The sequence below is a fragment of the Sphingobacterium multivorum genome (assembly GCF_900457465.1).
GTDB lineage: Bacteria > Bacteroidota > Bacteroidia > Sphingobacteriales > Sphingobacteriaceae > Sphingobacterium > Sphingobacterium multivorum.
Map to the genome: position 1 here is coordinate 173,015 of NZ_UAUU01000005.1, position 57,671 is coordinate 230,685.

Below are 57,671 nucleotides of genomic sequence, written 5' to 3' on the forward strand. Positions count from 1 at the left end.
TCTCATTATTTACCTGCAATGTTTCCATCATTGCTTCCATGTCCGCAGTCTTCGCCGAACGCAAGAAATCACCTGTCTCCACTGTTGGCGCATTTTGTGACCCTCCAGAAATCACTACGATCTTGTTACCAATCAAACCGTCCGAGCCCAATTTTGTTACAGCATCTTTACGAATATATTCAGCAGATTTCTCCTCGATTGTCAATACCACCTCAACATCCTGCACGCTTTTAAAATGTATATTCTTAATGATCCCTACCTTAACCCCAGAAAACCACACATTACTCCCCACTTTCAATCCAGCGACATCGGGAAATGAAGTCGTAATTTCGATATTTCTAGTAAATTTCTTTTGCTGGCTACCCAAAATAAAAATACCAGCTAAAAGAATCAATACGCCTAAAAAAACAAAAATACCGACAATGATTGCTCTTTTATTTTCTGCCTTACTCATGTATATTATAGAATAAAATTATAATTATAAAACGCTCTTACACGTGCGTCATCTGTATCAAAAATCTCTTCAAAAGACCCCTGTCTTTCAAACTTGCCATCCAACAACATTACAATACGGTCTCCCACCTCTTTCGCACAAGCTAAATCATGCGTAATAATAATTGATGCTGTTTTATACCTCTCCTGAACCTCATTAATCAATCCATTAATCTCCAAACAAGTGATCGGATCTAGTCCTGCTGTTGGTTCATCGTACATCATGATTTCAGGTCTAAGAATCAGTGTGCGCGCAATACCAATTCGTTTACGTTGTCCACCCGACAACTCCGATGGCATCTGATTGATAGCTTGCGAAAGCCCTACTCCATCCAAAACCTCTTCTACAGCGTAGTTGATCTCCGAACGTGTTAAGTTCCGTTTATTTCGAACCAATGGAAATTCCAAATTTTCGCGCACAGTCATACTATCATAAAGCGCACTATTCTGAAAAGAAAACCCTATTTTTAAGCGTAATTCACGCAGTTCGCGATCATTTAATTCAAGAACTGACTCTCCCAAAACATTGATCGTCCCCTCATCCGGTCTTAATAAACCAGAAATCAATTTGATCAACACTGATTTCCCCGTTCCAGAACGTCCAAGCACAACGAGATTTTCTTCTTTATATAAATCCAGGTTGACACCACGTAGGACGTGATTATCACCGAAAGACTTGCTAACATCCCTAATTTCAATGACCGGCTTCGAATGGTCGATGGTTGATTTAATCTTTTCCATAGCTCGCTATCCAAAGAACGATAAAACTTGAACAATAATTATTTCCTCAATAAATACAAGGAACATCGAAGCTACAACGGCAGCATTGGCTGCCTTACCCACACCTTCAGTCCCCTTTGAAGAAAAATAACCGCAATAACAACTTACAGCTCCAATAGTAAAACCAAATATAACCGCACGCAAAACCATAGCACCTAAATCCTTAAATGCTATCGTCTCAAATACTTGCGTAAAAAAACTCAAAAAGCTTAAGTCGTCTTTACTCATCATACTTAGGTAACCGCCTAAAAGACCTATACCCGCTACATAAAAACATAGTACAGGAATCCCAATAGTTGTAGCTAATATTCTACTTACAATAAGATACTTATATGGATTAGTTCCCGAAACTTCCATGGCATCGATTTGCTCCGTGACATTCATCGAACTTAGTTCCGCACCGATTTGCGAGCCCACTTTACCCGAAGCTATTAAAGCTGTCACCAGCGGTGCAAGAGCACGAACAATAGCAATCGAAATAAGCGAAGGCAACATCGAAGTCGCCCCGAATTCTTCCAAAGAAGGACGCGATTGTTTTGTAAAGACAAATCCAACAATAAACCCCGTTAAACTGATCAAAGGCAAAGATTTGTAGCCTATTTCATAGCACTGGCGGACAATTTCTTTAAATTCATATGGTGGAGTTACCAATTCGCGCCAAAACCGTAGCAAAAAACGGTGAATGTTTGCGAATTCTAGAAAAAAAGTCTGAAGTTTTTTAGCCATTTAAATGATGTCTATTTCAAATTAATGTGTCATAAAACACGTCTTATGCTGAACAAACACGTAGCAATTCGAGCGGTAAAGGTAAATAAAAAATATGTATCTAAAATTGTCGTTTATGTAAAAAGATCATCAATTTGACTTTTATATAAAAAAAATCAGATTTCCAGTGTACCGATTAAACCATTTTAAGACCGTTGCAAAAGTGTTTGGTTTTTATTTTATTGATATTCAGGTTTTTAATTTGTTTCTTGTTGATTTTCGTTATATTTAAGGTATGGAAAAGACAGAAAAAGTTAGCTTTGTTGATTACATGGTTCAAAGACGGAAAATCAAGCAGGAATTCTTCGATCAGATCAATACATTGGTAAATTGGCGTCCGATTTCAAATATTATCAACAAGCATTACCACAAAGGGGAAAGCAAAATGGGACGCCCTAGTTATTCTGGTCTTGTCCTCTTCAAAATGACACTTCTACAGACCTGGTATGGTCTGAGTGACTACGAAGTAGAAGACCGTATAAACGACAGTATCTCCTTTAGTCGCTTTGTTGGCATCAGTTTGGACGATTCGGTTCCCGATCACAGTGTTATTAGCCGTTTTCGCAGCTCGCTGACAGAAAAGGGTGTTTATGAGAATCTATTCAAGGAGCTGAACAAGCAGTTGAATAAACATAAAATATTGGTAAAACGTGGAGCTATCGTTGATGCCAGTATTGTTGATTCTCCGCTAAAACCAAAAGGCAAAGTTATTTACGAGATCGAAAGTGACCGTAGTGAACATCCTCGCGAAGATTCTGAGCTGGATAAAGAGAATAGTGAACAGTTATTGATCCAACAAGAGAGCCCGGGTGTTGACCATGAAGCTCGTTGGATAAAGAAGGCTGGGAAAACACGTTATGGCTATAAAAAGCATTATGTCACCGATACAGAAGGCCTGGTTCTGGGCGTGGTAACCACTCCAGCAAATGTAAATGAAATTGCCAATCTTCAACAGGTAATATCTTCGGCTGACCTTCCAAAGGGCATCCATATCTATGCTGACAAGGGATATCGTTCCTCTAAAAATGAGGAATTGATCAAATCAGGAAAGCTAAAAAGCAGGATCTTGCATAAGGCAAAGAAAGGAACAGCGTTAACCGAAAGAGAGAAGTTAAGAAACAAACTGATCGGCAAGATCAGGTTCAAAGTTGAACGGACCTTCGGGAGTATCCGGCGATGGTTCAACTCAAGCTGTGCAAGGTATAAGGGGATCGCCAAAATGCATACACAAAATCTAATGGAAGCCATGGCGTACAATCTTTACAGATCACCTGGGATACTTGTATCCAATGCAATAAAAAACACAAATTAAGCAGTTGAAAAGGCCTCAAAAAGAGGATTTTTCAAGAAAACGCAACTAGATTTCCGAATCCAAATCGGAAAAAACTGCAAAAAAAAGCAAAAATAACCGATCAGAAAATATCAACATTATTTTGCAACGGTCTTATTTTATACGTTATGCTGTCATAATAACAAAGACAATACAATAGAGTTTTGTCACACTTTTAAATATTACAGTCATGAAAAATTTAGGCAACATAAAATATTGGGTACTTGGTTTTATAGGTATCGCTTCTTTTTCAAGTTGCGCGACTTCGATGGCCCAACGGGGTGGATATAATGGTTATAACAATTATAACAATGCTGGAGTTTCGTTCCAGATGTTCTATGATCAACTCTCCCCTTACGGACAATGGGTTAATGATCCCAATTATGGTTATGTCTGGATTCCGGACGTTGGCCCGAACTTCCAGCCTTATGCAACCAATGGTTATTGGACAATGACCGACTATGGTAATACCTGGGTATCCAACTATGACTGGGGTTGGGCTCCATTTCACTATGGTCGCTGGAACTACAATGACCGTTATGGATGGGGATGGGTTCCTGACTATGAATGGGGGCCAGCATGGGTAAATTGGCGTCAAAGTAACGACTACTACGGTTGGGCACCAATGGGCCCGGGCATGAGTATAAATGTATCTGTTAATATTCCAATGAACTTTTGGACATTTGTGGGAGTCAATCACTTTATGAATAGGGATATGGATAGATATTATGTTAATCGAAGAAATTACAATAATATCTATAACAGAACCACCATTATCAACAATACAACGATAATTAACAACAACTATTATGTTGGTGGCCCTCGAAGATCTGACATCGAACGTTCGACAGGAAGAAGCGTAACAGTTAATAGAATCGCAAATGCCGATCGACCTGGATCTGCCCGCAGTAGCAGCAATCGTAGTAATGAAATCAGTATGTACCGTCCAAATGTAGACCGTAATACAAGATCTTCTGCACGTCCTACAAATGTCGTGGATGCATCTACCCGAACACGAAATAACAATAGTGAGATTTCAGATCGAACCAATCGTGTCATAACCAACAGAGATAACATCGACTCGAGATCAGGAAATCGTGAGTTATATATTGACAACAGTGGAAATGCTTCTGTAAGGTCTCGTAATGATGCCAACAGCGGTGGTTCAAGCCGTAGTTCAATTAATAATACTCGAACCGGAGACAATGGTACTATAAATAGAAATACGAATGGTACACAACCTAATTCGAATAACTATGATTTTAGAACGCGATCAAGTCGCCAGTCGGATGCTTCAAACAATAACAACCCTACATCTACCACTAGGGACAGGCAAAATCGCTCCGTTGACAATAATGGTGTAACCAACGGCAGAAGTACAGACTACAATAGAAACACAGATTATAATTCACGCTCGCGGTCTAGTGCGAACGGTTCCGATCAGGCTGTGCCGCCAAGAGTTGCGCAACCTACGACAACGCCGCAACGAAATGGAAATTATGATGGCAGCAGAACACGTTCGAGCCAACCTGTGTCGCAACCTGTAGCACAACCAACTCAAAATCGGAGCTACGAAAACACAAGAAGTAGATCAAATACAGACAATTCATCCTCAGTATCTCGATCAAGGTCTTCAGAAAGCTCAGGCGAACGTAACTCTGGACGTTCTTCGCAAGGATCAGAAAGATCTAGAACAAGATAATGACAGCCGAATAAAATAATAATTCACATTTGGCGGGTAAAATGAAAAATTTTACCCGCCTTTTATATGCATGTCTTTTTATATTTATCATGAACAATCCATACATTTTCACGTTAATTAGTAAATTTACCGCTTCAAACAAAAAACAGATCGATAAAGATGGCTTCATTTACCTCTATATTAGATAATGACTTTTACAAATTCACCATGCAGCATGCCGTGGTCAAGTTGTTTCCAAAGGCCAAGGCACGTTATCATTTTATTAATCGGGGACATCATAAATTTCCCGATGGTTTTGATGTACTCCTGAGGGAGGCCGTCCATGAGATGGCTAATTTGAAGTTAACAAAAGCAGAAAAGGCTTTCTTTGCCAAGACATGTCCTTATATAGACCCAACCTATTTCGATTTTCTTCAAGGTTATCGCTACGATCCCGAGGAAATCAAAATATTTCAGGATGGCCCCGACCTTGAAGTCATTATCGAAGGGTATTGGTACCGTACTATTCTTTGGGAAGTCCCATTAATGTCGCTTATCTGTGAACTTTTTTATGAATCCCAAGGTCTACAACGTGCCTCGGATGCAGCTGTGATCGCCACCGCCAAAGATAAAATCGAAAAATATAAAAAACTCAATATCACAATTGCTGATTTTGGCACGCGCAGACGTCATTCTTATGAAGTCCACGATTTGGTCGTTCGCACACTGAAGCAATACGGCGAAAAAACATTTATAGGCACCAGCAATGTACATTTAGCAATGAAATATGAGACGAAACCAATCGGCACACATGCCCATGAATGGTTTATGTTCCACGCTGCCAAATACGGATATAAAATGGCGAATCTCCTTGGCCTTGAACATTGGTCTGATGTCTACCGGGGTGACCTCGGAATAGCACTATCGGACACCTATACGACGGAAGTCTTCTTTCAGCAGTTTGACAAAAAATTAACCAAATTATTTGATGGAGTCCGACACGACAGTGGAGATCCACTTGAATTTACAGATAAGGTCATCGCACATTATAAGAAGAATGGAATCGATCCCCTCTCCAAAACAATTATATTCTCGGATGGCCTAGACTATGAGAAAGTCGAAAGAATCGCGAGCTACTGTGAGGGAAAAATCTTGCATTCCTTTGGCGTTGGCACCAATTTCACCAATGATGTCGGTCTTAAACCCATGAATATCGTCATTAAGATGACCGACGCTTTGCCAGAAGATGATCAATGGACCCCGGTCATCAAACTATCTGACGAACCCATGAAACATACGGGAGATGAAGACTCCATATATATAGCAAAAAAAGTACTAATGATTGATGATGACAATGCATAGAGACGTATACGGTGAAGCTTTAGATGATTATTTCGTACATCAAGAAGAAAAATTTCCTTTAGTACTCCACACGAGTTATGGCGACCGAGACGAAATGCCGGTCGAGATTTTCTTTCGTGAACCTGATGATTTCCCTGAACTGGAATTTATTGGTCTATCCTTATGTGATGGACGTGTACTGGATGTTGGAGCTGGAGTTGGCAGCCATAGCCTTTATCTACAAGAAAAAGGTTTTGAAGTAGATGCACTGGAACTCTCGCAGACCGCCTGCCATATTATGCAACAACGCGGGGTACAACATATTATCTGCGAAGATTTCTATAAATTCGAAGGCCAAAAATACGATACACTTTTGCTTTTGATGAACGGAATAGGCCTTGCTGGCGACGTAGATGGCTTTCGAAAACTATTACAGCATAGCAAAGAATTATTGACTGAAAATGGCCAACTGATTTTTGACTCTTCAGATATCAGTTATCTGTACAAAGATTATAACATCAAAAAACCAGCGCATTATTTTGGGGAAATTCAATATCAATACGAATACAAAGGCAAAAAAGGAAACCTGTTCAAATGGCTCTACTTAGATCAGGATTTGTTGATTAAAATTTCGCACGAAATGGGCTGGGTTGTCCAAATTTTGTATGAAGATGAGAATGATCAATACCTCGTCCGCATGGAACTAAAAAAATAGCCTGTTATTCTAACAGGCTATTTTTTTTATTTCTGTGTTCTTATGTAAATATCTCCCATGGATGTTTTTAAGATAACATCCTGTCCACCACCATTCATTTTGCCTTTCACCGCATTTCCCATTGGCGTTGACTTCGGCTCTTCAGACTGTTTCTCAAACTGAAACTCGTCTGCTGCATAGATGTTCCCCATGGCTGATTTCACATCCACATTAGCACCAAAATTCTTTGGAAAGGCCACATCTACGGCCCCCATTGCTGCGACCAAAGAAATCGGTCCTTTAACAGGTTGAACAAATTTGGCCGTTACATCTCCCTGTGCAACCTTGACATTGATCGGCCCCGTCACGTTCAATAAATTCACATTCCCCATTGTACTAGCAACTTCGACCTCAGCCCGGATATCTTTTAATTCGATTACGCCAGCATTAAACATAGCCCCACGCCCTCCTTTGATCGTCACAGGTAAATCCATTGGTATCTTGATACGAATAGAATCTTCTAAGGGCATCCCAACCATACTTATTTCAGTCACTCCACCTTCTGTTTTGATGTTCATTCCAAGTCCTGAATTATCCGATAATCCCGAGCCATTGATCACACGTAGGCCTTTTGCACGGTCATTTTCTTCACTTTCCTCTACCTTAGCTGTAATCAGCACATCGTTTCCCTTATAACCTTCAATATAAACATTATCCAATTTTAGTAAAAGTTTATTCCCCAAGTTGGGCACTTTAATTTCTTTCCAGTTTTTCGGTCCCTTTTTACGGCCGAATCCAGCAGAACTGTAGGTAAAATTATGATTATTACTGACAACAACTCCTGACACCGCTCTAGCCTTTTTAGGAGGATTAGGAGGTTTTGGCGCAGCAACTCCTTCAACATTTTCATTTACCTGGGCCTGCAATGCGCTTGCAAAGATCAGTGCGACCCCAATCATCATTATCCTTATCTTTTTCATTTCGTTTTAGTTTTACTTTATTATGTGTCAAATAATGCATTTTAAGCTTTTTCATTGATTAACATACACAATCCGACTTCCAACTTAATATATTCCGTTATTGATTTAATAATACTGCATAGGCCTGCTCCTTCACAAATTTCAGGGTAAAGGGATCTTCGACAATTTCATTTAACTTTTCCTTTGTCGTCGCCTTCATCGTCGGATCCGCCTGTTGGGCCATCATTTGCATCAGTTCCATTTGTAAAGTGGGATCATTTTGCTCCACAAAAAAGTCCTGAACCTTTTGTTGACGTTCTTCCGGACTAAGTCCATTTAATACCGTTTCAATTGCAGCCATGCGTACATTACTGCTTTGATCTGATACAGCAGTCTTTTCTAAAGCTCCCCTACTATTCCCATCTAAGCTTCCCCCATCTTTCATCGCCAAGACAGCACTTAACCGCGTACTCGCAGAACTGGAATCTTGAAGCATCTGAACATAATCCATTCTCCCTTCCTTTTCGTGATGAGCAGCTTCGGATACGCTTACTTTTGCCAATTGTTTTCCTTTGCCTTCGACACCAGCTATTGCGTTAACCCGAGCTGAATTCTTTTGGCTATCAGAAACAATATCCATCAGGCCAGCATGATGATCCACATTTGTATCTCCAGTACTTTTCTGAACAGTAACCGGATGTACTGCAACCACAGGTTTTTCTACCGCTAATTCATGATGTTGGTCAAAAGCAATAAAGGTTGCTGTCCCAACTAACAATGCTGCTGCCGCAATACTTGCCCATTTCCATAAAGGCTTAATCTTTCTTTCCTGAACAGTGGGGACTACTTGTGGCCTAATTTTATTCCATAAGTCAGCCGAAGGTTCTCTCTGATCAAATGCCTCCCGATTAGCGTTCACAAAATCTTTTAAATTATCCCGCATAATTATACCTTTCCTTCAATTGTTCGTAAATTTTCTTTTTAGCACGGTGGTATTGGCTACGTACAGCAACTGCTGTCATCCCCAATGTTTCCGCAACTTCATCATGGCTCATATTTTCAAACAGATAAAGATTGACCACCATCTTAGGTACACCGGTCAGTTGATCGATCACATTTTCCAAATCTGTCAAACGACATTCACGCCACTCTTTTTCCAGCAATTCGTCTTCGCCATCATCCTGAATTTCCAGATCATCCACCGGCGTAAAATATTGCTTATTCTTCCGTAATAATGAGATTGCCTTATTCACCCCCATTCTTCTCAACCAGGCCTCCACACTAAGCACTAAATGCCATTTATCTGATCTTGCAAAAAAATCAACAAAGGTTTCCTGTAAAATATCTTCACTTTCTTCCTGATTCGACAAAACCCGATAAATAGAATTAAAAATCTTTTTTGCATACCGATGATAGAGCTGCGCAAAGCCAGACTCGTTGCCCGTTTGGCACATCGCTAATAATTCCTTATCGCTAAGCTGATTTTGCACGTTCTAAAATTAATACTGTTAATTCTTATGTTTCTACTATGTAGTCGGGCCCCTGTTGAAAATGTTGCAATATAATTTTATTTTTTTTCTAAAATAATGCTATTATCGCATAAAAGCCTTTTAAAGGGCCTCCCAGCAAACAAAAAAAACACTCAAGAAATCTTGAGTGCCTGCATTAATAAAATAAACTTAAGAGGGATGTTAAAATTCCAGGTATAAGAATATTGATTATTTGACTTTTAAATAGGTTTCCACAATGGTATGTTTAACCCCCAATTCAGGTAAATTTTCCTCACCGGTTTGAATCAAGGTATCTCCTTTTAAAGTAAGTTTAAAATCAAACTTATTGCTTTCCCAATCCCGCATTGAACAATATTGTAGTCTTTCTTGATAGTTGACACCATCAAAAGAATAGGTACCGCCACCGGCTACAAATAGCGGTTCTTTCCCTTTACCTTTTTCCTTATCGTGGTTAAAGAAAGAAAAATGGTCATCATTGAACATTTTAAACATCTCTGTTTTACTGGTATCCGTAAAAACGGTCACCGTATCCTTCCCTTTAATTGTCTTGCTTTCAATAAGCTTATAGGTACCGGACAAAGAAGTTGATTTTACCGCATCAACTTCTTTTTTTTCAGTATTATTTTTACATGAAAAAACAAGACAGGAAGTCGCGATCGCAAACAGCAATTGATTTTTTAGGTTTATCATATTTTATAAAAGGTTTAAAGAGGCCAAACTACGAAAGTTCAGCCTCAATCAAAAACAAACCATTGTAATTATTTATCCCACCAAACTCGACCAGACAACTTGTCTCCGCCAGGTACTGCGGCCGAAGCTGCTCTGTAGTTTTCGCCATTGATAGCCGCTTCAGTAGAAGGATAAGGGAATCTTCTTGGAATAGTCCCCGACGTTGCATTGCCTGGATAATTCACAGGAGTTAACGCTGGATAGCCACTTCTACGCCAGTTGCTCCAAGTTTCATAAAAGTCCATCATCGTTATGGTATGTGCCAGTATTGAGTATTAATCTGCTTTAAGGCATCAGCAGCATTAAATGGATTTGCTGCCAAGTAAGTCTCGGCATCTGCATCACTTATTGCCAAGGAACCATCATATTGATTCAGATACGTAATGCTTGCCTTCACCCCTTTTTTATAATGGTCGCTTGCACTACCACCGATGCCCCAACGTTGGGCAGCCTCTGCTAAAAGCAATTCGGATTCACCGTAGGTCAAAATAAATGTCGCGCCAGTCCGCTTGATCATATTAGGATTGGGCGAAGAATATTCCGCAAAGGTCGTGTAACTTGGATCGCTACTGATGTTATACTGCGCATTTGAGCCCAAATCCTTACCGTTAGGCATCCCCTTTTGCTTGGTTGGGTCTGTGATAAAACTCCCGTTCTGTCCTTTATCCTTTTCCGATAAATACAGTTTTGTGACAGCTACCTTTTGTAACCTCGGATCATTATTGCTTTTTAGATAGTCAATAAATGTTTTAGACCATTTGACATAATAATTCTCTTGACCACCATCACCCAATAAAACTTGGCTATTTCTATTTTGCGTTACCCGAGATCCAGACTCATCATGTAAAATAAATGCATTGTCAGCATTACTGTCCATTGTCTTGCCCGCAGCCTTCTGCACATACTCTTTCGCTTTAGCTTCGTCTACTTTAACCAAACGCATCGCTGTGCGAAGCAGTAGAGAATTACCAAATTTACGCCATTTGGCAATATCACCTTTATAAATAACATCCCCAGTGACTTTATCACCATCATCCTTTAACGCTGCAGTAGCCGCTTCCAGTTCCTTCAGCAAATCAGTATAGATATCCTGCTGCTTGTCATACTTCGGTTTATAAACTTTGGTATAAAAACCCAGTCCCGCCTCCGAATAGGGAACATCGCCATACAAATCAGTTAAGCTTGCGAAAATTAAAGCTTTCCAAATACGGGCGACATTGTGGAGATTTGCATATTTTGGTTTGTCTTTTGTAAACTCAACCACATCCACAATATTACGAACCTGCTCAATATAGGCCCCTACTGTACCCGTCCCCCAATAAGCCGCGGTATAACTTTCATTCAGCATATATTTGTCCCCAGCCCAATAACTCACTACGGTCGATAAACCTTGCATCATTGTGGAAGAATAAATCAGATTTCCACGCCATGTATCGTATGCAAAATCAAAACTTCCGGTGTAAAACAATTGTGCTGAGCTCAATGTATAATTTGGATCCCAATTTTCTTTTCCGTAAGCAACTGGATCTGTATTTATCTTATCAAAATCTTTGGTACAGCTACTTTCCATAAATAATGTAGCCGCCATTAAACTAACAAATACCGGTTTAATATATCTTTTCATGATTGTTTGCAATTAGAATTTAACACTTAAATTAACACCGTAAGTACGCACTGCTGGAACACCGCCGAGTTCTAAACCCGGGAAAGTTGCATTATAGCTCGATTCTGGATCAATGTTATTTGTTTTCTTCATGATCGTCCAGAGATTGCGCGCTACAGCACTTACCGTAATTGACTTAACTTTGTTATTGAATAAGTTGGAAGGGAAAGTATACCCCATAACGACCTGTCTCAACTTTACAAAATCAGCGCTGTTTACAAATATCTTGGATACATTATTCGCTGTATTGGTATAATAAGTAGAGGCCGTTCTACCCAAGCTTTCACGATCTGCCACAGTTTCCTGATGCAATCCAAAAATGTAACCGTAGTAGTCTGTTCCTGAGAAAAGCTTTCCACCCCACTTTCCATCAATCAAGAAAGAGAAATTAAACCTTTTGTAGTTAAATTCATTGTTCCAACCTGCAAACCATTTATTCATAGCTGAACCATAAGACTTTAACTCACCCCGGTCAGGAGAACCGTCAGCCAATTTTACGATCTCGCCATTGCTATCATACTTATAATCGAAAGCCATGATCTGAAAAGCAGGCATACCAACTTTATTCATTAAGTAACCTACGCCCGAACGGGACGTTGCTACCGTCTGTTCGTCCATTCCTTCAGCCAATGAAATCACTTTATTGTCGTTGTAAGAACCATTCAATGAGGATACCCATTTAAAATCTTCGGTTTTAACAACAGTAGCAGAAATCAACGCTTCAAACCCCTTATTTTGCATCTTTCCGGCATTGAGTACGGCACCGGCGTACCCGCTTGCTGAAGGGGTTGTGATAAAAGAAATCTCATCTTTCGACTTCTTGTTATACCAGGTTAGATCCAAGTTTACACGATCATTAAAAAGACGCAACTCCGTTCCAATTTCCAACTCTGTTGCTGTAGAAGCTTTCAAGGAAGAGTTCGGGATATTCACATTGTTAATAACCCCTAACGGTTGACCGTTGAGTACCTCGCTTCTAAAATTATAGGTTAGCAAGGTTTGATAAGGATCTGTTGCCTGCCCTACCTGAGCAAAACCTGCCCTCAACTTTCCAAAACTCAACCACGATGGCTTTAGATATTCTGAAAAGATAAATGATCCCGAAACTGCTGGATAAACCGAGTTCAATTTATTATCCACTCCCGGAGTTGCTAGCGTAGAAAACCAGTCAGAGCGCAAACTACCTGTCAGATAGGCGACATCTTTATAAGCAAATTCTAAGGTACCGTAAGTAGACTGTGTCTCCGATTCGCTTTCGAGATACGCTACCGATTTATTTTTTGCATTCAAAATATTGTAAACACCGAATATCGCGAAGTCGGTACCCAAATTTGTCGTTTGTCTGATTTTAGTATTTCTGTAACTCGCTCCGAGATTAGGCGTCAGGGTATAATCTCCGAAAGTGAATGACTTACCAACCAAAACATCCGTATTAATATCCGCAAATTTGGTTTCTTGTTCAGCGATTTTACCATTTTCATAATAACCCGTACCAGAAGGCAATACATTTTTATAATGATCAGTATAGCCATCCCGTCCCGCTCTTCCTTGAACAAACAAACCGTTGCCCATCGTATATTTAGCCGTAACAGAGGCTATGGAGCGGTCACGATTGGTGTTATTGATAAACTCATTTGCAGCAAACCAAGGGTTGGTCGCATACACATTGCCTGAATTATAGAGTATCTCTTTTCCATTGCCATCCTTCCATGGCTTCAAATCATTGACATTAATGCTCGATGGCAAAAACATAACGTTGTAATTGGCGTTTCCTGCACCGTCAGAAACCATTGGACGATTTTTGACCTGCTCCAAAATCATGTTGTAACGCGCATCAATCGTCAAACCTTTGAGTGGTTCAAAAAGTCCGACCAAATTAAACGACTGTCTTTTCAGTCCCGAATTTGGAACAACAGACCTGTTATTGACATCTGTTCCCGACAGACGGATAGATCCGCCATCAAATGATTTATTTAATGCCAGCGTATTTGTCCATGTTGAACCCGTACGATAAAACCTATCTAAATTCCCTTTTTGTAATGAATATGGTCTTGATACACCGTCAAATTGGACTACGGGAGAACCGTCCAATTTAGCTCCCCAGCTCGATCCGCCCACTTGGGCCGCTCCTGCTTGGGTTGTTGGCTTCTCACCGTTCGCCCCCTGACCATACACTGTTTGCCAATTGGTGTTGTCAATGATCTGCTCGGCAACAAGGTTACTATTGAAATCGATCGAATTACCTTTACCTGATTTTGTCGTAATGAGGATAACACCAGCTTTCGCTCTTGAGCCATATAATGCTGATGCTGCCGCACCTTTTAGAACCGAAATACTTTCAATATCGTCTGGGTTGATATTGCCGATCGCATCACCAAGATCGGGTGCATTATCCCATTGGCTTCCTGAGTTTCCCTTGGAATTAGCATTTCCAATTCCTACTGGTTTACTTTCCATGGGGATACCATTGATTACGTATAATGGCTGATTTGTTTGGTTCAAACTTGATACCCCACGAATGGTCACATTGGACGCAGCTCCAGCCCCACCAGATGTAGAACTGATATCCAATCCGGCCACCTTTCCTACGAGTGAATTCATCACATTATTTTCACGGGCTGTGGTTAGTGATTCACCGGCAACCTGCGTAACAGAATACCCCAACGAGCGTTTCTCTTTCTTCATACCCAATGCCGTCACAACAACCTCATTGAGCATCCGATTGTCTTCCAATAAAACAATTTTCAGATCACCCTCTTTGGTTACGGCCACTTCTTGCGAAGTGTAACCTGCAAAAGAAATAATTAAGGTGTTTCCAGTTGCGGCATCGATCGTAAAACGTCCATTGATATCTGTTGCCCGCCCCACCGCGGTTCCCTTAACACGTACCGTGGCACCAGCTAAGGGATTGCCCTTATCGTCCGTGACGACACCTGCGACAGCTACCTGCTGTTGTTGACTGACAACCACAAGACCTTCCTTAGAAACGGAGTAAACCAATCCACTTTTATTGAAAAGCTTAGCCAATACATCCAATACCTTGGTATTATTCGCATTGACTGACACTTCTTTATTTAAATTTTCGTTCGTCGAATTATAGACAAAGTAATAATCACTTTGCTCTTCGATCATTTTAAGTACCTTGCTCAGTTTTGTTTTTTGGACATCCAAGGAGACTTTTTGTTGGGAAAATACATTTGCCGAAACATTCATAACAGCACACGTAGTCATAATTAAGGCTAGTTTCATCCGGATAATGAATCTAAAATGCACAATATATCCATTGCGCATTTGCAATAAGCAATTTTTAATCATATTTTAGTGTTGGTTAAAATTAATATTAAGCAGCACGCCCCAATGTTGCTGCTTTTGGTTAATCATTTTTTCAATGAAGGATGGTGTTGGTCCACCATCCTTTTTACTTTTCTGATATAGTTATTTTTTTCCCATATACATTAAATTTAAAAGGTTCAACTTCCTGTAAAGCACTTAATACCTGAACAATACCTTCCTTGCTGAAGGTTGCCGTAAAGCGATATTGTTTTAATTGATCATTTTGGATTTGTATATCCACATCATACCAACGTTCCAGTGTTCTACGAAGTGATTCAAAATCTTGGTCCACGATTTCTAATCTATTTTCACGCCACGCAATGTCTGGTATTTCAGCTGTATTGGATTCTATTGTAGGGATATTCTCTATGGCAATTTCCTTAATCGGTAATTTGCTCACGTTTGGTTTATTGGTTTTACGAGCGATTGCTACTTCAGTTTGATTCTTAAAGATCGTGATTTTTTGATTCGGTTTTATGACAACAGAATTTTCACGCTGCCCTTTGCTCGTCATCTCAATAGAACCTTCCACTAGCAATGCTTCTGCTGTAGGTTCATCAGAATAACTCTTTACATTGAATGTTGTCCCCAGTACCTTGATATCAAAATCAGCTGCCTGTACCACAAAAGGTTTCTCCTTATTCTTTGCTACCTGAAAATAGCCTTCACCAGCAAGCCGCACCACACGCAATTCCTGATTGAAATCTGCGGACAACTCTAATTTACTCGCAGAATTTAGCGTTACTGTACTTCCATCACTTAATTCGAAGGTCTTTTTCTCCCCATTTTTTGTTTGATATACTTGGCCGATTGCGCTTATTGGCAATGAGGAATCAACTTTACCGGGTTGAGCATAATACCAAACTCCGCCCGATACCAATGCAACAAGTACAGCGGCAATGGCTGCCCATTTGGGCCAGTTAAACCGAAAGGATGCCTGATGCTCCACTGGAACATTCTGCAGATCTGTCTTCAATTTTTCCAATTGCTCATTCACAGGTCGACGATTGCCAACCAAGAGTTGATAGAGGCGTTTGGCTTTCAGAATCGTCTCCGCTTGTTCTGGATGGTTCAGGCTATATTGTTGCCAGTACAGAATACAGTTTTTATCTTCTCCCGAACAATACTTTTGAAAAGTATCGTCAATCAAAAAATCTTCTAACTGTTTATAATCTTTTTGGCTCATTCTTTTGGGTATTTACTCTATAGTGCCCAAAAGACGTTCTTTTGCCTAAAGAAAATTTAAAATATTTCATAAAACACTGAAATTCAGATTTTTATTTTAAATAAAGAATACAAGAATAGCATTCTGTAATAGTTTTCAGCGCATGCTAAACGATTATTGGATCTGCAAAGGAACCACAACAGGTTAAACTTAAATATCTTTTAACTCTTCCCGTAGGATTTTCAAAGCATCGTAAAGCGTATTATAGGCTGTCTTTACAGACATTTGTGTAATTTCTGAGATTTTTTCATACGAATATCCCTCAAAGAACTTGAGATTCACCAGCTGTTTTTGACGAAATGATAACTTCTCCAGTGCTTCTTTCAAACGGATCTGTATGATTTCATTCGTCTGTACTTTGATGACAAACTCCTCATAGGGCATCTCCACCCAATCATCTTCAGCTTTTACATGTTGAAGGGCTGTATTTATTTTATGTTGTTTCTCCAGCAAACGCAGAATACGTCTTTTTAAAAAAGTAATGAGATAGGACTGTACATTTTCGACCCGGTCAAGCTGTTCTCGTTTTTCCCAAATTTTCACAAATACCTGATCGGTTGCTTCACTTGCCAGGTCACTATCGCCACATGTACGTATTCCAAAATTGACAAGCTCTTGATAGAGTGCCGCATATAGGTCAAAGAAAGCCGTTTCGTCTCCAGTACGAATACGTTCCCACAATAAGCGGTACCCCATTTTATTTCTCATAATAAAGCATATAATCCGAAAAAAGGCTAATATAAGTCCTCAGTTCCAAAAGTATAAACTTAATCGGTAAAAGGAGAAAGAAACGAAAAATTACATTGAAGCGAAGAACAAAGTCAATCGTTTGAATTGAATAGTGTAATTTAGTTCCTAAATTAAGAATATAAAAAGTAAAAACTCAGCAGCAGTATACAGCCGTTGATTAGATTTAAACTCACATGAAAACTATTTTTGCCATTGTTGGTAGCGCCAGTGCACATTCATCCAATCATCATATTGTAAATCACCTCCAACAGGAGATCAATGCCGATATCCATTTCACCCTATTTGATCGTCTTAAAGAACTGCCTCATTTTGATCCAGAGGAGAGCCAATCTCATCCACCTATTGAAATTATTGCACTTCGCCAGGTAATCAATGACGCCGATTTAGTATTGATCAGCAGCCCTGAATATATTTTCAGTGTACCCAGTGGATTAAAAAATCTACTTGAATGGTGCGCCGCAACGACGGTTTTCACCGATAAGCCCGTTAGTATCATTACTGCTGCTGCGCAAGGCGAAACAGCGCATGTCGAACTACAGCGTATCCTGCAGGGATTAGGAGCTCAAATTGACGAAAAAAGAAATCTACTCATACAAGGAGTCAAAGGAAAACTGGATGCTACGGGAGCAATTTGGGACGAACAGCTCAATTTAGATCTAGAAAAGCTGGCCACACAACTTAATGAATATTAATACACACTAAGTTCTGTTCCATTTTCATTCAAACCATAGAAATTAGCATAATCCATAATTTGAAGATTATTATCTTTACGACATGCAAGAACAAATTAATAATCCATTACACGGAAAAAGACTCGACACCATTATTGAATATTTAGTGGAGTATTATGGCTGGGAAGAGTTGGGACAACGCATATCCATCCGTTGCTTCAATGAAAATCCGAGTGTCAAATCATCCCTAACTTTCTTAAGGAAAACACCTTGGGCAAGAGAGAAGGTCGAGCAACTCTATGTAAAAACCTTGTTGAAGAAATAAGAAAATTTCTTATTTCATAGCGAATAATCTGATTATTAAGCATATCTTTGCCGCCATGAAAAAAATTGCCGACTACCGGAAGTTACTTAATGTAGATAAATCTGTGGATCTGAAAACCCTAAAATCTACTTACCGGACAATCATGAAAGAATGTCATCCCGATAAATTTGTCAATGATGAAGAAGGTCGTTTGGCTGCAGAGCAAAAAAGTGTTGAAATGATCGAAGCATACCATTTTCTGGTAAGCATTTGTCCGGAAACATTAGAGCAACAGTTACCAATCTACACGGAGACAATTACCAATTCTGGTATTCAGGATATTGACTGGAAAGGACAAATATTGACAGTCACTTTTCACGATGGTAGTCAATATGAATATTTTGGTGTTCAGCGGAATGACTATATTAAATTTGTCAACGCAGATTCTTTAGGTCGATTTGCCCGCAGACACATCTTCCATTCTTATCCTTACCGTAATGTATTAAAGACTGCGACAGTCGCTTAAACACTGTTCTCCAATCAGCTATACAAAGATAAACGCCCGCTATCAAATTGATATTGGGCGTTTACGTAAAATGTTAAATGTTTAAAAGCTATCTATAGAACAACACTATTAACAAATAGTTTTCAGTTTTATAATTTTAACATCAGCCCTGCCATTCCACCGCCATAAAATGTATTTCGTGTTCGGTCTCTTCGCCAAGCTTTCCATACCGTACTACCGCCAGAAATTGTATTTTCATCTCGCTCCGCATAGTTCAAACTGGGAGCAACAAATATAGATATACGGTCACTTAATTTAAAGGCTGGAATTATCCGCAGCGAGGACTGATGGTTATCCAGCATTTTAAATTTCTCGGTCAAAAGATTACGCGCTGTTATTTCAGTGCGGAGACTGAATTTAGACCCATTGAGCACTACAGCTCCTAACCCAGCTTCAAAGGCATATTTATCAGGTCGATTACCTTCAAGTGCCACATTGATCGATAATAGGCTATAAAGTACACGACCACCTGAACGAAATTGCAGTCCGAGGTAGCTATCTTCATTAATTGCTATTGAAAGACTTTTCTCGCCATTTTTAATAAAATTGAGCAGACCAATGGGATAATCGCTGCTATCCGCGATATTGACGATACCGGCCAATTGAATTCCTTTTACTTTTTTTGCTTTATTGGCGAGGCCTGCAATTTGATTTCCAACAGTCGATTCGCTATGATTAAGTATACTGGCAAGCTGTACCGTTCCAGAAGCATCTTTCGTCAAATTTACAACTCCGGCAATCTGAACTCCTCTCACCGTATCTGCTTTGTTGAAAACACCCGCTATTTGTAGACCTTTTACTTGCCCGACAACATGGTTTCCCACACCAGCGATCTGTACCCCACTTACATTTCCACCTACGCCATTAAAAACACCTGCCATTTGCAAACCTTTCATTTCTCCGAAAACACGGTTTCCTACACCGGCGAGCTGCACCCACGCACATTTCCGCCCACCGCATTGAACACCCCAGCCATCTGCATACCCTGCATATCATATTGATTCATATTAAATACGCCACCGAGCTCCATACCTTTTACGCCCGCCGTAGATCCACCAATGATATTGATGGAAAATTTATTCACAATTTGCGAGCGTATAAAACCATGCGTACTTAATCCCGGTGTCATCGAAATTTGGTAAGGACTATACAAAAACATTCCACCTAAATTCATACTTTGGATCTTCTGGGCAGGCGAGAGAAACACCCCGTCCCCAAAAACGATCGATAAAGACCATGATCTTCTTCATAACCCTCAAAATAGCCATAATCACGCGTTTTCTTATCTCCAATTTTCGCTTCTAATCGGAAAAATCACCATAACACTGGTATCCCGAAAAGCCTCCTTACTCACATTCACAGCAATGAGATTACTCCTTTTCTTTACATCTAGTTCAAAGTAGCCGTTTTGATCCGTCAATGTAGACAGTAAAGCATTTCGATCAAAGATACTCGCATTGGAAATCGGGCGGTTGGTTCGAATATTCTTGATATAACCTGTTATAACCACTTTATTCTTAGTGGGTGTTTGTACTTCAAAATCTACCGACATCCGTTGTGGTGTATATTGAATGATAATATGTCTGCCCAGTTCTTTAAAAGAATATTCCTTTCCCAAAATCCCATCTAGATAATCGTACAAATTTCCTTTAAAAGGCTTGGTATGAATAACACTGTCTGTAGGATATTTCCATTGAAGGAGAACAATACATCTTCCTTCTCTTTCAAAAGCTGAAAGATTTCACCTACTGTGGTCTCCGCAAAAACAGGCATCTGAATCTCTACAGCAAGCTTTTGCTGTGCTCGTCCCGAATGGAACGAACACAGCATTAAAATGAAGAGGTAAAGCTCTATCCTTTTTATAAAAAATAGTATCATGTTGTTTTTATATACAATTTTGTTCCGAAAATATATCTATTTGTTGGCTCATCTCGTCAGATGAATCTCCCTATCTTTCACATGGACTTTTAATCCAAATGTGCTAGAAATGACTTTCAAAATTTCAGTTAAACTATTTTGTTCGAATTTTGCTGTCAATAACAATTTCTGATCAGGAGAATGATCTATAATAATCGTATAGTCATAAGCTTGATTGAGCACCTCGACAACACGTTTCAATGGGGTATTCTGAAAATCAAACACACGATCAACATAGTATTTATAAAACTGATCTTTGACAGGTTCCTTTCCTACTTTTATCGTATCCCTGTCCCGGATCGTAATCATTTGTTGTGGCCGCAAAAGACTTCCTTATTTGCATACCCCACTTTGACCAATCCTGTAGCAACAATAACTTCCGTCGCATCGGGTATCCGTCGCACATTAAAACTTGTGCCCAATACCGTGATTTTGGTTTTACCCGTTTCAATGACAAAGGGGTGCTTTTTATCCTTGTGAACCTGGAAAAACACTTCCCCTCTTTCCAGGGTCACGTTTCTATTTTTATTGGTCCAACGACTTGAATAAGCCAGCGATGTATTTTTATTTAGTGTAACAACCGAGCCATCAGGAAGGGAATCTTGGCGCACTTGATCCCTGCTCGAAAGAAACATTTCTTCACGATGCGACTGATCAAATACATAGAATCCTACTGCACAGAGTATCAAGATACTCGCGGCGAGCCACCAGCTCCATTGCTTCACAGGAGTCATTTTTTGGGGTAACGACGCAGCTTCTGACGCTCTTTTATCTCGTACCACTTTGAAGTCAGCCCAAGCCTTATCCACATCCACATCAGGAACATCTAGGGGTTTCGGCAAACTATCCCAGATTTTTTTCATTTTTATGTATTCCTCCTTATTGTTGGCATCTTCTTCCAACCAATTTTTTATCATGGTATTCTCTACCTCGTTGGTCTCACCAACGATATATTTTTCTAACAGTTCCTTATTCATAGCCTATAGATAAGAAAGCAAATAATCAATGTTAAATAATCCACAAGTTCAATACGCAAATGTCGCAGCGCCTTACTCATATGTCCCTCAACAGTCTTTATCGACAGATCCAAGGTTACTGCGATATCCTTATACTTCATTTCCTGAAAACGGCTTAACTCAAAAACCGTCCGACTTTTTTCGGGTAATTCCGCCAAGGCAATCTGGAGCCTTTCGTCCAAATCCCGTGTACTTTCATCAACTGCAGGCGCAAAATCCTGTTTATGCTGCTCATGTGATTGATATTTTAGCTTTCGTTGCTCCTTTTTTAGCACATTCATACTTTCATTATAAATAGCCCGATATAAATAAGCTTTTAATGAAGTATGTATCTGCTCCTCCCAATCGCGTTCCCAAAGCCGCAAAAACACCTGTTGCACAACCTCTTCCGCCACATCACTATCACCTAGATATCGATAGGCATAACGATGTAACTCCTTGTAATGTGTGCGAAAAAGCTGCTCAAAATTCTTTTCTTTATTTTCCGACATTGATCAATTCTATTGTTTAAATAATCCGCTCTATTAGTAAGACATCCTAATAGACTGTTACCCTTACAAATTTTTCATTTTTTTATCAGCTTCAATGACCTGAATCAGGTGATCGCAAATCCCTAAGTCGAACCTATTCTGAAATCTTTTCATATCAATACGACAACAAGCACAGTCCATTTCCCATCTGAAAAATGGGATTCACCCGAGAAGAAGTATAGAAAAGCTATTGTTATCACTAAAGGTAAGTCATCTATTTTATAAAATATTTTTTTTCTAAGGGTATACAGTTTTTCCGTTGTCATAAAGGAAAGAACAATATACAATTGATAACAAAAATAATTTGACAATGAAAACAACATTCAAAGTAGCCCTGCTGAGATTGACATTATTGGGATTAACAGGTACTACACAGGCACAGGACATCACGTATGGGCTGCAAGTCGGAAGCAATTATCATATGAGTTCCTTTGGCAATAAGTCTGTCAAAGATAATAACGGCAAAGTTGGCGTATCAGTTGCAGGATTTGCACGTATTGGAGATCGTGTATTCTTTCAGCCTGGAATCGGTGCCAGTCTTTTACGCAAAGCATATAACTTCGAAAACGGACAGAAAACGCCTAAATTTTATCAGATCAATCTTCCCCTTCAAGTAGGGTATAAATTTTTGGAAAATGGCGACTTCAACCTCCGGGGACTATTGGGCCCTCAGTTAAACTATGATGTTAAAACAGTCAAGTCGAGTGCAAATACCGATTATAAGAAATTTTCATTTGATGGTCGTGTGGGTATTGGTGTAGACATCAGTCACCTCACCTTAGATGCTTATTATAGCCACGGTTTTACGAGTGTAGACAAAACCTTAGATGCAAAAAATAAAACAATCGGCATTATGGTCGGTTATAAGTTCTAAGCAGCATCTCGTAGTACACAAAGCGCCATTCTAAAAATCGAATGGCGCTTTTTCGTAATTATATTTTATTTTTTGTCAATAATTATTATTTTAGCGCTACCAAAAATTATTCTTAATCATGGTCCTATTCATAGCGGCCGTTCGATCAGAATAAACGGGATGTAGCGTAGCCCGGTATCGCGCCAGCATGGGGTGCTGGAGGTCGTAGGTTCAAATCCTGCCATCCCGACTTGATTATCAAGGACTTATGATCTAAAATCTTAAGTCCTTTTTTGTTAGGTCTAACATGGGTCTAACACTTTCTTTGTCTTTCCGTGAGTTGAACTAGATTTGAGTTTTTCGTTTTGTGTAATTTATTAGTTTTTATTCTGCATATATTTCAATCTGTTTTACACGTGCTTTGCCGCTTGCTCGCAAAACGTCGAAAAATCAGTTTGGCCTTTCTGGTGAATCGCAATAATATAACGTAATTTCTCCGGAGAAGCATCCGGGTTGATGGGCTTAGGCTCATAAACGGCTGGCGCAGCTATCTGGTATCCGCTTTCACCTTAGTACGTAACTGTACCGTCAGTGACGCTATAGTTATAATTTTCAATCCAAGCGCTTTGATTTCGTGAATGTAGCGTGGAAGTCGGCGCCGCTTTTTACTTTGGCATGAGCTGCCTTTATTTGTTCGAGTGTGAATCCTTTTGCTGCTGAGTTTTTTTCCACTGTTTTTTGAACTTTAAAGGGGGGATACCGTAACGCTTAGTATCACCCCGGTTAACAATTGTTCTTATAACCGTGCACCCCACGTCTTGGAATATAGGCAGACGATTGTCCCTGCCGGAGCTTCGGTTTGGGCCATTGAACTGAAATCCAACCACCAAGCGGTATTGGGTAACACATGATAAACCTGGGCAACTTCAGCGCGTGAGATAGCCAAATGACGCTGCAAGGGACTTTTCCTAAACTTTATCACATATCCGCCAAGTTGCGGCTAAGAAGAGGCAATTTAGTAAACTTATCGAAGATCAGCCTGCTGGCTAAAACTTTCTGAGTTTAGTTTTCTACCGCCACTTTGTGATCTTGACGGTGGTCCCTTTCCCTAATTCGCTGTTTATCTCGGACCGATCTGAAAATCTCTTTGCGCCGGGAAACCCGATGCAAAGCGTTTTGCCGGTTGAGTACCCCTGCTCCATCGCAAGTTCCACATCCGGAATTCCACGGCCTGAATCAACAAAGATGACGTTAACTCCCTGCCTAGAGTTATGCGAAATCAATTGGATTTGGACAGTGCCTCTGCCTCCATATATAAGCATATTATTATGCGGGAGCGGTTCTATAACCGGCACTTCCACAAAGGATTTGCTTCTACCAATTAACTGTATATATTTTGCAGAAATTCTTTTAGGCTGACCGGGCTCCTCCCTAGTAGTCGCTTCACATCGCTTTTATTCGTATCAAATTCACCTCTAGCAATCGCTCCACAGAACCTTGCAATGTACGCTGCATCATCTTCAGAAAGACCGGCCTGTATAAGCTGTGCAACATATGCACTTACGTCCGGCTGGTGATAAGCTAATGTTTTTCCGGAAATGTCTGATAGCAGGTCAGCAATCTCTGCGAAGGAAAAGGCGGTTTCTGAGGCGATGATATATTCTTTGTTTTCATGACCCGGAGTAGTCAATACAACAGCATTTGCTTCAGCCATTTCGCTTATTGGTAAAAAGGGAGTTTTGCCATCTCCTGCAGGGATAGAGATTCCATTATTCAATATATCCTTTCCTACAAGGAAGGGAATCATGTCAGCATACATTGTGTTGTTCATTAAAGTGTAGGGGATACCTGTTTGTCTTAAATAATCAGCTGTATATGCATGATATCGAACCTCTCCACCCATGATACTTTGCTGTAAATTCTTCATGTCAAAGCTCGTATAAATAATATGGCCAACACCAGATTCATTCGCCGCATTGATCGCATTTTTGTGCTGCTCAAACCTTTTGCCTATATCTGATGAAGAAGACACCAGCAGCAGCTTGTCGACGCCCCGAAACGCACTTTTTAAAGACTCCAAATCCTGATAGTCGCCAAGTTTGATTTGAAGTCCTTTTGATTTTAATTCTGCCGCCTTGCTTTCATCTCTGACTAACGCAGTAATGTTGTTTGGGGCTATACCCCTGTTTAATAATGAATCGATGGTGGCTTTACCTAAATTTCCTGTTGCACCGGTTACTAAGATCATATTTTTTTGTTTTTAGATTAATTATTTTTGTCAGGTAAAGAAACAAATTTGATTTTGAAAAATTACCCTTGCTGCGGGTAACAAGACAAAAAGCGGTAACCTAAAAGTGACTAATGGAAAAGGAATTAGAACATGATGACTGTCCTGTTACAGCGACGATAGCCTTATTCGGAGGGCGATGGAAGCTGCCGATTTTATATATACTTTCAAAAAATACCAGACGTTTTGGCGAAATCCAGGTTAGGGTACCCTCTATTTCAAAAAAGGTGTTAACTAATCAATTGAGAGAGCTCGAAGCCGATGGCCTGATCAGCAGGAAACAGTACAGGGAGCTGCCTCCCCGGGTAGAATATACGCTCACTGATTTTGGAAAAACCCTTTGCCCTTTGTTGATTGATATAGCAGCCTGGCAAAGAAAAAGCATGGACACGCTTACCAAGGTGAAATAAAGCTTTCCCGTGAAGTCGTAACCAAAACGCCTAATCAACGTGATTATGAAGTACTGTTTTGGATAGATAAGGATAAAACGCCTAGGTAATCACTAAACCATTGCACCATCCCTAAAAGCTATTAAGCGAAGACGAAACTATCCTATTTGCCGTCTAAAAAATCGGGTGAATACAATGTTTGCCCATGTGAGCGGGCAATATCCTGAATGCGTTTAATCGCTTCCGCATTCGTTGGAGGCGGAAATTCTCGTGCGGCTACTGGCTGCCCAATCTCTAAAAAAATCTTCTAAACCTGCTGGCACTACAGTACGGAGCAACTTAGCTACAGCATCGCTCACATTTTTGGAGTAATGCACAGCGCCGCCCTTGGGAATGAGTACGAAAGCGCCTTTCGCGGCGGTATATACGTAGGCCTAAGAGTGTACTTCAATCTCACCTTCCACGATATAAAGAGATTCAAAAAAGTCGGCATGTGAACTTGGGCTAGGACCATTTTGCGGAGGAACCAGCATTTCTATACCTATTCCGTTACCTGTTTTCAGTTTTTACCTTCGAGGCATTGAAAGTGAAGTTATGATTTGTGATACAGGGAAATGGGCACTGACAGAGCCTTATATAGGGTTATTTTTACCCTTTTTTTACCATAAAGCCGAAGGTTTCAATCTAACTCAGTAGTCAATTTGGCCCTGAACAGGGTGGTCAACCACCATACGCTCCTTTCTTCAATTCCGGTGTTGTAACCGCTTGTTTTTGGCGCAAGACAAAGCCGGTGCCCTGCGTCAGGAATCAGAAAAAACGAAAAACATGAGATGCGTTAACGGCTTATTGCTGCCGAATTTTCATTTGAACTGTCAATTTTTCGAGGGGAAAGAAGTGGTACATGGTTTGCCTGCGGCTTTCTTTTCCAACTCTACCCGGCATTCCGCCTGGTTTGATCACTGCCGGCGTCCTAACGATATTGTTTGCGGCGCAGGTATTCTTCAACCCTGTATTGGGTGCCGTGACCATTGACCTGGACGGCAACGGCCTTTATATTCACCGGTATTTTTAATGGTCTTCTGGCCTTCAGGTTGAAGGATGCCAACGATTTTTTTAAACGTCATTCATTATCAAACTGATTGTTGCTTCAGGGCGTTACAACTTAGCCTCCTTAAATTTGAGCCGAATAGAAGTAGTTCGCCGGAATAGCCGGTGTGATCAGAGGTCGCATCAAGTCGGCCTTTGATCACACCAGCCGCTCCGGCAAAGCCCGATATCTATGTCCACTCCATTCTCATTTTTAAAATGTGTACGAGAAAGCTTTCTATACGACTGGGTTATTAATAAATGAGTTTCCTTTTCATCTGTAAATTCAATTACCGGTCTTGCTTGTGCGAGTCAATGATGCGTTTCCTGTGTTGCAATCCCCATTCCGCAATACTGTCAGTCAGGCTCTTCAGCGTCATTCCATAAGGCGTTACATCGTAGGTTACAGACAGCGGTTGTGTTTGAGATACCTCCCTTTTAACCAGACCGTTTGTTTCAAGATCTTTTAATTCCCGGCTAAGTACCTTCCCTGCAATGCCATTGATATCTCTTAGAAGTTCCGAATACCGCATCGGCTTATAGCCAAGGCGTGAGAGTATCGATATTTTCCATTTGCCGCTTAAGATATCCATCGTGTCATCTATTGCCCGTATCTTTTTAGCACACTCACTGTCTATAAACCGTGATTTAGTTTCAATTTCCTTTTCCATAAATTTATATGGATACTTTTTTGTCACATAGGTTACCTCAATGTCACAGTTACTTTTTGTCACAAAGTTACAATATAACAGCGATCGCGCTACCTTTACTCAAAAATAAAATATGAGTTTACTTAATGATTTACAATGGCGCTATGCCACCAAAAAGATGAACGGAACCAGGGTTCCGGAGGAAAAAATTAATTATATCCTTGAAGCCGCCCGGATGGCGCCATCCTCTTCAGGTCTTCAGCAATACAAAATAATCGTCATTTCTGACAAAGCATTACTGGAGAAGATCAAAGGTGTCGCTTATAACCAAAGCCAAATCACCGATTGCTCCCACTTACTGGTGTTTGCCGCATGGGATCATTATGACGATGAACGTATTTCGAAAGTATTCAACTATATCATGGACGAACGCGGGCTGCCGCACAGTACGATGAATGCCTATAAAGAGACAATTATGGACCTTTATGAAAAATCAGGAACGGAATGGCAGGCGCATCATGCGGCAAAACAGAGTTACATCTCATTTGCAATCGCGATTGCGGCAGCAGCAGAACAAAAGGTTGATGCCACGCCTATGGAAGGCTTTATACCAGAAAGACTGGACGAGCTTTTAAAGTTAAAGGGTACCGGTTACAAAAGTACGGTGATCCTACCATTGGGTTACCGGGATGGAGAAAACGACTGGTTAGTCAATATGAAAAAGGTACGCACCCCTAAAGAGGAATTCATTACGGAGATGACCATTACAGACGCAGTGGACACAGTTGAGCCAATGGCAGAAAATCTTGAGGCATTCGTGCAGAAGTAATTGCCAACTGTTTTTGATATTAGAGAGGCTGCCGAACAAGCAGCCTCTTAACACCTCACAGGACATCATCGTAGTGAGTCAAAATCATCAGTACCCTATCTCAGTCTATCTATAAAGCTATTTTCAGTTTTCATTCTCTTACTGTAAACTTCCATAAATTATGGTGGATTAAGCCGGCTTTGCTTCTTAACGCTAATTAGATGTTTTGCTTGATCATTGATAAACCTCAGATTTATCCTGCCAGTTAAAAGTTCCTGTTCGCTCAGCAATAAGCCAGCGGTTACCATCACGTACATAATCATCCTGGTAAACCGCCCCAATGGTGGTTTTAATTCTTTTGCTGTTCTCTGTGCCAATCAAAGTAATGGTACAGTAACATGTTCCTGAGGCCTTATCGCCATCTATGCTTATAATGTGCTGTCCGTTAAAATGGTAAACAGTTTCGTAATCCTTAAGGAAATTACCAAACGCTGCTGCCATTTCCTTCCGGCACCGCAGTTTTAAGATAGAAGTTCCGCCGGCAAAAGTTTCTGACAACGCATCTTCCGAAAATAGCTGGACCTGCGCGTTAAAATCCTTTCTGTCGCCCAAAATTGAAACCCTGTCTACGAGCTCCTTTATCAATAGCCTGTCTTTTAATTGTTCAAGATCCTTCATGGTCGTTATAAAATAAATAAGTTTTTTAGGGTCTTATACCGATTAGAATTAGAAAAGGCTATCTGTAATGGATAGCCTTTTAATGGGACTCGCTGTAGTGCTTTGACCCCAACCTAGCGAGCCTTTATCTTTCTAGGCCACGGTGAGCACAATCTTACCCTGGATACTTCCCTGAGCAGCTCTTTCGTGGGCTTTTCGGGCATCGGCAAGCGGGAAAACACTATCAATGACGACGCGTATCGTACCGTTGTCAAGTAATTTGGCTACTTCTGCCAATTGCGCACCATTCGAACGGACCTGGGTGGTGGACATCGTCACACCAAGCTGCTCAGCCTCTGCTCCACCGGACGCGCCGAGCCCGAAAATGGGAAAGAGTGCGCCGCCCCGCCTGAGCGTACGTAAAAAACGACTAGTCGTTGGGCCGCCAACCGAGTCGATGACCAGATCAACGCCACGCACCTCATCCTCGGGTACGGTCTTGATATAATCAATGAATTCGTCAGCGCCAAGATCACGCAAAAGTACTTCATGCTTACCAGATGCCACCACGATCACGTAGGCCCCTTTCCATTTGGCGAGTTGCAGGGCAAAGTGGCCGACACCGCCGGCCGCACCATTGATGAGTACTTTTTTGCCCTCAAGCGGCACCGGTTCATGTTGCTTCGGCTGAAGCGGATTGGGTACATTATGCCCCTGTTCAATCATGAATTGCCAGGCGGTGAGCAGAGACATAGGAGCAGCGGCCGCATGGATATGATCGATAGCGGCCGGCTTAAGCGCTACCTGCGATGCGGGCGCGGTGATGTATTCGGCATAGGCACCACTTTCTACAGAGAGACCCTCCGGAAAACGAACCATCGAGTAAACTTCGTCCCCGACGGCGAAGTCCCTAACATCATCAGCCACCGCCTCTACCACACCCGATACATCTGTTCCCAGAATAAGCGGGAAGTTCCCCTTTGGCCTCCACTCAGGAGGAAGCGATTTAAACCCGTCACGCAGGTACCAGTCGGGCGGATTGAGACCAACCGCGTGAACCCGAATGAGCACTTCGCCCTGCTTAAGCATAGGTATCGGAGCGTCCTCATAAAGGAGAACTTCAGGACCACCAAACTCGTGCTGACGGATCGCCTTCATTAAGCCTGATTTGTTTTGTGATTTTAATTCCATTTTTCTGCTGTTTGATGTGGACAATATTAAATTTTTCCAATACTTTTGTCAAGTATGTACTTATCTGTATCTTACCTACCAAAAAGTATGTATTATTGATTATCAAAATGTTGTAAATAAATTAACATGAAAAAAAATGCAGAAATTCCTGAGTGTATACAAAAATGTGGAGTTGAATATGCTTTTAAACGCATCGGCGGGAAATATAAAGGTCGCATTCTCTGGCATCTGGGCATGCGACCGGTATTGCGGTATGGAGAGTTGAGCAGAACCCTCCCTGATATCACTACCAAGATGCTTACGCAAACTTTGAGAGAGCTGGAAGAGGACAAGCTCATCATCCGGAAAATGTATCACGAAGTGCCGCCTAAAGTGGAATATTCATTGAGCGAAACCGGCCTGGAGTTGATGCCCTTTATAGAGCATCTTCATAACTGGGGAAAGAAACAACTTGAAAAAGAAGGATAGGATAAGAGGCCGCAGGGTACAATTTTCCTAACAGCATGCTGCCGTAGTTTCTAAAAACCCGAGGCGCTGCTTGAGCCATAACCGTAAAAGCCTGTCTCGTATTTTGTTTTTGTTGATGATCGTTAGTTGCGTTATTTAACTATGTAAAGTTGTCAGACAGGATGAAAAAAATTCAGTTTCAAATGGCCTAAAGCTGTTATTTTGCTATTGAAAAAGCCATGCGAAACAGTTAAAATATAGCATAATTGCTGTTTTTTAAACATTTTTTGTACAACCATTTCGGATTGGCATGCTGCTTGACTAATCGTTCACAGAACTTCGGTTCTTAAGTTTAATTGATTCATTAATTGTTTAAGAAAGGAAATAAGTTATGTCATTGGTTAAATTTAATTCAGATCGAAAACAAAATGCGTTAATGCCAGGCTTTAACGACATCTTTGAATCTTTTTTTAATGATTCTTTCTTATCGGACCGTATGGTGACCCGTGTACCTGCGGCTAACATCAGCGAAACCCCTGATGAATACCATATCGAACTTGCCGCTCCTGGCCTGAAGAAGGATGATTTCAAAATCAATATCGATCATCAGGTGCTGAACATTTCTGTAGAACAACGCAGCGAGAACACCGAGAACAGTAAGAAATACAATAAGCGCGAATACAGCTATAGTTCTTTCGTGCGTTCTTTCACCTTGCCTGACAGTGCGGACGACAGCCGCATCGAAGCAAGCTATACCGACGGCGTTCTGAAGATCAATGTGCCTAAGAAAGAAGAGGCCAAATCGGTGACCCGTCAGATCGAGATCAAATAAGGTTGAATTCTCCGGAGTTTACGGGCTGTCCGAAAGGGCAGCTCGTTTTATATCCCGCTTTATCAAAGGAGTTTGATCGGCATGGCAGGCAGCTATCATATCAGTCTCGAACTGAACACGCTTTTCGGAATGGAAACGATAGGTTCTCTGGAACTTGGCACAGAAAAGGATTTCGCTGCTCAGGTATTTGAGGAGCTGCATGGAGATGACCAGGTCACCGGGCAGGGATCATTTACCTTGATATTAACAGCATGTGAAGACGGCGTAAAACTGCCATTAACCATGAAGCGCTGCAACTCGGATGAACTCGCCTGGAACGTGAAACTCATCGCCCGCGAGCTCTTTAAGAAATATAACCTGGAAGCAGATGATCCGGACAACTAATATTGTATTGAAATCGATGTAAAAAAGTGACGATAAATATTTTTCAGGAGGTACAACAATGTTATTGAACAAACGTCCCCCTTTTAAGTATCTGTTCAACAAGGTCAGGTCTGAACTGATCTACATTACTATAACCACGATCCTCGTGTACGGGCTTACCAGGGCATACGAACATTTGATCCCGGAGATCCCGCTTACCATCATTAACAGGAGTCTTCGCATACCGCAATTTATAGAAATTAGTAGCCAGATTTAAAGTATATCAGAAATGATACCTAAGTAATTAGTTCATCTTAAAGTGCTAACGAATTTCCTTCCGATAGAATATAAACACTCCTGACCATTGCAACGCTTAAACAACCAGAGTTGGAAGCAGGGAATTGTCAAGGGCAACGGTGATAGCCGTTGTTTATACACCCTTGACGGTTTTCCTGCGTAGCTACGTTTGTAATGGCGGTGCAGTGCCCTTCTTTCTATAATACGTAGGGAAGGCAGGCGTATATGAGGTACAAATATTTGCCTGCGTGCGGCGGCGAGGCGGGCTGCGCAATGAAACCCGGCGCAAAGTGTGTGGTGCAATGCAGCAACCTGCCTCAGCTGCTGGCCTTGCCTCCTAAAGCTCAGTTTTCTTTCTCCTGAACATGCCGCTGCCAGTACTGCTCCAATATGCGTTTGTCCCTGCCATTCGCATGTTCAACTGCCGCATTATAATCCACGATGAATTCTGTTCCCAGCGCAGTTGGTCATCAACGTACCGCTTTCGACGATGAAAGGTTTTGAAGGATCTTTCGCTACTTTAAAACTGACCCTTCCACTGAATAATTTAACCCGTCTAAAATCAAGATCCGGTTTTATGCCCAGCTGAATCAGTGCCCCGGGTTCCAAGGTTAAAATCGAATGGTCCGCTGCAACAATTTCTTTAGGCTGAGCAGAAGGGTTGTAGTAAATTTCATGAATGAAACTCGCTGTTTGTAAAGGTTCATCAGTTGATGTGCTCAAAAGATTGGTTAAGATGAACAGGAAACCAAACAGTATGAATACAGTAATGATTCTCAACAGGCTATCACCACCACGTTTTGACTTATTTTCCTGATTGATATAGGAAACCCAGTCATCTTCTGAAATGAAATCATCCAATAAGGTCGGATCATCATTCAGCCATTTGAAGACAAGTTTCGCTTCCTCAGCAGAACATTCATTCGCCAGGAATTTATTTAATAAGGATTTGCGATTCATAACAGTTTCTATCCTTTTAGCGGGATAGGTATATAACTGTTATACGAATAGTGATGGGCTTGTCCCCTAAGACAACTTAAAAAATTTTTTAATAAATTTCAGACCAATGCTAACGTGGTTTTCTACCGTCTTCGGGGAGATAGACAATTTGACGGCAATTTCTTTATAACTCAATTCCTCAATTTTATGGAGATAAAAGACCTGTTGCCGCATAAAAGGCATTTGTGTAATCAGCTCTTTTACGTATTCTAACTCTCCTTTATAGGCAATTTGTCGTTCAAGATCTTCATATTGGGTCAGTACAAAAGGTTTCTCAAACTCTACATATTTTCTATTCAAAGCACGCCGCCGCAACTCATCAATTAATTTTGTTCATGCAATCTGAAAGAGCTGGGTACTGAATTGGATTTGCTGATTCGCATGATTCTTGCGTTCCCAAACAATTAGAAAAGTCTGCTGGACGACATCTTCGGCCAGATTCGAACATTGGGTCTTCTGATACAGAAAATAGTACAATTTCCTGTACCAATAACGATAAGCTAAAAAAACTCCTTTTCGTTAGTCGGTGCCCGCTGTAGGATTTTATCCATCATAATCTACATTTAGATAGTCTTGTTTCAATGCTGTTATCCTCTTTCCAAAGAATATCGAAATTGGTATCTGACAGAATTTCAATTTGATCCATCAAAATGACCCATGCTTTTTGGCTAGTTATCCACCTCTAAAGTGATTATTTTTTATCAAAAAAACAAGATAATATTTTCGATAAGGCCATCGCCTCAATCTCCATTTTAAGCGCTTTCTTTCATAAAAGCTACTTTGCCGATAGGCAACTTATGGGTCCTGTTTTCTTCTCTTGTATTTTTTAGGCGCAGCAAGTTCGTTTCAACTCGTGACCAAATTAGTCCTTTTAACAGTGCTTGTTCAGTGATTGCTCAGTGATTGCTCAGTGTAAACTGAATAAACAATGACTGATTACTGTCTAAAAATTGATTAAAAATTGTGAAGAGGTATAAGTTGGTATTAAGATAGATTAGTTTTAATCACTATATAGAAAAAAGAAGGTATTTAGATGATAAGAAAAATCACTTGTCATCTAAATACCTTTGCACTAAAAACAAACACCGTGAAACTGCTTGTTTTATGGATATCAATAAAATCTAGTATCCTGGATTTTGTTTTAAATTTGGATTGACAGCAAGCTGTTGACTCGGAATTGGATAAACCAATGTTTTCGGGCTGGAATCCGCAGCTTTTTCCTGCCAGGCTAATAAAAACTTACCAAAGCGGATCAAATCCTGTCTTCTCCAACCTTCCCAATACAACTCACGCGCACGCTCGTCTAATATATTATCAAGCGTCAACGCTGTCAAGTTATTCACACCACGGTTTGTCCGAATAGTGTTAACTAATCCAAGTGCCTCTGTTGCAGTTCCGGTTCCGCCTCTTAATATAGCCTCTGCTTGCATCAACAATACATCGGCATAACGGAAGACTACCCAGTCGTTATTTCGTTGACCAGTGACAGCATAATCAAAGGCATACTTCATTGGACGGATACCCGCTGTTTCCAATGTAGCTCCAGAGGTCCGGATGGTCACTTCACGCGTGAAGACCAAAGGTGCATTCGCTGGATTTCGCGCCATCAATGGTTTGTTTGTACTCCAATTGTATTGCTGTCCTGCAAAAAAACCTACATTTTGACGTTTGAATTCTTTTGTTCTGTTAGAAGTCGTATCAGCCGGATAATTATAGTAAATTCCTCTTCTTTCATCGGCATCCGAAAATTTATCGTAATAATCTGATAATGTACACCAACCGTTCCAGCCCCCAGGTCTCATATTATAATGCGCAATAGTATTCCAGGTACGATCCACATTTCCACCTCTATCGCCATTTTTATTATATAAAGTGAAAATATTTTCGGTAGACTTTTCGTCATTATCGGGCGCGAAATTATCAAAGTACTTGCCCTTTGCAGAAACAGTATAGGATCCCGAAGCCGTAATTTCCTTGGCTAAGGCCACCACTTTATTCATATCTTCGGCAGCAAAAGAAGGAGCTTGTCTGTTTAAAAATGTTCCCTTATTCAAATAAATCTTCATCAGCAATGCTTTTGCCGCATTTTTATTGGCTACATAGGCTGCTTTCGGACCGTTTGCAGGCAAACTCGCTATAATTTCGTTGAGATCCTTCACAATATAATCAATAGCCGCCTGTGGCTGTAACACCTCTGGTGCGATTCTAAAATCTTCAAAAGAGGCTGCTTCCCGGACGGGTACTACGCCATAGAGATCCAACATATCGAACATGACCAACGCACGAATAAACTTCGCTTCAGCACCTTGCTGTGCACTCGGATTATACCGCAACACATTACCCGCATTATAGATGGCTGTACCAAGACTTACAAATGTATTGTTCATATAACCATTATCAGCATTCCAGGTATGTAAATGGATCGCACGATGCATCCCATTATCATCCCAGTCACCTCCCCGTGTAGGAGCCATAGCAGCATCTGTGGATATTTCCTGCATCACCCAGCGCTGTTCCTGCTGATAAGGGGTATTCAATGAATTATAAGCTGTGATCAACAAGCTTCCAGGATCCACATTGGATGTCCCCTCTTCCAATTCTCCTTTAAATTCCTCCTTTAGTTTAGTACAAGAAAATGTACTTGTTACAATGGAGCCAATTATTCCGATATATAATAAAGTTCTTAATTTCATCTTTTTCATCCGTCTAAATTTGATTATTTATTCATCCATTTTGACTGTAAGGCATTCATACTGCCTTTAGTGTTTCATTCGTAATGAGGCGATCAGATTTATTCATTCACTAATATGAATATGTTTAAATCAATCTTAATACTCTCCTCTTTTTATTATCTAATGATCTACAGTATACGCTTAAAGTGAGAAGTTAACCCCTAATAGGATATTTCTTGCCGGTGGATATGGTAAATATTCGATACCCAACGAAGGAATACCATTTGTTGCACCATCTGTATTCACCTCAGGATCAAACCCTGTATACTTCGTGATGATGAAAAGATTCTGTCCAGTAAGGGATACATTTAAATTCTTCAGTGTTCTGCCTACATTTCCAACACGATAGCTTAAAGTAAGATTAGCCATTTTTAGATAATCACCTTTTTCAAGGAATCGCGTCGAAGGCGCAGCCGAATTGGAAGTAGACTCTTTTACAGCTGTATTAAAGAATGCTGAACCGATATTCCGTGATGACAAATTGCTCAATCCCAAAGTTGTCGCTGCCGTATTATTGAATAGATAATGTCCAAAAGCGCCATTCATATTGGCAGCCAAAGAAAACTGTTTATAATTTACATTGGTGGAGATACCCAATAATGTGGTTGGATTTGGACTGTTCATATAAAACTTATTAATTGCAGGATCGTTGGCCGTACTGATACTACCATCCTGTCCACGGTACATGCTCATTCCGGTTTGCGGGTCGATACCTTGGTAATCGGCCAAATACCATACATTCAATGGCTGGCCATTGACCATTCGTTGTCCCAATACACCAGAAAAACCTTGTCCGCGGAGTGCTCCTGTCTCATAATAACCAACAAGGCCACTTACACTATTCTTAAGAAATGTTGCATTACCTGTCAAATCCCAAGTCCAATTGTCATTTTTAATAATTGTACCTGTCAACGCGACCTCTACCCCTTTATTGACAATCTCACCGTCCAAATTTACCCAAATACGTCCCGCAGGAGCTGGCTGTGCAAGCGTTTGCTCAAATAGCGCATCTGTGGTCTTTTTATTAAAATAATCAATGGATCCATATAGACGGTTGCCCCAGATTCCGAAATCTATACCCGCATTGATCGTCGTCGAAGTTTCCCATTTCAAGTCAGGATTTCCATAGTTAGCCTGGCTTACACTCTGATTACCGAAGACCAATCTATTCAATGAGGCACCAGAAGGGAATTCTTGGTTACCTGTTTTTCCCCAACCCAATCGCACTTTCAATTGGTCAAAGATACCGGAAGACTTTAAAAACTCTTCCTGATTAACATTCCAGGCTACGGCCAACGAAGGGAACATGGCGTATTTGTTGTTTGAACCAAATTTCGTTGAACCATCCCTTCGCACTGTTGCAGTGAATAAATAACGGTCTAAGTAATTGAAGCCGCCCCGTAAAAAAAGCGATTGCAATTGGTTTGTTGGACTTCTATACGACGATATTTCACGCGTGGAAACAGGCGTATATTGTAGATAGTCAAAATAATCTAACCCCAGGTAGCGAAATCCACCGCCAAAGGAAATGTTATTATTATAATTATAATCCAAATACTCGTAGCCTGCTACTGCATTGACACTCCAATCTGAATTGATTTGTTTATTGTAGGAGAGCATATGCGTCATTTGCAAGTTGGTTTCCCCGTTATTGGAGATAAAAGCCTGCTCATTGTTCACAGCAGAAGGATCAATAAGCCCGGCGCGGTACATACCCTCGCGGTTTCCTGTTTGTCGCATCGCACTATAAATAAAGCGATACTCTAAATCATCTGTAATTTTATAATATGGCGCCAAATTGACCACCATTGTATTGGTTGTCGCCAAGTCCTTAAAGGCTTCAATGCTTGTCAATGGATTTCGTGTGGTTGAACTCACAAAGGTCAAATTACCTTGCTCATCGCGTAATGGTCGCGTTGGATTCCATTGCAGTGCTTGGGAAATCACATTTCCTTCAGAACCTACCATCGCATTGATCGGTGCGTATTTATTATCCATTTGCGTCAAAAAGACTGCAAAATCCAATCCCAATCGTTTGTTTTCCAAAAAACGGAAATTCCCGTTAAAATTGGCTGTATATTTCTTCAGTTGTGAGCCACGAATAATACCATTTTGGTTTAAATACCCACCCGAAAGACGGTATTTACCATGTTCGGTTCCGCCCGCCACGTCAGCATAGTAATTTTGCGTGATGGCTTTTCTTGTGATTGCTTTAAAAGCATCCTCATTACCACCAAAATCAGCATTTGCCACTTCAGATGGTGTATAATATTTCAACGCCTCTCTGAATCGCGCTGCATCCAATACATCAGGATATTCCCGCATGGTAGAAACACCTACAGAGGCTCCCACAGAAACCTCGGGCTGTCCTACTTTACCTCTTTTCGTGGAAATAATGACTACACCATTTGCCCCACGTGATCCATAAATTGCCGTAGCCGAAGCATCTTTAAGGATGTCCATACTAGCAATGTCACCCGGATTTAAGTAAGTTAAAGGATTTCCTCTGTCGGAAGAAAAACCTCCTCTTCCTTCGGGCAGAGGGGAGTTGCCCGACATCGGCACACCATCGAGCACAAATAACGGGTTGTTACTGGCGCGGATCGATGAATTCCCACGAATACGTACTGTGGTTGATCCCCCAGGTTGCCCCGTATTGTTAATCACCATCACCCCTGGTGTCTTTCCTTGTATGAGTTGGTCGGGACTGGTCATGATCCCCTTATTGAAGTTTTTTGCTCCAATAGTGACCATAGACCCCGTTAGATCTTTTTTACGGGCCGTACCATAACCGATCACAACGACTTCATCTAAGCCCTGACCGGCACTAGGTTCAAGCGCTACCGTGATATCGCTCCCCACAATAGGTACTTCTTTTAAAGTATATCCGATAAAGGATACTTCCAGCGTTTTAGCTTCACTGGGAATAGTCAATGTAAAGGAACCTTCCGTGTCTGTTGTGGTAGCCGCGGTACCCCCTTTTACTTTGATCGTAGCTCCTGCCAATGGACTTTGAGTCTCATCTACAACCTTCCCCTTCAAGACTTTCGTCTGGGCAACTACAATAAAAGATACAAGCAGAAATGTGAGCGTCATTACGCATTGTGCAAGTAGTTTATTTTTCATACGCTTTTTGATTGGTGGTTTAATTGATTTTTTATCGTGTGCAATAGATACACAGCTGATAATAAGTGATTTTTAATGGTTTATTTTTAGTCCTAAAACTCATTTGAAATGAGTATGGTCTTTCCCGATTATTGCAAATACGTAACGATCAGTATCAAAATCGTTAACGCCCAAATGGAATACCAAATCATCGTGAAGATATTGCCGCACCTGTAAAAACAAAAACCTAACAAACTGAAAAACAAGGATACAGGATATACCTGTCATAATTCTAGGGCGAAACATACGTTTATATTTGGTTATTATTGTTTTATAAAAATGCGCAAATCCTTGTATCTCGTCCAATCAGAGCGTCTCAATTTTATATCAAAGCGTATCAGTAAAACTCTTTTTTATCTTTTAATTGCCTATTTTTAGTTCAACGTAATCAGTTTTGAAAAGAATAACCACCATACTCCTTTTGTATATCTTGCTGGCAGTTATCAACCTGCAGGCACAATCGATCTATTTTAAAAACTATCAGACCCACGATGGCCTTTCCAATAGTACGGTCAAATGTATTACACAAGATATTCAGGGTTTTCTGTGGCTAGGAACGAGGAATGGCCTTAATCGTTTTGACGGTAATCAATTTAAAATATTTCGACACAATGCTTCAGATTCGACAAGTATCGGAAGTTCTTCTATTTTAAGCCTCCTCACAGATAGCAAAGGTGTCCTATGGGTGGGTACCACACGGGGTGCCTATCGTTACGATCCCATAAAAGAAGATTTCAAACCATTCAAGCTCATATCCATCGGTGAAGTAAATGCCATACACGAATACGCAGGCTTTATATGGTTGCTTTCCAATGGAAAACTGTACCGTTACAATTCTTATACAGGAGAAATATCCCCATTTGATCTCAACAAAAATACCCTAGTAGCGATCACCAGCAGTAAGAAAGGTGGGTTGTGGGTAACAGACAATAACAGTACAATACTACGGTATCAGGTTAATACGGGTAAATTTTTCCCTGTTGATCTTAAAAAGATCGATCGACAAACACTAGCGAATACCAAAACCGTATATGCGATCAACGATTCATTGCTAATGGTCGGAACAATCAATTCGGCTTATTTGTTTGATTTCAAAAATGGCACATTAAAAAATCTATTTGCAAGTCATTACCCCAACAAAGTCATTCAGGCAAACTGTATTATTCAACAAACAGAGTCGACATACTGGATTGGAACTGAAACCGGAATATACACCTATGATATTCACACAGGCCAGAGCCAACACATCAAAAAAGACCTGCTCAATCCATTTGCCATTTCTGACAATGCTGTCCTGAATTTCTATCGGGACCGTGAAGACAATATCTGGTTTGGAACATTTTTCGGTGGCTTTAACCAATACAGCAACCAATTCGACAATTTCAAGAAGTATTTGTCCGGATTTGGAAAATCAGCCCTATCAGGTAATATTGTACACGATATCAAAAAAGATCGCTATGGAAATTTCTGGATCGGAACAGAAGATGGCGGATTGAACAAAATAGATGCCCAAACACAACAAATCCAGCATTTCATTGCCAACGGAAAAAAAGGCAGTATTGCGCATAACAATGTCCATGGCTTGGCAACAATCGGCGACGATCTTTGGGTAGGATCCACCACACATGGACTTGACATTCTCGACGTAAAGACTGGAAAATTAAAAAAGCACTATGACCGCATCGGCCAAGGTCCCTTACAAAGTAGCTTCGCCGTATGCATTTATAAGTCCAAAGACAATACGATGTTTGTTGGCACAGACCGCGCTTTATACGCCTACAACAAAAATAAGGACAGTTTTGATCTCCTTCCTATTCAAGCATGGATACAAGGCATTTATGAAGATGAATATGGTATACTCTGGATCAATACCTATGGCAGTGGGATCTTCCAGTATAACCGCAGCTCGGGAGAAATACAGCATTTGCTGTCCGAACAAGGTAAACAAAATACACTCGTCAATAATTACGTCAACGGCCTATTTGAAGACAGCAAAAAGAATTTATGGTTTTGCACCGAAAGCGGCCTTTCGAAATACCGCCGTGATGGACGTTTCACCAACTACCTGACCGAATCCGGTTTACCTTCTAATCAAGTATTCAAGGTCTTGGAAGACGACAACAACAGCATCTGGATATCGACCGGCGGTGGACTGGTCCGGCTGGACGAGGGTGTCCCTCGAAGGGTCATCTATACCTCCAGAGATGGGCTTCCCGCAGATCAGTTTAATTATAATTCGGCTTTTAAAAATAGCGACGGAACTTTATATTTCGGGACTATCAAAGGAATGGTAAGCTTCAACCCCACAAAATCCATTAAGAACAGTTTTATTCCACCCATATTCATCAGCGGCATTCAGATCAACAATGTCAGTGTGCCGGTTAGTGAAAATGGCATACTCAAAGAATCCATCTCCCTATCAAAAGAGATACACTTAACCTACGACAATTCCAATATCAGCTTCCATATAGCAGCCTTGAGCTTTGTTTCCCCAAAGAGCAATCCCTATCGTTATATTATGGAAGGTTATGATAAAGGCTGGACCGATATTACGGGAAATCAAAAAATATATTACAATAAACTTCCACCAGGTACGTTTACGTTTAAGTTCAGGGGTGCAAATAACAACAGCGTCTGGAATCCGACAGAAAAAAAACTGCTCATCATTGTTTCGCCCCCCTGGTGGCAATCAAGCTGGGCGTACTTACTTTATTTTGTGAGCTTTGGTACGATTATACTGCTCGTATTACGGTATTATTTTCTACTTATAAAGGCCAATAATGCTCAAAAGATGGATAGCTATGAACGAAAAAAAGAACAGGAAATTTATAATCTCAAACTGGAGTTCTTTACCAATCTGGCCCACGAAATTCGTACGCCACTCACCCTGATCAAAATGCCCCTTGAGAAAATAATAAACCAACAAAAATTTACCGATAGCGACACAGCCAAGGATCTCGCATTAATTGAAAAGAATACAGCGCGTTTAATTCGCCTGACCAACCAACTACTGGATTTTAGAAAAGCAGAAACCAACAATATGAGCCTTATTTTTACTAAAACGGACATCAACACACTCCTATCCGAAGTATTCCACGACCTAAATTATCTTGCAAAAGATAAACAGTTGCATTATGAGCTTAGCCTGCCACGTATCAGTCTCGCTGCTTATGTGGATGAGGAAGCTCTCCGAAAAATCTTTACTAATCTTATTCACAACGCCATCAAATATGAAGATGAAGAAGTCTATGTTAGGCTCCTCCCTTTTAATAGCGATGATATTATGTTCAATATCGAATTTAAGAATGATGGGGAGCTTATTCCTTATGAAAAAAGAGAAAAAATATTTGAACCATTTTATCGATTGAACGAATCCGATAAAGATACGGGGACAGGTATTGGCCTTCCCCTATCCCGCTCCTTGGTCGAATTGCACCAAGGAACCTTGTCACTTGTCTATCTGGAAGAAAACCGCAATATATTCCTGCTGTCTGTACCGATTTTTCAAGAACAATCACTGGACATCAAATCTTTTCAGGAAGATAATGACGATCATGTATTAAATGATAAACCAGACGAGCAGGAGGAAGAAAAACCGGTGATTCTACTCGTCGAAGACAATAAAGAAATTCTCGCCTACCTCAATAAAGAATTAAAAACCAGCTATATAATCCTACGAGCTGGCAATGGTGCCGAAGCGCTCGAAATATTAGACCAGGAGAATGTACAACTGGTACTGACAGACATCATGATGCCTATTATGGATGGCCTAGCTTTATGCAGACGTATCAAAACAGATATTCTCTATAGTCATATTCCCGTGATCTTTCTGACCGCAAAAAATGCATTGGATTCCAAAATTCAGGGATTAAAAAATGGTGCCGATGCTTATATCGAAAAACCTTTTTCGCTTGAATTCCTCATGGTACAAATACGCAATATTCTCAAGAACCGAAAAATTATCAAGAATTACTTCACTAACACCCTCAGCTCCAACTTAATAGATATCAACGTTTCGGGTCCTGACAAAGATTTCATCAGTCAGCTCAATACGGTTATTTATGAGAATATTTCAGCGATAGACCTTAATGTGGATGAACTGGCCAAACTGATGCATATGAGTCGTCCGACCCTTTACCGTAAAATCAAAGGACTCTCCGACCTAACACCCAATGAATTGATCAATATTTCACGATTAAAAAAAGCGGCAGAACTGCTTACCCAGAAAGAATACAACATTACCCAAGTATCAACGATGGTAGGTTACACCGTGCAATCCAATTTTTCCAGGGACTTCCATAAACATTATGGTATGTCGCCGAGCAACTATATTCTTGAAAACAGTAAATAATGTATACGTGTTCAGCAAATGATGGTGCATTTTTCAGCAATTGATACGCACAAGTTTTAGTAAATCGAACGAAATTATCCCGCTGTGTAAAAGCGAGCCGTGCTAACTAAAGCAAATTAGTATACTTAAGGAGATGATGAAAATCCAATTGCAGGAGCTGGGCCAAGTGAGCAGAAAATCGTAGACGTAAGCTCTATTTACTACGTCTACGATAATGATCTTAGCGTTTACTCTTGGGAACAAAGAATGCAGCCAGCAGCATAAATACACCGGCCAACAACAAGCCATAAATGGATTGGCTATGAAAAAAATATTTGATGATCATTCCTCCAAAAAATCCACATACAATCTGTGGTAAGGTAATGAAGAAATTGAAAAGCCCCATATAAACCCCCATTTTCCCTGCAGGCAGGTGATCGCTCAAAATGGCATAAGGCATCGCTAAAATACTTCCCCAAGCGATACCAATACCGATCATGGGAAGAATCAGCAGATTAGCATCTTTAATCAGAAACAATGAAATCAACGAAAGTCCTCCAATGGAAAGCCCAAGCGCATGCGTTTTTCCACGCCCGAGCTGTTTGGCTATCCGCGGAATAAACAAAGCATATAGAGCCGATACCCCATTGTAAATACCAAAAAGCACGCCCACCCAATTGGCCGCCTCCATATAAAGATCCTGCCGATTTCCTTCCCGCAGGTAAAAAACCGAATCTGCAATCGCAGGAGTTGTATATACCCACATCATAAAAAGGGCAAACCAGGAAAAGAATTGAACCCAACCGAGTTTGCGCATGATCAATGGCATCTTACCAATATCGCTGGCAATAGCGCGCAAACCAAATTTTGGCGCTGTCTCCTGTTCAACCACCAGGGTATCGGAAAATGACCGTAATTCCTGTGGCGTATATTCCTTCGTTTTAAACACCGACCACAACACCGTTAGAAGCAGTACAAAACCACCAAAGTAAAAAGAATATATCACATTGTTTGGCACCTGACCAGCTTCGGAAGTTCCCTGCACATGAAAATATTTTGTCAGTATAAAGGGAAGTAACGATCCCAATACGGCTCCAATACCGATCAGAAAGGTTTGTACGGAGAATCCAAGACTACGTTGGTTACTCGGTAGATTATCGCCAATTAAGGCTCTAAAGGGCTCCATTGTCACATTGATGGAAGCATCCATAAACATTAATAGTCCTGCTCCTATCCAAAGTGGTGCTAGCAATGTGGTAAATACTGCTGCATTCGGCATCAAAAACAGGGTTATGGTGGTCAGCAGTGCACCCACCAAAATATAAGGCCGACGACGCCCCAATTTATTCCAGGTTCGATCGCTATAATGCCCGATAATTGGCTGCACAATCATCCCCGTAATCGGAGCTGCAAGCCAAAACAGCGACAGGTGTTCTACATCAGCACCAAATGTCTGTAGAATACGGGAAGCATTGCCGTTTTGTAAGGCAAACCCCATTTGTATGCCCAAAAACCCAAAACTCATATTGATGACCTGGCTAATGCTTAATTCAGGTTTATTTCCCATAATAGGCTATCAAAATTTAAGACAAAATACAATTTAATTATCACTTAATCCCTATTTTCAGCAGGATAAGATTGGTTCTTACGCTGCTGAAAGCAGGGGCTTACCGAACCTGAAACACCTGCTTTTTGCTTTGTGCAGCCAGAATGAAAGCTTCTGCCTCCGTCTGGATATGGGCCGCAGTGTCACTGTCATTTTCGATCGTAAATCCATCCGACCGTACCGTAATCAACAAGGTCGCACCGCGAAATAAGACACGGAATTTATACCCTTCCCACTCTTTAGGCAACATTGGATTTAAATACAGTTTTCCGTCCTTAATCCGCATTCCTGCAAAGCCCTCTACGATTGTCATCCAGGTACCCGCCATGGAAGTGATATGTAAACCGTCTTCGGTATCGTTATTATAATCATCCAGATCCAAACGAGAGGTCCGCAGATAGAATTCATAGGCTTTTTCTGGTTTATTCAACTTAGCAGCCAATATCGCATGGACGCAAGGAGAAAGCGAGCTTTCATGTACCGTAAACGGCTCATAGAATTCATAATGTCGCCTTAAGGCTTCAAGATCAAACTGGTCTTCGAGAAAGTAAAAGCCCTGCAGCACATCGGCCTGTTTGATGTAACAGGAACGTAGAATCCTATCCCAGCTCCAACGCTGGTTGATCGGTCGTTGAGCCGGATCAAGTTCGGCCACAGGAATTAACTCTTTGTCGAGGAAACCATCCTGTTGCAGAAACACCCCGCGCTGCGCATCAAAAGGATAATACATGTTATCGATAATATGCTGCCATTTTTCCTGTTCCTCCGCTCCTATGGCTAACTTCGTTTTTAATGCGTCAGCAATGTCGGAGTTCAGCTGCGCCAGCTTGTTTAAACAGTCCAGTGTATATTCTAGGCACCAGGAAGCAATCCGATTGGTATACCAGTTGTTGTTCACGTTGTTTTCATACTCGTTTGGTCCCGTCACCCCCAACATGACATATTGCTGGCGCTCAGCGCTCCAATTAACGCGCTGTGCCCAGAATCGGCTTATCGCAATCAAGACTTCCAAGCCGTGTGACCAGATGTAGTCCTGATCACCGGTGTAACGGACATAGTTATAAATCGCGAATGCAATAGCTCCATTGCGATGAATTTCCTCAAACGTAATTTCCCATTCATTATGGCATTCCTCACCATTAATCGTCACCATGGGATAAAGTGCAGCTCCATTGGTAAAGCCAAGTTTAGCGGCGTTTTCGATGGCTTTACCCAATTGCTGATGACGATAAATCAACAAGTTACGCGCAATATTTGGAGATTGTGTTGCGAGGTAAAAAGGAATACAATAAGCTTCAGTATCCCAATAGGTGACACCGCCATATTTTTCTCCGGTAAAACCTTTCGGACCAATATTGAGTCGCTCATCTTCGCCGGTATAGGTCTGGTTGAGCTGAAATATATTATAGCGTATAGCCTGCTGCGCAGCAACATCACCACTGATTTCAATGTCACTTTCTGCCCAGATCGCTTGCCAAGCTGCTGCTTGTTTCTCCTTTAGTTGCTCATAGCTCAGTGCATCTAGCTTATGTAAATTGACCGAAGCAGCCACTTCTAGCTCTGCCGACACATGGTTCTGTGATGTAACAATGGAAACTCGCTTTTCAACGCGACAAATTTGAGATTCGCTTAGCACGGTCTTATAAATTTCTGCTATACAGCCTCGACTTGTCACCGTATCTTGCACTTCGACAACGGCTGTAGGTCCTGTCACGGTAGTTGTAAGCAGGGCGTACACCTCAAAGCCAGTTTTCTTGGTACGCGCCGCCACAAAGGTATTTTCACCATCTCTTCCCTGCGCTGTGCTTTCCCAAAATTGCTCGTCGTAGTTACTGTCTCGATTGACAACTTCAGCATTTAAATGCGAGCGGACCTCCAAAGCAATCGGACCGGAAAGTGCCTGTATGTTGTACTGTAATGAAGCTGTTTCCGAAGCAAACAGATGATACATCCGGCTTGCTTCAACCTTCAACTGTGCCCCATCGGGCATTTCCACAATAAAACTGCGGTATAAAACCCCATTTTGCATATCCAGGCGACGTTCAAAAGATTTGACCGCAACTTTGTTTAGGTCGAGAACCTGCCCATTCACTAGAATATGTAGGCCTATCCAATCGATGGAATTGATGACCTTGGCAAAATATTCGGGATACCCATTTTTCCACCAGCCCACGCGTGTTTTGTCAGGATAATAAATACCCGCTAGGTACGATCCCTGTAACGACTTCCCGCTGAATTCTTCTTCAAAATTAGCCCTCTGCCCCATCCGACCATTACCAATAGCGAAGATACTTTCCGAAAATTCATTATGTTCGGGACGAAAGGTGTCTTCGATAATTTGCCAAGGGTTATGTTTGATATATGTTTTCATCTTTATATTTTTTTCAATGCGCGACGGATACTCTGCCTCAATCATTCTGGTCTTCTTTGCCAATATGATCTACGCCTTGCTTCCATCACTTGAATTGCTCCTAAAATTTAAAATTTATCGACTAAGGCTCCTAAATCGGCTACCACTAAATCTGCTCCGTTAAGATGTTCAGCCCGCCCAATCCCTATCACCTGCATGCCGGCTGCCCTTGCCGCATCTATTCCGGCTTGGGCATCTTCCAGCACGAGACAGCATGCCGGTTCAATTCCCAAAGCCTCAGCTCCCTTCAGGAAAACTGCTGGATTAGGTTTAGACAGTTGAACCACATTTCCATCAATCAATGCGTCGAAATAGCTGATAATCCCCGTTTTTTCAAGGATACCCATCGCGTTCTTGCTGGCTGACCCCAATGCAATCTTAATCCCCTTTTTCCGGAGTTTTTCTAATAGATCTAAACTACCTGAAAGCAAGTGGTCAGGGCTGAGTTGTTCAATCAGCTCCAAGTACCATTTGTTTTTAAGTGACAGCAAATCCGCTTTTTCAGCATCGGATATTTTCGCCCCCGCCCATTTTAAAATAAGCTCGAGGGATTCAATGCGACTGACCCCTTTCAACTGTTCATTGTCAACAAGAGAAAACGAATAACCCAAGCCTTCTGCCAATCTATGCCAGGCTTGAAAATGGTAGACCGCCGTATCCACCAACACACCGTCCAAATCAAATATTACGGCTTTTACAGTTTTATAATTAATCATCGAAAAATGAATTCTATAGAATTTTAAATTGTGTTAAAACTTAAGCTCAAACACTTTAGTCTCGTAAGCGTCCAACTTCAAGCTATGGTCAACTGGATTGGTCTCTTGCTTTTGAATAATATCGAAATAGGACTTCACCTGGTTATTTCGTTCCTTAAAGCGATCGAGTTTAAGTTCCTTCGCGACATCATTGCAATTCATCACGACCATAACAGTTTGCTTTTCGTTGTAACGGAAATAAACATATACGCCATCTTCGGGCACATATTGCATCGTTTTACCGGTTTGCAGAACGGTATGTTGTTTTCGGTAATTGGCTAAGGTCTGCACATAACTCCACATATCCTGCTCGGCTTTCGTTCTTCCGTCAGCTGTAAATTTATTCGATTTGTCACCTATAAAACCACCCTGAAAGTCTTCCCTTAGCAAGCCGTCGGGATTAGAGAAATTCTTCATCAGAATTTCAGCTCCATAGTACAACTGTGGGATACCCCTTGTTGTCATAAGCCAAGCCATTGCCGATTTATATTTCTGCACGTTTTCGCCTACAACGGAGAAAAAACGATCCTTATCGTGGTTATCCAAAAAAAGCACATTTTGCTCTGGATGTGGATATAGAAAATCTGAGGCCAGGGTCGAATATAATTTATTGGCTCCGGCAGTCCATTCTGTCTTTTGGTTGAGCGCATCACCTATGGCATAATTAAGCTGAAAATCGGTTACGCCCATCAGCTTGGAATCCACGTCCTGACCAACTCGTTTTCCGCCCAGAAAATAAGCCTGATTGGCAACCCCGTGTACCCATGTCTCCCCAAAAAAGGTAAACTTTGGATACTCCTGCAAAATGCGATCGGTCCATTTAGCCATAAAATCCAGATCATTGTACGGATAGGTATCTATTCGGAATCCGTCTATTGCTGCGGTCTCTATCCACCAGATATGGCTTTGGGTCAGGTAATTTTGAACGTATGGATTCTGTTCGTTCATATCGGGCATGGTGGGAACAAACCAACCTTTGACCATTTTCTTTTTGTCATCTGCCGAGGCATAAGGATCAAAAACAGCCTGATCTTTGTAGGATGTCTGCGTATAGGAAGGCCATTCATTGAGCCAGTCTGCCATCGGTTTGTCTTTCACCGTCCAATGATAACTTCCAATATGATTGGGCACCACATCAAAAATCAATTTCATCTGACGCCGGTGGAGCTGTTCGCCTAATTGCACATAAGTGTCATTGCTGCCAAAGCGAGGGTCTATATGATATGTTTCGGTATTGGCATAACCGTGGTACGAGGCCTGTGGCATGTCATTGGTCAACACGGGAGTCAGCCACAAGGATGTAACACCAAGATCTTGCAGGTAATCCAGTTTCCCGATAATACCTTCCAAATCGCCACCATGACGCAAGTACATTGAATCCCGGTTCAAGCTCATATCCAACATACCTTTCACTTGATCATTTGCCTTATTTCCATTGGCAAAACGATCAGGCATAATCAGATAGATCAAATCGGCACTGTTTACTCCTTGCGCTTTTACTTTTTGATCTCTTTGCTTCAACTCATAACGATAAGTCAGTTTTTTCTTTCCTTGACGAAAGGTAAAAGTTGACCATCCCGGTTGGGCCGAAGCAGCCACCTTGACATCCAAAAACAGGTAATTGGGATTTTCCACCCGATTGATTTTTACCAATTCTATTCCTTTATCCTCCACTTGCACCTCACTTTTCCCGATCTGGGGTCCATAGACAACAAGCTGCAGGGTTGGATTTTCAATTCCTACCCACCAGTTTAAAGGTTCTACACGTTGAATGGATTGCCCCAATAAGGGGCTCCATCCAAGTACTGTTAGCGCCACGATTACTGTGGTAATATTTTTATTTATTTTAAACATCATTTGCTATTTCTTTGTCAGCGTATAGGTATTTGCATTGAAATCCACGACAATAGCGTAGGTACCGGCACTGGCGACCGCGATATTGGCACCGCCAGCCGCTAAAGTTCCATTTGCCCCGCCAAAATTGGTTCCCCAATCGTGATTTTTACGGAATTTGATCTCTCCTGCCGTCAAGCTCACTGTGAGCTTCCATACCTGGTTGGCATTGTCAAACTTCATATCTGTATCGGCATCCCAACCTTTCGGTGTCGCGCTGCCAATAATGCCCCAGTTGTGATCTTTAAATGAAATGGTATTGGCAGTTGTGTTGACCTCGATTTCCAGATTACCTGCACGCGGCGCTTTTATATTTCCACCGCCATTAAATGCGATTTTACCATCTGCAGTTTGTCCATAAGAATTCGCCCAATTGCGTTCAGTTGTAATCTTAAATTCTGAATTCACTTCCGGAAATAAGATAATGCCTGTATAGATACCGTTACTTGTTGGGGAAACTAACGACTCAGCTGTGGCTGGATCCCATCCCTGATAAGCGCCTGGAACATACAGATAGCTGGTTGAAGCAAAGGGAACTGCTTTCAGGCTTGCCAAAGCTGAAAACACGACCGTAATTTTAGCATTGATACTTGACTTCAGCCGTACATCAAAGTCAGAAGCCGTTCCTGTCGGAACACCAAGAGAAAGTAAGTAGCTATTCAATTCATAACCCGTAAAACCAACTGTTGTCCGACCACTCGGAATAACAACTTCTTTTACTGTTTTAAAATTGTCTCCCTTAAGTCCAAACTGGAGTACGTTGGTTACTGCCGCCTGAAAACCAAAGTCAGGCTGAATCATAGTTAAGTGCAGTACCGTGTCCTTTGCATTATCTTTAGACAGGGTTACATTATTTTTATCAAGGCTTAAAGTCGCTGGCTTTATACCTTCATCACTAGCCAATATGGCCCGCGTTTCGTCTTTTTTACAACTTTGGAATAGCGCTATAAACAGCAGCATGATTCCGATATAGTGTCTAGTTTTCATCTGTTTTATTTTGTTTTCAATAGCTGATGAACGCTCAGGGCAAATATTTACCGTCCTGTGCGCCGATCAATATGCATTGCTCGGTTTCATCTGTCAACAATTTTCTTAGTACAGGTATGGCCACATCGATCAGAAGAAGCTTACCGCATCCAAACTCAATCAGGAGTTGTAGATTCGTCTTTCATTGGAATAAATTCTCCTTTTCCGATGCTGATTAATTATAGCCGGGATTCTGTACAAGATTGGAGTTCGCGATTATATCTGAAGCCGGAAGCGGGAACAGTGTTCTATAAGCTGGCACAGCTTGACCGGCTAACACACCTCCTTTAAAAGGCCAGAGGTAATTATCGCTCGTAAATTTGCCGTAACGAATTAAATCCGAACGTCTAAACCCTTCCCAATACAGCTCTTTCACACGCTCGTTGAGTACATCGTCTAGCGAGAGGTTTGCCAAATTCCCACTGTTGTTGCCATAGGCACGCACACGCAACTTGTTGACGTAATCCAATGCTTTAGCCACGTTACCACCGGAGCCACCCCGTAAAGTTGCTTCGGCGTAAATCAGGTTCATCTCTGCCAATCGAATTAATGGAAAGTCCACCGATGCTACAAAACCTTCAGCTGCTGGAGGAGCAGTTTTTCCGTCTTTGTTCACATTCCGGAATTTAGTAACTGCCAACCCCTGCTTATAGACAGCGATATCTTCTATTTTTACGCTTGTATTTAAGTGAAACATTGCCCTTTTGTCCGTTGCTCCGGAGTAGTCACCGAAAATGGTTGCGATATTGTCACGCGTCCGATTTCCGGCCCAACCGCCGCCAGGCACACCAAAAGAAGTGGGATTCATGGTCGCGTCGATAGCTGCATTGATCAGATAAGTCGTTCCCCCCTTGCTCTGTGTTTTGGTTCCATCGTAAGGCAGATAAAAAATAAATTCGGGGTTGTTCACATCATTATCTGCATAGAAAAGCTCCCGGTAATTTGTCCCCAAGCTATAGCCCGAGTTCAATACCTTTTCTGAATACGTGATGGCTTCGGTATATTTCTTATTACCGGCCCCAAGGTAGACTTCAGCGTTGAGGTATAAACGAGCCAATAGCCCCCATGCCGCTACTTGGTCCACACGACCATAAACATTCTGTTTGGCACCTTTGAGCTGACCAGCAACCTCCAGCAGTTCTTTCTCCACATACGCGAAAAGCTCAGGTCGTTTGATCTGTGGCGGTGATACTTTGCCTACTGAATTTTCTTCGGTTACAAAAGGTGGATTTCCGAATAGATCAAGTAGAACCCAATAGTTGTAAGCACGTAAGAATCTTGCTTCGGCACGATAATAAGCGATCTCTTTTTTGTCGGCATCTGAAATACCGCGTTCGGCCAATTTAGCATCCGTGCTCTCTCTTAAAAATTCATTGACAAGGGTAGCACTGTAGACACAACGCGTGTAAAGACCGCGGAGCATGGGATTGCTATCGTCAAAATTGAGGTAATCCAAACCACTAATTCCCGGGTCATTAAGCCAGGCGCAAGCAGCTTCATCGGTAGTAAGTTCTTGCGCATTCCAAAAAAGACGTAAAAAATCCGATGTTCCCGCATCTAAACCACCTAAGTCCGTATTATTCGGCCCCGATGTGCTCGTTAAAGTCAATGATCCATACAACCTTGCAAATGATGAGGTATAACCTTTAAAATCTTTATAAGCAATATCTGCGGTGACATCATTAGTAGGCTTTAAATCCAAATCCTTGTGGCAGCTGCTCAATGCGATGGCGAGCAGGCAAGCGCCTATATATTTATTTAATTTTTTCATTGTTATATCATTTAAAAACTCACATTTACACCCAATACATAAGTTCTTGGTCTTGGATAGAAACGGTCGTCTATACCATTGGATATTTCTGGATCAACTCCTTTGTACTTGGTGATGGTAAATACATTTTGTACAGTGGCAGAAATAGACATCGAAGCTTTGCTGTTCCGAATAAATTTTCCGAGGTTATAACTCAGATTGACATTATCCATTTTCAAGAATGACGCATTTTTGATGTAATAGTCGCTTCGTAACTGCTTGAGTAGAAAATTGGTATTCAAAAAATCCACCGGGGCATTGTTGATCACCAAAACCGCCTGATCGTTGATGTTCGCGCCACTGCCTAGGTTGGATGAAACATTGTCGTACACATAATTATCCAAACTTGCGCGCAATACGGTGCTTGCCGACCATTTTTTGTAACTGTATGCCGCCGTAAAACCCAAAAGGTATTTCGGTAAAGGTGATTTGTATAGGTAACGGTCGTTATCGCTGATCACGCCGTCGCCATTGCGGTCAACATAGACCCCTTCTACAGGATGCCCCTGTTCATCATATACCTGCTGGAACACATTGAAACTATTGGGCATGAAATTCACCTTATGTGCCTGGATATTCCCCCCTGTTCCACCACGAATACTACCGGTCTCCACGATAAAGTTTGGATCATCGCTCTGCGTCAGGTTGGTCACTTTGCTTCTATTATAAGTCACATTGAAACCAAGATCCAACGACGAATTTTCTGTTTTTACCGGAACGTAATGCAGGTTAAACTCCAGACCCTGATTCTCCATATTACCGACATTCGTCAACAAAAAGTTGCTAAAGTTTGATCCTACAGGAACTGGAATGGTACTGAGCAGGTCCTTGGTCTTTTTCGAATAGTAGTCTATGCTACCATAGAATAGATTGTTAGCGAAACCAAAATCAACTCCAGCATTGTAGGTCGTTGTACTCTCCCAGCGGATATCTTGATCGTAGGCGACCGGCGAATTCAGGTAATAATACTCATTACCAAATCGATACATGGATTCATTACCACTGATGGTGTAATTAGGCAAATAAGAATAGTTGGCAATACCGTCTTGCTGACCGGTCTTTCCATAACTTAAACGAAGTTTCAACTCCGAAACCGCAGCTATTTCTTTTAAAAAGCCTTCATTTTTCGCGCGCCAGGTAAAACCGACAGAAGGGAAATATCCCCAGCGGTTATCCGGGCTAAAACGGGAAGAACCATCTGTACGCAAGGTTCCAGAAAGGACATAACGGTTGTCGTAGGTATAGATCAAACGTCCGTAATAGGAAATCAACAGGTTTTCGGGTTTATCAAAAGGTCGCGTTGGTTCATTTAAGATCTTATCACCTTCGGCATTTGTACGGTTAAAATTGTATACTTTACTACTATTTTTATAGTAACCATAGCCTAGTGTCGCGTCTATCGTACTTTTGATCGTAGGTAATTCTTTATCATACTTTAGATAAAACTCGAGTGTTTTATTGTTGATATCGGTTTTATATTGCGTTCTTTCACCACCTTCATTGAAATTACGTGCAGCAATAGCCGGCGTAAATGTATTCCCTTTTGAACGCGCCAGATCGTAGCCGACGTTTAAGTTGGCGTGTAACTCGGGAAGGAAATGGAAACTATAATCCACTTTTGCATTTCCAATGCTTCTGAAAACATCGCCATTATCTTTGCGCAGATCCAATAAGGCCAAAGGATTTCGAGGTGCATTTGGATTGGGTTTCCCGCCCTGAACCCACTCATAATATCCGCCAAAACTATCCTTATCATCGACATAAACAGGTTGGGTGGGATCGAACTGAATCGCTGACCCGATCGCATCTTGCGTAGCAAATTTCGATTTCGACCAGGTACCACGTACATTCACATCCAGCGAAAGGTGATTGTCCAGAAATTTCGGTGTCAAGGCCAATGCCGCGGTGGTCCGTTTTAAGTTATCATTTTTCAGCACACCGTCCTGATTCATATAACCAGCAGAAATACGGTAAGGCATATTGCCAGCTCTGGAAGCAATGTTAACATTATTGTCCGTAGTAAAGGCATTGCCATAAATCACATCCTGCCAATCGGTATTTGCTGTTCCCAACAATTTTTTCATGGCATCACTGCCATTGGTATTGACATAATCGCGGATTTGATCCGCGTTAAGCAGTTTTACTTTATTGGCCACAGTCGCCAAGGAGTTCTGTGTAGAGAAGTTGATCTGTGTTCCTGAGCGGCTGCCTTTTTTGGTGGTGATTAAGATGACACCATTCGATGCACGCGATCCATAAATTGCCGTTGCATTGGCATCTTTCAAGATGGTAAATGTCTCGATATCATTTGGGTTAATCAAACTTAATGGATTCGCTACGCCGGATACCGAGCCACCAGCCAAAGGAATCCCATCCACGACGATCAATGGATCGTTACTGGCATTCAGTGAAGCGCCGGAACGGATCCGGATTGTACTTCCTGCGCCTGGCTGCCCCCCACTTGTTGTAATCTGTACGCCCGGAACTTTCCCCATAATGAGTTGCTCGGGAGAGGAGATCTGTCCTTTTTGAAAATCCTTAGAACTCACCGTGCTGATTGACCCCGTCAGGTCACTTTTCTTTTGTGTACCATAACCAATCACAACAACCTCATCCAGCGCACTCGTATTGGATTTAAGGTAGAGGTTTAACGGATTCTGCCCATCACTGATTTGGATTAAGGTGTCCAGGCTCGCGTATCCGACCATGCTGACTCGCAGGCGTAATTTCCCCGTTTGTAGTCTATCCAAGCTAAAATCCCCATTCGCATTGGTAGACAGTGATTTTTGAATATCCTCGAAGCGCAGTGTAGCACCGACCAAGGAACTCCCCTTCTGGTCCATTACTCGCCCCTTTAGCGTTGCCTGTTGGGCAAATGCCGAAGCACTTACGCCGAGTAGCATGCTCAGAGCCCAAAATGGACGTGATAGCTGTTTGTTCATAAAATAACTGTTTATTTATTTAGTTTTGTTTTGCTTATCAATTGGTATTGTCCAGGCAAAAGGCTCAATTTTGACTGACTGAGCCAGTTGAGCTCTTTTCCCGTAAAATTGTCCACCCACTGTCCCTGCAGTGCTTGTGGCAATGTAAATTCCACACTTTCTACTCCAAAATTGCCAAGTACCCCTATTTGTTGTCCATCCTTTTCCAGCACGAAATATTTAACGGCATCTTTCATAGCCGATGTAACAATCGTCCCGTTTTGGAAAATGCTATTTTTGGTTTTGAAACGGGTGAGTTTCGCATAGGTCTCAAAGAGTTTTTTACGATCATCTTGCTGCAGATAACTCCATAATAATGGTTTTTCACCTGTCCGTCCATTTTCATCGATAGACACATCATAGCCATATTCACCAAACTGCCAGATCATCTTAGGTCCAGGCGAAGTCAATAAAAATACCGCCGCTTGTTCCAAGCGTTTTAATGCTGTACCGAGATTCTTGATATTATAGTTACCGGATGAATTTCCATAATTGAGGCACTTGAACAAGAGTCTCTGTTCGTCGTGACTTTCCATATAGGACACAAAAGAAGGTTGCACCATCCCATGATTTGAGGCAAACAAACGACCGAGATCCGAGCCATTATTGGCATTCCATCCCATCGCCGCTTCGTTGAAGACATGATTCATATTATTCCAGAGCAACATACCCGATTGCGCCAGCTCCATTTCTTCCTGATCACCGCCAAGATGCTCGAGAATGATATAACAAGAAGGATCTATACTCCGAATATGCTGCTGGTATTGCTTTAAGATCGCCACACGGGAAGCATCATAGGCATTCCAAGCGCTTAAATCACTTTCTGAAGTGCCTGAATTTTTCTGGGTAAAACCTTTAGACAAGTCAAAGCGGAAGCCATCGATCTTGTATTCTTGCATCCAATAGGTCAAGACATCTTTAACAAAAGTCTGTGTATAACTACTTTCGTGGTTAAAGTCGAATCCAACATTAAACGGATGCTTGGCAACCGTATTGAACCAAGGACTATTGCCAGCGACGTTGCCCTGCTCCATATAAAGCTGTACAAGCGGCGACTGACCAAATGCGTGATTAAAAACAACGTCCAAAATCACGGCAATACCATTTTCGTGACAGGCATCGACATAGGCTTTCAGGTCATTTTTCAAGCCGTAATATTTATCCAATGCCCGGTGGAATGAAGGATTGTATCCCCAAGTCGAATTCCCTTCCGATTCCTGTACAGGCATTAGCTCAACGGCATTTACACCCAGCCTTTTTAAATAAGACAAAGAATCCTTGAGTGTAGTATATTGATGCTGTTTGACAAAATCGCGGACCAACAGTTCATAGATCACCAAATCACCTTGAGCAGGTCTATTAAAAGCAGTTGTTTTCCAGGTATAAGCCTTTGTGGAAAGATCCAATACGCCGACAATACCATGCGCAGCTGCGGGATAAGCGGGTACAGCCGCTGCTGTAAGCCCAAGTGCAGCATCATTCTGCGGATCAAGAATCAGTTCAGCATAGGGATCAGCGATAGCCAATTGGCCATCCACCAAAAACTGATAAGTCTGTTTTTGGAGAAATCCAGATTCGATACCGTTACCCACCAGGTTTTGCCATCTGGAGTCTGGCTCATCGCATAGGCTGGTAATGCTTTATAGTTGTTAAAACCACCTAACAGATATACACTTTTTTTCAGTGGTGCTGTGAGCGCAAAACTGACCTCCCCTTTTTCCCTGTTTATGGTTGTTCCGTTTGGATTGATACCTATCGGAGGGCAGCAATGGTAGCTTTTGATTCTACAAATAGCTCCACTTTACTGGAATATACCTTGCCATCAGCTTCCAAGCGGGCTTCGAGCTC

50 protein-coding genes, 1 tRNA gene and 2 pseudogenes (2 of these 53 running past the window's edge) are annotated in these 57,671 nt (G+C 41.4%); 15 read left to right on the plus strand and 38 right to left on the minus strand.

What is annotated here, in order from left to right; genetic code table 11:
* The 3 genes in view from DTA23_RS07215 to DTA23_RS07225 are tightly spaced (at most 6 nt apart) and all read right to left on the minus strand, a layout consistent with a single transcriptional unit that may run on beyond the window.
* Window positions 1-454, minus strand: the beginning of a protein-coding gene (locus DTA23_RS07215; protein WP_070567326.1) for an MlaD family protein. 551 nt of this gene lie to the left of the window's left edge; 454 of the gene's 1,005 nt are visible here — the first part of the coding sequence; the start codon lies at window positions 452-454; the stop codon falls past the left edge of the window.
* A 5-nt stretch (window positions 455-459) separates the two neighbouring features.
* A complete protein-coding gene (locus DTA23_RS07220; protein WP_075991660.1) occupies window positions 460-1,233 on the minus strand; it encodes an ABC transporter ATP-binding protein in 774 nt (257 codons plus the stop codon).
* 6 nt (window positions 1,234-1,239) lie between these two features.
* Window positions 1,240-1,998, minus strand: a complete 759-nt coding sequence (locus DTA23_RS07225) for an MlaE family ABC transporter permease (RefSeq protein ID WP_075991659.1) — start codon at window positions 1,996-1,998, stop codon at window positions 1,240-1,242.
* A gap of 328 nt (window positions 1,999-2,326) precedes the next feature.
* On the opposite strand from DTA23_RS07225, the gene DTA23_RS07230 reads away from it, so the two are divergent.
* The 4 genes from DTA23_RS07230 to DTA23_RS07245 all read left to right on the plus strand — a co-directional run bounded on the left by DTA23_RS07230 (window position 2,327) and on the right by DTA23_RS07245 (window position 7,104).
* Window positions 2,327-3,349, plus strand: coding sequence for an IS5 family transposase (locus DTA23_RS07230; RefSeq protein WP_112374319.1), 1,023 nt, complete (start codon window positions 2,327-2,329; stop codon window positions 3,347-3,349).
* A gap of 208 nt (window positions 3,350-3,557) precedes the next feature.
* Window positions 3,558-5,069 carry a DUF6600 domain-containing protein gene (locus tag DTA23_RS07235; RefSeq protein WP_112374258.1) on the plus strand — a complete coding sequence of 504 codons (1,512 nt, stop codon included), beginning with the start codon at window positions 3,558-3,560 and terminating at the stop codon, window positions 5,067-5,069.
* 159 nt (window positions 5,070-5,228) lie between these two features.
* Window positions 5,229-6,410: a nicotinate phosphoribosyltransferase gene (pncB, locus tag DTA23_RS07240; RefSeq protein ID WP_070567330.1), complete on the plus strand. Its 1,182-nt coding sequence runs from the start codon at window positions 5,229-5,231 to the stop codon at window positions 6,408-6,410.
* Window positions 6,394-7,104 carry a class I SAM-dependent methyltransferase gene (locus DTA23_RS07245; protein ID WP_256603040.1) on the plus strand — a complete coding sequence of 237 codons (711 nt, stop codon included), beginning with the start codon at window positions 6,394-6,396 and terminating at the stop codon, window positions 7,102-7,104. The genes pncB and DTA23_RS07245 overlap by 17 nt, the downstream gene beginning before the upstream one ends.
* A gap of 26 nt (window positions 7,105-7,130) precedes the next feature.
* Here the strand turns inward: DTA23_RS07245 and DTA23_RS07250 are convergent, their stop codons facing one another.
* The 9 genes from DTA23_RS07250 to DTA23_RS07285 form a co-directional block, all read right to left on the minus strand.
* Entirely contained in the window at window positions 7,131-8,063 is a 933-nt protein-coding gene (locus tag DTA23_RS07250; protein WP_112374259.1) for a DUF4097 family beta strand repeat-containing protein, read from the minus strand.
* A gap of 97 nt (window positions 8,064-8,160) precedes the next feature.
* The gene (locus DTA23_RS07255; RefSeq protein WP_070567335.1) at window positions 8,161-8,985 is read right to left on the minus strand and encodes a hypothetical protein; all 825 of its coding nucleotides are present in this window, start codon (window positions 8,983-8,985) and stop codon (window positions 8,161-8,163) included.
* Window positions 8,975-9,532 carry an RNA polymerase sigma factor gene (locus tag DTA23_RS07260; RefSeq protein WP_046674226.1) on the minus strand — a complete coding sequence of 186 codons (558 nt, stop codon included), beginning with the start codon at window positions 9,530-9,532 and terminating at the stop codon, window positions 8,975-8,977. The genes DTA23_RS07255 and DTA23_RS07260 overlap by 11 nt, the downstream gene beginning before the upstream one ends.
* A gap of 228 nt (window positions 9,533-9,760) precedes the next feature.
* Window positions 9,761-10,243, minus strand: a complete 483-nt coding sequence (locus tag DTA23_RS07265) for a hypothetical protein (RefSeq protein ID WP_070567337.1) — start codon at window positions 10,241-10,243, stop codon at window positions 9,761-9,763.
* Between the two features lie 68 nt (window positions 10,244-10,311).
* Window positions 10,312-10,530 (minus strand): SusD/RagB family nutrient-binding outer membrane lipoprotein, encoded by a 219-nt coding sequence (locus DTA23_RS28680; protein WP_256603042.1) that lies wholly within the window; start codon window positions 10,528-10,530, stop codon window positions 10,312-10,314.
* Between the two features lie 2 nt (window positions 10,531-10,532).
* Complete coding sequence (locus DTA23_RS07270) at window positions 10,533-11,906, minus strand: SusD/RagB family nutrient-binding outer membrane lipoprotein (protein WP_256603043.1); 1,374 nt, start codon at window positions 11,904-11,906, stop codon at window positions 10,533-10,535.
* A gap of 12 nt (window positions 11,907-11,918) precedes the next feature.
* Window positions 11,919-15,194: a SusC/RagA family TonB-linked outer membrane protein gene (locus DTA23_RS07275; RefSeq protein ID WP_239468723.1), complete on the minus strand. Its 3,276-nt coding sequence runs from the start codon at window positions 15,192-15,194 to the stop codon at window positions 11,919-11,921.
* A gap of 169 nt (window positions 15,195-15,363) precedes the next feature.
* Entirely contained in the window at window positions 15,364-16,464 is a 1,101-nt protein-coding gene (locus DTA23_RS07280; protein ID WP_070567341.1) for a FecR family protein, read from the minus strand.
* Window positions 16,465-16,653: 189 nt separating this feature from the next.
* Window positions 16,654-17,211 carry an RNA polymerase sigma factor gene (locus DTA23_RS07285; protein WP_046674230.1) on the minus strand — a complete coding sequence of 186 codons (558 nt, stop codon included), beginning with the start codon at window positions 17,209-17,211 and terminating at the stop codon, window positions 16,654-16,656.
* 215 nt (window positions 17,212-17,426) lie between these two features.
* On the opposite strand from DTA23_RS07285, the gene DTA23_RS07290 reads away from it, so the two are divergent.
* The 3 genes from DTA23_RS07290 to DTA23_RS07300 all read left to right on the plus strand — a co-directional run bounded on the left by DTA23_RS07290 (window position 17,427) and on the right by DTA23_RS07300 (window position 18,754).
* Complete coding sequence (locus DTA23_RS07290) at window positions 17,427-17,945, plus strand: NADPH-dependent FMN reductase (RefSeq protein WP_070567343.1); 519 nt, start codon at window positions 17,427-17,429, stop codon at window positions 17,943-17,945.
* An 82-nt stretch (window positions 17,946-18,027) separates the two neighbouring features.
* On the plus strand, window positions 18,028-18,249 hold the full coding sequence (locus DTA23_RS07295) for a VF530 family protein (protein ID WP_046674232.1): 222 nt from the start codon (window positions 18,028-18,030) through the stop codon (window positions 18,247-18,249).
* Window positions 18,250-18,304: 55 nt separating this feature from the next.
* Window positions 18,305-18,754, plus strand: coding sequence for a KTSC domain-containing protein (locus DTA23_RS07300; RefSeq protein WP_070567345.1), 450 nt, complete (start codon window positions 18,305-18,307; stop codon window positions 18,752-18,754).
* A 128-nt stretch (window positions 18,755-18,882) separates the two neighbouring features.
* Here the strand turns inward: DTA23_RS07300 and DTA23_RS07305 are convergent, their stop codons facing one another.
* From DTA23_RS07305 to DTA23_RS07335, 7 genes are all read right to left on the minus strand, one after another.
* On the minus strand, window positions 18,883-19,674 hold the full coding sequence (locus DTA23_RS07305) for a hypothetical protein (protein ID WP_146753027.1): 792 nt from the start codon (window positions 19,672-19,674) through the stop codon (window positions 18,883-18,885).
* A gap of 35 nt (window positions 19,675-19,709) precedes the next feature.
* Window positions 19,710-19,967, minus strand: coding sequence for a hypothetical protein (locus DTA23_RS07310; RefSeq protein WP_146753028.1), 258 nt, complete (start codon window positions 19,965-19,967; stop codon window positions 19,710-19,712).
* A gap of 108 nt (window positions 19,968-20,075) precedes the next feature.
* Window positions 20,076-20,435, minus strand: coding sequence for a peptidase associated/transthyretin-like domain-containing protein (locus DTA23_RS07315; protein ID WP_112374262.1), 360 nt, complete (start codon window positions 20,433-20,435; stop codon window positions 20,076-20,078).
* A complete protein-coding gene (locus tag DTA23_RS07320) occupies window positions 20,420-20,671 on the minus strand; it encodes a hypothetical protein (RefSeq protein ID WP_070567348.1) in 252 nt (83 codons plus the stop codon). Before DTA23_RS07320 ends, DTA23_RS07315 begins: the two co-directional genes overlap by 16 nt.
* A gap of 48 nt (window positions 20,672-20,719) precedes the next feature.
* Window positions 20,720-21,019, minus strand: a complete 300-nt coding sequence (locus DTA23_RS07325; protein ID WP_112374263.1) for a DUF4974 domain-containing protein — start codon at window positions 21,017-21,019, stop codon at window positions 20,720-20,722.
* Window positions 21,016-21,687: a FecR family protein gene (locus tag DTA23_RS07330; protein ID WP_112374264.1), complete on the minus strand. Its 672-nt coding sequence runs from the start codon at window positions 21,685-21,687 to the stop codon at window positions 21,016-21,018. The genes DTA23_RS07325 and DTA23_RS07330 overlap by 4 nt, the downstream gene beginning before the upstream one ends.
* A complete protein-coding gene (locus DTA23_RS07335; protein WP_070567352.1) occupies window positions 21,684-22,217 on the minus strand; it encodes an RNA polymerase sigma-70 factor in 534 nt (177 codons plus the stop codon). Before DTA23_RS07335 ends, DTA23_RS07330 begins: the two co-directional genes overlap by 4 nt.
* A gap of 349 nt (window positions 22,218-22,566) precedes the next feature.
* Between DTA23_RS07335 and DTA23_RS07340 the strand changes: the two genes are divergently transcribed.
* Window positions 22,567-23,130 (plus strand): porin family protein, encoded by a 564-nt coding sequence (locus DTA23_RS07340; RefSeq protein WP_070567354.1) that lies wholly within the window; start codon window positions 22,567-22,569, stop codon window positions 23,128-23,130.
* A 155-nt stretch (window positions 23,131-23,285) separates the two neighbouring features.
* Window positions 23,286-23,359: transfer RNA gene (locus DTA23_RS07345), tRNA-Pro, on the plus strand.
* 160 nt (window positions 23,360-23,519) lie between these two features.
* On the opposite strand, the pseudogene DTA23_RS30235 reads toward DTA23_RS07345, so the two are convergent.
* Window positions 23,520-23,663, minus strand: a pseudogene (locus DTA23_RS30235) (DUF1398 family protein); the annotation flags it as partial.
* 827 nt (window positions 23,664-24,490) lie between these two features.
* On the minus strand, window positions 24,491-25,357 hold the full coding sequence (locus DTA23_RS07360; protein WP_070567358.1) for an SDR family oxidoreductase: 867 nt from the start codon (window positions 25,355-25,357) through the stop codon (window positions 24,491-24,493).
* A 113-nt stretch (window positions 25,358-25,470) separates the two neighbouring features.
* On the opposite strand from DTA23_RS07360, the gene DTA23_RS07365 reads away from it, so the two are divergent.
* Window positions 25,471-25,806, plus strand: a complete 336-nt coding sequence (locus DTA23_RS07365) for a winged helix-turn-helix transcriptional regulator (protein WP_070567360.1) — start codon at window positions 25,471-25,473, stop codon at window positions 25,804-25,806.
* Between the two features lie 1,355 nt (window positions 25,807-27,161).
* Here DTA23_RS07365 and DTA23_RS07370 read toward each other — a convergent pair.
* Window positions 27,162-27,605 (minus strand): winged helix-turn-helix transcriptional regulator, encoded by a 444-nt coding sequence (locus DTA23_RS07370; RefSeq protein ID WP_239468724.1) that lies wholly within the window; start codon window positions 27,603-27,605, stop codon window positions 27,162-27,164.
* A gap of 49 nt (window positions 27,606-27,654) precedes the next feature.
* Between DTA23_RS07370 and DTA23_RS07375 the strand changes: the two genes are divergently transcribed.
* Window positions 27,655-28,350: a nitroreductase family protein gene (locus DTA23_RS07375; RefSeq protein WP_070567362.1), complete on the plus strand. Its 696-nt coding sequence runs from the start codon at window positions 27,655-27,657 to the stop codon at window positions 28,348-28,350.
* A gap of 213 nt (window positions 28,351-28,563) precedes the next feature.
* On the opposite strand, the gene DTA23_RS07380 is transcribed toward DTA23_RS07375, so the two are convergent.
* Both DTA23_RS07380 and DTA23_RS07385 read right to left on the minus strand, forming a co-directional pair.
* Window positions 28,564-29,007, minus strand: a complete 444-nt coding sequence (locus DTA23_RS07380; protein WP_070567364.1) for a nuclear transport factor 2 family protein — start codon at window positions 29,005-29,007, stop codon at window positions 28,564-28,566.
* Between the two features lie 132 nt (window positions 29,008-29,139).
* On the minus strand, window positions 29,140-30,177 hold the full coding sequence (locus DTA23_RS07385) for an NADP-dependent oxidoreductase (RefSeq protein WP_201303494.1): 1,038 nt from the start codon (window positions 30,175-30,177) through the stop codon (window positions 29,140-29,142).
* Between the two features lie 126 nt (window positions 30,178-30,303).
* On the opposite strand from DTA23_RS07385, the gene DTA23_RS07390 reads away from it, so the two are divergent.
* The 3 genes from DTA23_RS07390 to DTA23_RS07400 all read left to right on the plus strand — a co-directional run bounded on the left by DTA23_RS07390 (window position 30,304) and on the right by DTA23_RS07400 (window position 31,840).
* Window positions 30,304-30,645: a winged helix-turn-helix transcriptional regulator gene (locus tag DTA23_RS07390; RefSeq protein ID WP_070567366.1), complete on the plus strand. Its 342-nt coding sequence runs from the start codon at window positions 30,304-30,306 to the stop codon at window positions 30,643-30,645.
* Window positions 30,646-31,015: 370 nt separating this feature from the next.
* On the plus strand, window positions 31,016-31,456 hold the full coding sequence (locus DTA23_RS07395; RefSeq protein WP_070567368.1) for an Hsp20/alpha crystallin family protein: 441 nt from the start codon (window positions 31,016-31,018) through the stop codon (window positions 31,454-31,456).
* Between the two features lie 72 nt (window positions 31,457-31,528).
* Window positions 31,529-31,840 carry a hypothetical protein gene (locus tag DTA23_RS07400; RefSeq protein WP_218565309.1) on the plus strand — a complete coding sequence of 104 codons (312 nt, stop codon included), beginning with the start codon at window positions 31,529-31,531 and terminating at the stop codon, window positions 31,838-31,840.
* A gap of 705 nt (window positions 31,841-32,545) precedes the next feature.
* Here the strand turns inward: DTA23_RS07400 and DTA23_RS07405 are convergent.
* From DTA23_RS07405 to DTA23_RS07425, 5 genes and pseudogenes are all read right to left on the minus strand, one after another.
* A complete protein-coding gene (locus DTA23_RS07405; RefSeq protein ID WP_070567372.1) occupies window positions 32,546-33,076 on the minus strand; it encodes a FecR domain-containing protein in 531 nt (176 codons plus the stop codon).
* 66 nt (window positions 33,077-33,142) lie between these two features.
* Complete coding sequence (locus tag DTA23_RS07410; RefSeq protein ID WP_139145030.1) at window positions 33,143-33,415, minus strand: sigma factor-like helix-turn-helix DNA-binding protein; 273 nt, start codon at window positions 33,413-33,415, stop codon at window positions 33,143-33,145.
* Window positions 33,416-33,448: 33 nt separating this feature from the next.
* Window positions 33,449-33,601: pseudogene (locus DTA23_RS30240) on the minus strand (RNA polymerase sigma factor); the annotation flags it as partial.
* Between the two features lie 635 nt (window positions 33,602-34,236).
* A complete protein-coding gene (locus DTA23_RS07420) occupies window positions 34,237-35,817 on the minus strand; it encodes a RagB/SusD family nutrient uptake outer membrane protein (protein ID WP_239468725.1) in 1,581 nt (526 codons plus the stop codon).
* 171 nt (window positions 35,818-35,988) lie between these two features.
* On the minus strand, window positions 35,989-38,973 hold the full coding sequence (locus tag DTA23_RS07425; protein WP_112374267.1) for a SusC/RagA family TonB-linked outer membrane protein: 2,985 nt from the start codon (window positions 38,971-38,973) through the stop codon (window positions 35,989-35,991).
* Window positions 38,974-39,406: 433 nt separating this feature from the next.
* On the opposite strand from DTA23_RS07425, the gene DTA23_RS07435 reads away from it, so the two are divergent.
* On the plus strand, window positions 39,407-43,363 hold the full coding sequence (locus tag DTA23_RS07435; protein WP_239468726.1) for a hybrid sensor histidine kinase/response regulator transcription factor: 3,957 nt from the start codon (window positions 39,407-39,409) through the stop codon (window positions 43,361-43,363).
* 220 nt (window positions 43,364-43,583) lie between these two features.
* On the opposite strand, the gene DTA23_RS07440 is transcribed toward DTA23_RS07435, so the two are convergent.
* The 9 genes from DTA23_RS07440 to DTA23_RS07480 form a co-directional block, all read right to left on the minus strand.
* Window positions 43,584-44,909: an MFS transporter gene (locus DTA23_RS07440; RefSeq protein WP_112374269.1), complete on the minus strand. Its 1,326-nt coding sequence runs from the start codon at window positions 44,907-44,909 to the stop codon at window positions 43,584-43,586.
* 100 nt (window positions 44,910-45,009) lie between these two features.
* Window positions 45,010-47,319 (minus strand): family 65 glycosyl hydrolase domain-containing protein, encoded by a 2,310-nt coding sequence (locus DTA23_RS07445; RefSeq protein ID WP_112374325.1) that lies wholly within the window; start codon window positions 47,317-47,319, stop codon window positions 45,010-45,012.
* 107 nt (window positions 47,320-47,426) lie between these two features.
* Window positions 47,427-48,074: a beta-phosphoglucomutase gene (gene pgmB, locus DTA23_RS07450; RefSeq protein WP_112374270.1), complete on the minus strand. Its 648-nt coding sequence runs from the start codon at window positions 48,072-48,074 to the stop codon at window positions 47,427-47,429.
* A 33-nt stretch (window positions 48,075-48,107) separates the two neighbouring features.
* Window positions 48,108-49,970 (minus strand): glycoside hydrolase family 13 protein, encoded by a 1,863-nt coding sequence (locus tag DTA23_RS07455; RefSeq protein ID WP_112374271.1) that lies wholly within the window; start codon window positions 49,968-49,970, stop codon window positions 48,108-48,110.
* Between the two features lie 3 nt (window positions 49,971-49,973).
* Window positions 49,974-50,993 (minus strand): SusE domain-containing protein, encoded by a 1,020-nt coding sequence (locus tag DTA23_RS07460; RefSeq protein ID WP_046674245.1) that lies wholly within the window; start codon window positions 50,991-50,993, stop codon window positions 49,974-49,976.
* A 214-nt stretch (window positions 50,994-51,207) separates the two neighbouring features.
* Window positions 51,208-52,803 (minus strand): RagB/SusD family nutrient uptake outer membrane protein, encoded by a 1,596-nt coding sequence (locus DTA23_RS07465; RefSeq protein ID WP_112374272.1) that lies wholly within the window; start codon window positions 52,801-52,803, stop codon window positions 51,208-51,210.
* Window positions 52,804-52,814: 11 nt separating this feature from the next.
* On the minus strand, window positions 52,815-55,784 hold the full coding sequence (locus DTA23_RS07470) for a SusC/RagA family TonB-linked outer membrane protein (RefSeq protein WP_112374273.1): 2,970 nt from the start codon (window positions 55,782-55,784) through the stop codon (window positions 52,815-52,817).
* Window positions 55,785-55,795: 11 nt separating this feature from the next.
* Window positions 55,796-57,415, minus strand: a complete 1,620-nt coding sequence (locus DTA23_RS07475; RefSeq protein WP_112374274.1) for an alpha-amylase family glycosyl hydrolase — start codon at window positions 57,413-57,415, stop codon at window positions 55,796-55,798.
* A gap of 160 nt (window positions 57,416-57,575) precedes the next feature.
* A protein-coding gene (locus DTA23_RS07480) for a hypothetical protein (protein ID WP_112374275.1) crosses the window boundary here: on the minus strand, window positions 57,576-57,671 show its 3' end. 708 nt of this gene lie beyond the right edge of the window; 96 of the gene's 804 nt are visible here — the last part of the coding sequence; the start codon falls outside the window, past its right edge; it ends in the stop codon at window positions 57,576-57,578.

Bases quoted from the DNA above. Each gene is read 5' to 3' on its own strand.
- DTA23_RS07220 (WP_075991660.1), bottom strand. From the start codon at position 1,233: ATGGAAAAGATTAAATCAACCATCGACCATTCGAAGCCGGTCATTGAA.
- DTA23_RS07225 (WP_075991659.1), bottom strand. From the start codon at position 1,998: ATGGCTAAAAAACTTCAGACTTTTTTTCTAGAATTCGCAAACATTCAC.
- DTA23_RS07235 (WP_112374258.1), top strand. From the start codon at position 3,558: ATGAAAAATTTAGGCAACATAAAATATTGGGTACTTGGTTTTATAGGT.
- pncB (WP_070567330.1), top strand. From the start codon at position 5,229: ATGGCTTCATTTACCTCTATATTAGATAATGACTTTTACAAATTCACC.
- DTA23_RS07245 (WP_256603040.1), top strand. From the start codon at position 6,394: ATGATGACAATGCATAGAGACGTATACGGTGAAGCTTTAGATGATTAT.
- DTA23_RS07250 (WP_112374259.1), bottom strand. From the start codon at position 8,063: ATGAAAAAGATAAGGATAATGATGATTGGGGTCGCACTGATCTTTGCA.
- DTA23_RS07255 (WP_070567335.1), bottom strand. From the start codon at position 8,985: ATGCGGGATAATTTAAAAGATTTTGTGAACGCTAATCGGGAGGCATTT.
- DTA23_RS07265 (WP_070567337.1), bottom strand. From the start codon at position 10,243: ATGATAAACCTAAAAAATCAATTGCTGTTTGCGATCGCGACTTCCTGT.
- DTA23_RS28680 (WP_256603042.1), bottom strand. From the start codon at position 10,530: ATGATGGACTTTTATGAAACTTGGAGCAACTGGCGTAGAAGTGGCTAT.
- DTA23_RS07270 (WP_256603043.1), bottom strand. From the start codon at position 11,906: ATGAAAAGATATATTAAACCGGTATTTGTTAGTTTAATGGCGGCTACA.
- DTA23_RS07275 (WP_239468723.1), bottom strand. From the start codon at position 15,194: ATGAAACTAGCCTTAATTATGACTACGTGTGCTGTTATGAATGTTTCG.
- DTA23_RS07280 (WP_070567341.1), bottom strand. From the start codon at position 16,464: ATGAGCCAAAAAGATTATAAACAGTTAGAAGATTTTTTGATTGACGAT.
- DTA23_RS07285 (WP_046674230.1), bottom strand. From the start codon at position 17,211: ATGAGAAATAAAATGGGGTACCGCTTATTGTGGGAACGTATTCGTACT.
- DTA23_RS07290 (WP_070567343.1), top strand. From the start codon at position 17,427: ATGAAAACTATTTTTGCCATTGTTGGTAGCGCCAGTGCACATTCATCC.
- DTA23_RS07295 (WP_046674232.1), top strand. From the start codon at position 18,028: ATGCAAGAACAAATTAATAATCCATTACACGGAAAAAGACTCGACACC.
- DTA23_RS07300 (WP_070567345.1), top strand. From the start codon at position 18,305: ATGAAAAAAATTGCCGACTACCGGAAGTTACTTAATGTAGATAAATCT.
- DTA23_RS07305 (WP_146753027.1), bottom strand. From the start codon at position 19,674: ATGGCAGGTGTTTTTAATGGCGTAGGTGGAAATGTAAGTGGGGTACAG.
- DTA23_RS07310 (WP_146753028.1), bottom strand. From the start codon at position 19,967: ATGAATTTAGGTGGAATGTTTTTGTATAGTCCTTACCAAATTTCGATG.
- DTA23_RS07320 (WP_070567348.1), bottom strand. From the start codon at position 20,671: ATGATACTATTTTTTATAAAAAGGATAGAGCTTTACCTCTTCATTTTA.
- DTA23_RS07325 (WP_112374263.1), bottom strand. From the start codon at position 21,019: ATGATTACGATCCGGGACAGGGATACGATAAAAGTAGGAAAGGAACCT.
- DTA23_RS07330 (WP_112374264.1), bottom strand. From the start codon at position 21,687: ATGAATAAGGAACTGTTAGAAAAATATATCGTTGGTGAGACCAACGAG.
- DTA23_RS07335 (WP_070567352.1), bottom strand. From the start codon at position 22,217: ATGTCGGAAAATAAAGAAAAGAATTTTGAGCAGCTTTTTCGCACACAT.
- DTA23_RS07340 (WP_070567354.1), top strand. From the start codon at position 22,567: ATGAAAACAACATTCAAAGTAGCCCTGCTGAGATTGACATTATTGGGA.
- DTA23_RS07360 (WP_070567358.1), bottom strand. From the start codon at position 25,357: ATGATCTTAGTAACCGGTGCAACAGGAAATTTAGGTAAAGCCACCATC.
- DTA23_RS07365 (WP_070567360.1), top strand. From the start codon at position 25,471: ATGGAAAAGGAATTAGAACATGATGACTGTCCTGTTACAGCGACGATA.
- DTA23_RS07375 (WP_070567362.1), top strand. From the start codon at position 27,655: ATGAGTTTACTTAATGATTTACAATGGCGCTATGCCACCAAAAAGATG.
- DTA23_RS07380 (WP_070567364.1), bottom strand. From the start codon at position 29,007: ATGAAGGATCTTGAACAATTAAAAGACAGGCTATTGATAAAGGAGCTC.
- DTA23_RS07385 (WP_201303494.1), bottom strand. From the start codon at position 30,177: ATGGAATTAAAATCACAAAACAAATCAGGCTTAATGAAGGCGATCCGT.
- DTA23_RS07390 (WP_070567366.1), top strand. From the start codon at position 30,304: ATGAAAAAAAATGCAGAAATTCCTGAGTGTATACAAAAATGTGGAGTT.
- DTA23_RS07395 (WP_070567368.1), top strand. From the start codon at position 31,016: ATGTCATTGGTTAAATTTAATTCAGATCGAAAACAAAATGCGTTAATG.
- DTA23_RS07405 (WP_070567372.1), bottom strand. From the start codon at position 33,076: ATGAATCGCAAATCCTTATTAAATAAATTCCTGGCGAATGAATGTTCT.
- DTA23_RS07420 (WP_239468725.1), bottom strand. From the start codon at position 35,817: ATGAAAAAGATGAAATTAAGAACTTTATTATATATCGGAATAATTGGC.
- DTA23_RS07425 (WP_112374267.1), bottom strand. From the start codon at position 38,973: ATGAAAAATAAACTACTTGCACAATGCGTAATGACGCTCACATTTCTG.
- DTA23_RS07440 (WP_112374269.1), bottom strand. From the start codon at position 44,909: ATGGGAAATAAACCTGAATTAAGCATTAGCCAGGTCATCAATATGAGT.
- DTA23_RS07445 (WP_112374325.1), bottom strand. From the start codon at position 47,319: ATGAAAACATATATCAAACATAACCCTTGGCAAATTATCGAAGACACC.
- pgmB (WP_112374270.1), bottom strand. From the start codon at position 48,074: ATGATTAATTATAAAACTGTAAAAGCCGTAATATTTGATTTGGACGGT.
- DTA23_RS07455 (WP_112374271.1), bottom strand. From the start codon at position 49,970: ATGATGTTTAAAATAAATAAAAATATTACCACAGTAATCGTGGCGCTA.
- DTA23_RS07460 (WP_046674245.1), bottom strand. From the start codon at position 50,993: ATGAAAACTAGACACTATATCGGAATCATGCTGCTGTTTATAGCGCTA.
- DTA23_RS07465 (WP_112374272.1), bottom strand. From the start codon at position 52,803: ATGAAAAAATTAAATAAATATATAGGCGCTTGCCTGCTCGCCATCGCA.
- DTA23_RS07470 (WP_112374273.1), bottom strand. From the start codon at position 55,784: ATGAACAAACAGCTATCACGTCCATTTTGGGCTCTGAGCATGCTACTC.